The sequence below is a fragment of the Noviherbaspirillum soli genome (assembly GCF_015352955.1).
Taxonomy (GTDB): Bacteria; Pseudomonadota; Gammaproteobacteria; order Burkholderiales; family Burkholderiaceae_D; genus Noviherbaspirillum_A; species Noviherbaspirillum_A soli.
Genome location: NZ_JACYOX010000014.1, coordinates 1 through 57,671 on the forward strand (window position 1 = coordinate 1; position 57,671 = coordinate 57,671).

At 66.7% G+C, this 57,671-nt stretch carries 40 protein-coding genes (1 of these 40 running past the window's edge); 16 read left to right on the plus strand and 24 right to left on the minus strand.

Translation table 11 applies throughout. The annotated features are described in order from the left end of the window. The 5 genes from IGW04_RS12330 to IGW04_RS12350 form a co-directional block, all read right to left on the minus strand. On the minus strand, nt 1-6,242 hold a 6,242-nt coding region (locus IGW04_RS12330), incomplete at its 3' end, for a cadherin-like domain-containing protein (protein ID WP_228527064.1). Between the two features lie 19 nt (nt 6,243-6,261). Next, complete coding sequence (locus tag IGW04_RS12335) at nt 6,262-7,185, minus strand: efflux RND transporter periplasmic adaptor subunit (protein WP_194713383.1); 924 nt, start codon at nt 7,183-7,185, stop codon at nt 6,262-6,264. Between the two features lie 10 nt (nt 7,186-7,195). Then, complete coding sequence (locus IGW04_RS12340; protein WP_194713384.1) at nt 7,196-9,133, minus strand: preprotein translocase subunit SecA; 1,938 nt, start codon at nt 9,131-9,133, stop codon at nt 7,196-7,198. Between the two features lies 1 nt (nt 9,134). Beyond that, nucleotides 9,135-11,273: a biotin/lipoyl-binding protein gene (locus IGW04_RS12345; protein WP_194713385.1), complete on the minus strand. Its 2,139-nt coding sequence runs from the start codon at nt 11,271-11,273 to the stop codon at nt 9,135-9,137. Further along, entirely contained in the window at nt 11,270-12,748 is a 1,479-nt protein-coding gene (locus IGW04_RS12350) for an efflux RND transporter periplasmic adaptor subunit (RefSeq protein ID WP_194713386.1), read from the minus strand. Before IGW04_RS12350 ends, IGW04_RS12345 begins: the two co-directional genes overlap by 4 nt. A gap of 406 nt (nt 12,749-13,154) precedes the next feature. Between IGW04_RS12350 and IGW04_RS12355 the strand changes: the two genes are divergently transcribed. Then, entirely contained in the window at nt 13,155-13,472 is a 318-nt protein-coding gene (locus IGW04_RS12355; protein WP_228527057.1) for a formate dehydrogenase accessory sulfurtransferase FdhD, read from the plus strand. A 398-nt stretch (nt 13,473-13,870) separates the two neighbouring features. On the opposite strand, the gene kdpE is transcribed toward IGW04_RS12355, so the two are convergent. From kdpE to IGW04_RS12370, 3 genes are read right to left on the minus strand one after another with little or no spacing between them, the layout of a single operon-like run. Continuing rightward, complete coding sequence (gene kdpE, locus IGW04_RS12360; RefSeq protein ID WP_194713387.1) at nt 13,871-14,569, minus strand: two-component system response regulator KdpE; 699 nt, start codon at nt 14,567-14,569, stop codon at nt 13,871-13,873. Continuing rightward, complete coding sequence (locus IGW04_RS12365) at nt 14,562-16,181, minus strand: DUF4118 domain-containing protein (RefSeq protein WP_194713388.1); 1,620 nt, start codon at nt 16,179-16,181, stop codon at nt 14,562-14,564. The genes kdpE and IGW04_RS12365 overlap by 8 nt, the downstream gene beginning before the upstream one ends. 46 nt (nt 16,182-16,227) lie before the next feature. Further along, nucleotides 16,228-18,168, minus strand: coding sequence for a potassium transporter Kup (locus tag IGW04_RS12370; protein WP_194713389.1), 1,941 nt, complete (start codon nt 18,166-18,168; stop codon nt 16,228-16,230). Nucleotides 18,169-18,741: 573 nt separating this feature from the next. Between IGW04_RS12370 and IGW04_RS12375 the strand changes: the two genes are divergently transcribed. After that, nucleotides 18,742-19,314, plus strand: a complete 573-nt coding sequence (locus IGW04_RS12375; RefSeq protein ID WP_194713390.1) for a hypothetical protein — start codon at nt 18,742-18,744, stop codon at nt 19,312-19,314. Nucleotides 19,315-19,735: 421 nt separating this feature from the next. On the opposite strand, the gene IGW04_RS12380 is transcribed toward IGW04_RS12375, so the two are convergent. The 7 genes from IGW04_RS12380 to IGW04_RS12410 form a co-directional block, all read right to left on the minus strand. Further along, complete coding sequence (locus IGW04_RS12380; protein WP_194713391.1) at nt 19,736-22,417, minus strand: ExeM/NucH family extracellular endonuclease; 2,682 nt, start codon at nt 22,415-22,417, stop codon at nt 19,736-19,738. Between the two features lie 307 nt (nt 22,418-22,724). Beyond that, nucleotides 22,725-23,699, minus strand: coding sequence for a D-erythronate dehydrogenase (gene denD / locus IGW04_RS12385; RefSeq protein WP_194713392.1), 975 nt, complete (start codon nt 23,697-23,699; stop codon nt 22,725-22,727). Nucleotides 23,700-23,708: 9 nt separating this feature from the next. After that, complete coding sequence (gene otnI / locus IGW04_RS12390) at nt 23,709-24,488, minus strand: 2-oxo-tetronate isomerase (RefSeq protein ID WP_194713393.1); 780 nt, start codon at nt 24,486-24,488, stop codon at nt 23,709-23,711. Between the two features lie 31 nt (nt 24,489-24,519). Then, nucleotides 24,520-25,182, minus strand: a complete 663-nt coding sequence (gene otnC / locus IGW04_RS12395) for a 3-oxo-tetronate 4-phosphate decarboxylase (RefSeq protein WP_194713394.1) — start codon at nt 25,180-25,182, stop codon at nt 24,520-24,522. Next, nucleotides 25,179-26,456 carry a 3-oxo-tetronate kinase gene (gene otnK, locus IGW04_RS12400; protein WP_194713395.1) on the minus strand — a complete coding sequence of 426 codons (1,278 nt, stop codon included), beginning with the start codon at nt 26,454-26,456 and terminating at the stop codon, nt 25,179-25,181. Before otnK ends, otnC begins: the two co-directional genes overlap by 4 nt. After that, on the minus strand, nt 26,453-27,373 hold the full coding sequence (gene ltnD / locus IGW04_RS12405) for an L-threonate dehydrogenase (protein WP_194713470.1): 921 nt from the start codon (nt 27,371-27,373) through the stop codon (nt 26,453-26,455). Before ltnD ends, otnK begins: the two co-directional genes overlap by 4 nt. Before the next feature lie 267 nt (nt 27,374-27,640). Further along, nucleotides 27,641-28,612, minus strand: coding sequence for a LysR family transcriptional regulator (locus IGW04_RS12410; RefSeq protein ID WP_194713396.1), 972 nt, complete (start codon nt 28,610-28,612; stop codon nt 27,641-27,643). Nucleotides 28,613-28,735: 123 nt separating this feature from the next. Here IGW04_RS12410 and IGW04_RS12415 point away from each other — a divergent pair, with 123 nt between their 5' ends. After that, complete coding sequence (locus IGW04_RS12415; RefSeq protein ID WP_194713397.1) at nt 28,736-29,338, plus strand: FMN-dependent NADH-azoreductase; 603 nt, start codon at nt 28,736-28,738, stop codon at nt 29,336-29,338. 101 nt (nt 29,339-29,439) lie between these two features. Beyond that, complete coding sequence (locus IGW04_RS12420) at nt 29,440-29,904, plus strand: SixA phosphatase family protein (protein ID WP_194713398.1); 465 nt, start codon at nt 29,440-29,442, stop codon at nt 29,902-29,904. A gap of 184 nt (nt 29,905-30,088) precedes the next feature. On the opposite strand, the gene IGW04_RS12425 is transcribed toward IGW04_RS12420, so the two are convergent. The 3 genes from IGW04_RS12425 to IGW04_RS12435 form a co-directional block, all read right to left on the minus strand. Next, complete coding sequence (locus IGW04_RS12425; protein WP_194713399.1) at nt 30,089-30,913, minus strand: SIR2 family NAD-dependent protein deacylase; 825 nt, start codon at nt 30,911-30,913, stop codon at nt 30,089-30,091. 408 nt (nt 30,914-31,321) lie between these two features. Then, entirely contained in the window at nt 31,322-32,185 is an 864-nt protein-coding gene (locus IGW04_RS12430; RefSeq protein ID WP_194713400.1) for a CheR family methyltransferase, read from the minus strand. Beyond that, entirely contained in the window at nt 32,170-38,910 is a 6,741-nt protein-coding gene (locus tag IGW04_RS12435; protein WP_194713401.1) for a hybrid sensor histidine kinase/response regulator, read from the minus strand. Before IGW04_RS12435 ends, IGW04_RS12430 begins: the two co-directional genes overlap by 16 nt. Before the next feature lie 262 nt (nt 38,911-39,172). Between IGW04_RS12435 and IGW04_RS12440 the strand changes: the two genes are divergently transcribed. The 5 genes from IGW04_RS12440 to IGW04_RS26050 all read left to right on the plus strand — a co-directional run bounded on the left by IGW04_RS12440 (nt 39,173) and on the right by IGW04_RS26050 (nt 42,364). Further along, a complete protein-coding gene (locus IGW04_RS12440; protein ID WP_194713402.1) occupies nt 39,173-40,795 on the plus strand; it encodes a response regulator in 1,623 nt (540 codons plus the stop codon). Next, nucleotides 40,792-41,184, plus strand: a complete 393-nt coding sequence (locus IGW04_RS12445; protein ID WP_194713403.1) for a hypothetical protein — start codon at nt 40,792-40,794, stop codon at nt 41,182-41,184. The genes IGW04_RS12440 and IGW04_RS12445 overlap by 4 nt, the downstream gene beginning before the upstream one ends. Continuing rightward, nucleotides 41,181-41,438, plus strand: coding sequence for a DUF5985 family protein (locus tag IGW04_RS12450; protein ID WP_194713404.1), 258 nt, complete (start codon nt 41,181-41,183; stop codon nt 41,436-41,438). The genes IGW04_RS12445 and IGW04_RS12450 overlap by 4 nt, the downstream gene beginning before the upstream one ends. Then, nucleotides 41,431-41,706: a DUF5985 family protein gene (locus IGW04_RS12455; RefSeq protein ID WP_228527059.1), complete on the plus strand. Its 276-nt coding sequence runs from the start codon at nt 41,431-41,433 to the stop codon at nt 41,704-41,706. The genes IGW04_RS12450 and IGW04_RS12455 overlap by 8 nt, the downstream gene beginning before the upstream one ends. Before the next feature lie 130 nt (nt 41,707-41,836). Further along, on the plus strand, nt 41,837-42,364 hold the full coding sequence (locus IGW04_RS26050) for a glycine zipper 2TM domain-containing protein (RefSeq protein WP_267253695.1): 528 nt from the start codon (nt 41,837-41,839) through the stop codon (nt 42,362-42,364). Nucleotides 42,365-42,391: 27 nt separating this feature from the next. Here the strand turns inward: IGW04_RS26050 and IGW04_RS12465 are convergent, their stop codons facing one another. Beyond that, nucleotides 42,392-42,745 (minus strand): aminoacyl-tRNA synthetase, encoded by a 354-nt coding sequence (locus IGW04_RS12465; protein WP_194713406.1) that lies wholly within the window; start codon nt 42,743-42,745, stop codon nt 42,392-42,394. A gap of 194 nt (nt 42,746-42,939) precedes the next feature. Between IGW04_RS12465 and IGW04_RS12470 the strand changes: the two genes are divergently transcribed. Next, nucleotides 42,940-45,441, plus strand: coding sequence for a hypothetical protein (locus tag IGW04_RS12470; RefSeq protein ID WP_194713407.1), 2,502 nt, complete (start codon nt 42,940-42,942; stop codon nt 45,439-45,441). Nucleotides 45,442-45,469: 28 nt separating this feature from the next. Here the strand turns inward: IGW04_RS12470 and egtB are convergent, their stop codons facing one another. The 4 genes from egtB to IGW04_RS12490 all read right to left on the minus strand — a co-directional run bounded on the left by egtB (nt 45,470) and on the right by IGW04_RS12490 (nt 49,320). Next, a complete protein-coding gene (egtB, locus tag IGW04_RS12475) occupies nt 45,470-46,717 on the minus strand; it encodes an ergothioneine biosynthesis protein EgtB (RefSeq protein WP_194713408.1) in 1,248 nt (415 codons plus the stop codon). Nucleotides 46,718-46,735: 18 nt separating this feature from the next. After that, nucleotides 46,736-47,626 (minus strand): L-histidine N(alpha)-methyltransferase, encoded by an 891-nt coding sequence (gene egtD, locus IGW04_RS12480; RefSeq protein ID WP_194713472.1) that lies wholly within the window; start codon nt 47,624-47,626, stop codon nt 46,736-46,738. Nucleotides 47,627-47,697: 71 nt separating this feature from the next. Then, nucleotides 47,698-48,219, minus strand: coding sequence for a TlpA disulfide reductase family protein (locus tag IGW04_RS12485; RefSeq protein ID WP_194713409.1), 522 nt, complete (start codon nt 48,217-48,219; stop codon nt 47,698-47,700). A gap of 21 nt (nt 48,220-48,240) precedes the next feature. Further along, on the minus strand, nt 48,241-49,320 hold the full coding sequence (locus tag IGW04_RS12490; protein WP_194713410.1) for a transglutaminase-like domain-containing protein: 1,080 nt from the start codon (nt 49,318-49,320) through the stop codon (nt 48,241-48,243). 163 nt (nt 49,321-49,483) lie between these two features. Here IGW04_RS12490 and IGW04_RS12495 point away from each other — a divergent pair, with 163 nt between their 5' ends. From IGW04_RS12495 to IGW04_RS12515, 5 genes are all read left to right on the plus strand, one after another. Continuing rightward, a complete protein-coding gene (locus IGW04_RS12495; RefSeq protein WP_194713411.1) occupies nt 49,484-50,170 on the plus strand; it encodes an ABC transporter ATP-binding protein in 687 nt (228 codons plus the stop codon). Further along, a complete protein-coding gene (locus IGW04_RS12500) occupies nt 50,167-52,680 on the plus strand; it encodes an FtsX-like permease family protein (RefSeq protein ID WP_194713412.1) in 2,514 nt (837 codons plus the stop codon). The genes IGW04_RS12495 and IGW04_RS12500 overlap by 4 nt, the downstream gene beginning before the upstream one ends. A gap of 8 nt (nt 52,681-52,688) precedes the next feature. Next, nucleotides 52,689-53,759, plus strand: coding sequence for a lipocalin-like domain-containing protein (locus IGW04_RS12505; protein ID WP_194713473.1), 1,071 nt, complete (start codon nt 52,689-52,691; stop codon nt 53,757-53,759). Nucleotides 53,760-53,780: 21 nt separating this feature from the next. Further along, nucleotides 53,781-55,565, plus strand: coding sequence for an ABC transporter transmembrane domain-containing protein (locus tag IGW04_RS12510; RefSeq protein ID WP_194713413.1), 1,785 nt, complete (start codon nt 53,781-53,783; stop codon nt 55,563-55,565). A 125-nt stretch (nt 55,566-55,690) separates the two neighbouring features. After that, nucleotides 55,691-56,140, plus strand: coding sequence for a hypothetical protein (locus tag IGW04_RS12515; protein WP_194713414.1), 450 nt, complete (start codon nt 55,691-55,693; stop codon nt 56,138-56,140). A 32-nt stretch (nt 56,141-56,172) separates the two neighbouring features. On the opposite strand, the gene IGW04_RS12520 is transcribed toward IGW04_RS12515, so the two are convergent. Continuing rightward, nucleotides 56,173-57,504 carry a DUF3422 family protein gene (locus IGW04_RS12520; RefSeq protein WP_194713415.1) on the minus strand — a complete coding sequence of 444 codons (1,332 nt, stop codon included), beginning with the start codon at nt 57,502-57,504 and terminating at the stop codon, nt 56,173-56,175. Nucleotides 57,505-57,649: 145 nt separating this feature from the next. Here IGW04_RS12520 and IGW04_RS12525 point away from each other — a divergent pair, with 145 nt between their 5' ends. Beyond that, nucleotides 57,650-57,671: the start of a thymidylate synthase gene (locus IGW04_RS12525; RefSeq protein ID WP_194713416.1), read on the plus strand. 950 nt of this gene lie beyond the right edge of the window; 22 of the gene's 972 nt are visible here — the first part of the coding sequence; it begins with the start codon at nt 57,650-57,652; its stop codon lies beyond the right edge, outside the window.

The following is a 57,671-nucleotide window of genomic DNA, read 5'->3' on the forward strand; positions in this document are numbered from 1 at the left end:
ACGTCGTAGCGCAGCGAGAGCGTACCGTTGTAGTCGGCAGATGGAGTGATGGTGTAGGTGCCGTCCTGATTGTCCGTCACCGTGCCATGGTCGGCGGTCAGATTGGACACTGACAGCATATCGCCATCGACATCGCCGAAACCCTGCAACAGGCTTGCCGCAGCCACGATGTATGCGGTGTCTTCGGCGCCCGCAGCCAGCGCAGCGGTAGCCGAGCCGGTCGGCGCGTCGTTGATGGCAGCCAGCGTGATGTTCTGCATGGCGCCCGCAATGCCGCCGTTGCCGTCCACCACGTCGTAGCGCAGCGAGAGCGTACCGTTGTAGTCGGCAGCCGGAGCAATGGTGTAGGTACCATCCTGATTGTCCGTCACCGTGCCATGGTCGGCGGTCAGATTGGACACTGACAGCGTATCACCATCGACATCGCCGAAGCCCTGCAACAGGCTTGCTGCAGCCACGGTGTACGCCGTGTCTTCAACACCCGCAGCCAGCGCAGCCACGGCCGAACCAGTCGGCGCGTCATTGACCGCAGCCAGCGTAATGCTCTGCACGGCACCCGCAATGCCGCCATTGCCGTCCACCACGTCGTAGCGAAGCGAGAGCGTACCGTTGTAGTCAGCGGCTGGAGTGATGGTGTAGGTGCCGTCCTGATTGTCCGTCACCGTGCCATGGTCGGCGGTCAGATTGGACACTGACAGCGTATCACCATCGACATCGCCGAAGCCCTGCAACAGGCTTGCCGCAGCCACGGTGTATGCCGTGTCTTCAACACCCGCAGCCAGCGCAGCCGTGGCCGAACCGGTCGGCGCGTCGTTGACCGCAGCCAGCGTGATGCTCTGCATGGCGCCCGCAATGCCGCCGTTGCCGTCCACCACGTCGTAGCGCAGGGAAAGCGCACCGTTGTAATCGGCAGCCGGAGCAATGGTGTAGGTGCCGTCCTGATTGTCCGTCACCGTGCCATGGTCGGCGGTCAGATTGGACACTGACAGCATATCGCCATCGACATCGCCGAAGCCCTGCAACAGGCTTGCCGCAGCCACGGTGTACGCGGCGTCTTCAGCGCCCGCAGCCAGCGCAGCCGTGGCCGAGCCGGTCGGCGCGTCGTTGATGGCAGCCAGCGTAATGCTCTGCATGGCGCCCGCAATGCCGCCATTGCCGTCCACCACGTCATAGCGCAGGGAAAGCGCACCGTTGTAGTCAGCGGCTGGAGTGATGGTGTAGGTACCGTCCTGATTGTCCGTCACCGTGCCATGGTCGGCGGTCAGATTGGACACTGACAGCATATCGCCATCGACATCGCCGAAGCCCTGCAACAGGCTTGCCGCAGCCACGATGTATGCCGTGTCTTCGGCGCCCGCAGCCAGCGCAGCCGTGGCCGAGCCGGTCGGCGCGTCGTTGATCGCAGCCAGCGTGATGCTCTGCATGGCACCCGCAATGCCGCCATTGCCGTCCACGACGTCGTAGCGCAGCGACAGCGTACCGTTGTAGTCAGCGGCTGGAGCAATGGTGTAGGTACCGTCCTGATTGTCCGTCACCGTGCCATGGTCGGCAGTGAGATTCGCCACCGACAGCATATCGCCATCGACATCGCTGAAGCCCTGCAACAGGCTTGCCGCAGCCACGGTGTACGCCGTGTCTTCAGCGCCCGCAGCCAGCGCAGCCGTGGCCGAACCGGTCGGCGCGTCGTTGATGGCAGCCAGCGTGATGCTCTGCATGGCGCCCGCAATGCCGCCGTTGCCGTCCACCACGTCGTAGCGCAGGGAAAGCGCACCGTTGTAATCGGCAGCCGGAGCAATGGTGTAGGTGCCGTCCTGATTGTCCGTCACCGTGCCGTGGTCGGCAGTCAGATTCGCCACTGACAGCGTATCGCCATCGACATCGCCGAAGCCCTGCACCAGGCTTGCCGCAGCCACGGTGTACGCCGTGTCTTCAGCGCCCGCAGCCAGCGCAGCCGTGGCCGAACCGGTCGGCGCGTCGTTGATGGCAGCCAGCGTGATGCTCTGCATGGCGCCCACAATGCCGCCGTTGCCGTCCACTACATCGTAGCGCAGCGAGAGCGTACCGTTGTAGTCGGCGGCTGGAGTGATGGTGTAGGTGCCGTCCTGATTGTCCGTCACCGTGCCATGGTCGGCGGTCAGATTTGCCACTGACAGCGTATCGCCATCGACATCGCCGAAGCCCTGCACCAGGCTTGCCGCAGCCACGGTGTACGCCGTGTCTTCAGCGCCCGCAGCCAGCGCAGCCGTGGCCGAACCGGTCGGCGCGTCGTTGATGGCAGCCAGCGTGATGCTCTGCATGGCGCCCACAATGCCGCCGTTGCCGTCCACCACGTCGTAGCGCAGGGAAAGCGTACCGTTGTAGTTGGCGGCTGGAGCAATGGTGTAGGTGCCGTCCTGATTGTCCGTCACCGTGCCATGGTCGGCAGTCAGATTCGCCACTGACAGCATATCGCCATCGACATCGCCGAAGCCCTGCAACAGGCTTGCCGCAGCCACGGTGTACGCCGTGTCTTCGGCGCCCGCAGCCAGCGCAGCGGTAGCCGAGCCGGTCGGCGCGTCGTTGATCGAGGTAGATATCACGCTGGTCATGTAGTCCGCCGTCGTCACACTGCCATCGAATGCCGAAATCCTGAACGTCGTCGTCTCGCTGCTTCCCGGCGCCACGCGGTTGGCCGCCGGGGTGAACACCAGGCCATTGACCGCCGCGGTGACTTGCGCGGCCGTACCCGTGACGGTGTAGACGCTGGTGCCGGTGTCGTAGCTGCCGCCGCCGAAGTTCGACAGGCCGCCCTTGGCCGCAATGTCCAGCGAGATCGTGACCGTCAATGTCTCCGACGGGTTGTCGACATCGCCCACGAGCACCGTGGTGAACGGGGAAATGGTCGCGTTGTCGGCGACGCGCTGGTCGGCGGGCATGCCGGTGATCGTAGGCACGTCATTGGTGCCGGTAACGGTGAAGACGAGATTGGCGCTGGCGCTGCCGCCATTGCCATCGCTGATGGTGTAGACAAAGCTGTCGCTGGACACGGCGCCGGCGCCGAGCGCCCGGCTCGCCAGGCCGTTGGCGACATAGTTGTACGAACCGTCGCTGTATATCGTCAGGGTGCCATAGTCGCTGGAGATGACGGCCGAATTACCCGCCGCGACCGCAACCTTGTCCACGCCGGATTCGATAGCCGTGACGGCGAGCACGTCGCCAGAATCCGCGTCGATGTCGTTGGTCAGCACGCCGCGGGCCGCGGCGCTGGCGGTCAAATCCTGGGTGACGCCGACGGCGTCGTCGGTCGCGGCCGGCGTATGGTTTACATGGATGACCGTCAGGCTGACCGTGGCGTCACGGGCCGAGGTGAGCGAGCCGTCGCTGGCCCGGTAGGTGAAGCTGTCCACGCCGGAGAAGGACGCGTTCGGCGTGTAGACAAAGGAGCCGTCGCTGTTGAATTTCAGCGTGCCGTTCGAGGGGTTCAAGACCAGTGCCGCGGACAGCTGATTGCTTTCCTGGTCGAAGTCATTGCGTAGTACGCCGGATGGCCCGACCACGAGCGACGCGCCCTGCTGCAGCGCATAGCTGTCGTCGTTGACCACCGGGGCGGTGTTGCTGCCGACGATGTCGATGGCAATCACCGCTTGCGACGACGCTCCCGCCGCGTCCGATACCCGATAAGTAAAGAGGTCGGTGAGCACAGAACCCGAAGCGAGCGTGGATACCGCGGCATTGCCGCTATTCGGCGTATAGGTAAGGCTGCCGTCCGCGTTCAGCGTCAGGCTGCCGTACTGGCCGACCAGCACCTGCCCCACGGTCCCGGCGGCACCGCCGGCGATCCCGACGCCCGTCACCGACAGCCTATCCGGGACCGGCACTGTGTCCGGATCGCGGTCGTTGCGGAACACGTCGCCGGCCGACACGGCCAGCGCCTTGTTCTTGTCCACCGCATAACGGTCGTTCGCCGCGACCGGCGCGTCGTTGGCGCCGGTGATCGTGATGGTCAGCGTGGCGCTCGCGGCGGCGTTGTTATTGTCCTTGATCACGTAGGTGAAGACTTCGCTGGCCGTCTGCCCGGCGCCGAGCGCATAGGCGGCAGCGGCATTGGCGATGTAGCTGTAGCTGCCATCCGGATTTAGCGTCAGCTCGCCGTAGACGCCGCTGATGGTTACGCCGCCTGCTGGCACCGCGACCGGCGTGCCGCCGACGCCGGCGCTGACCGCGGCGACCGCGATCGTGGCGCCGGCGTCCGGGTCGCTGTCGTTGACCAGCACGCCGGGAGCGGCGCCCATCACCTGGCTTCCCTGAAGGACTGTCGTCGCGTCGGCATTTGCCGTCGGCGGCGTGTTGGCGGCGACATAGCTGGCGACGAATACGCCGTTGGTGTCGCCCACGCCGTTGCCTTCCCACGCAATGGCGGCGCTACCGAGCGGACTCATCGCCACCACTGGTGCCTGCTGGTTCTGCGCGGTGGTGGTGTTGACCAGGAATGCCGCGCCGACAGCGGCGCCGCCTGCGTCATAGCGTTGTGCGTAGACGCCGGTCGAGCCGCCGTTGTCTTGGCCGACGCTGGACCAGGCGATCAGCACGTTGCCGGCGCCGTCGATGGCGGCGCTGGGATGGCTCTGGTCGTTGACGGTGATGCTGTTGACGCGGAATTCGCCGCCGGCGGCGCTGCCGTCAGGGTTGTAGCGCTGCGCATAAATGCCGTTCTTGTCCCCATCCTGGTTGGCGCTGGTCCAGGCGATCACGGCATAGCCATTGCCGTTCATGGCTACCGTGGGCGCGATCTGGTCGTTGGCGTCCCAAGCGTTGACGCGGAAGCTGAGTCCGCTGGGCATGCCGAGGGCAGTAAAGCGCTGCGCGAAGACAGACTTGCCGGTGCCGCCGCTGTCGCTCTGCCAGGCAACCAGAAAACTGCCGTCTTTGGCAATGCCGACCGAAGGCGCAGACTGCGTGGCGCCGATATTGACCGGATTGGCCTGGATATCCCCGGAGAGCGCGTTGCCGAGGCGATCGAAATGGCGCACATAGACATCGTTGTTGACGCTGCTGGCCCAGGCGATAACGAACTGGCCATCAGCGGCTACGGCGATGGCGGGCGAGGTCTGTTCGTTAGCGGTGAGCGCATTCACGACGAATTCCGAGGCGATCTTGTTGCCGGCCTGATCGAAGCGCTGCGCGCGTATGCCCCAGCCCGATTCGCCGAGGTCGCCGCTACGGCTTTGCCAAGTCACGACGAAACTGCCGTCGGCAGCCATGCCGACCGCGGCATTCTGCTGCTCGTCGTGAAAGCTGGTGTTGACCTGGAACTGAATGCCGACCGGGTCGCCATGCGCGTCGAACAGTTGCCCAAAGATGCCATGCCTGTCGCCGTCCTCGGCCTTGTCCGCCGTCCAGACCACCACCGTGTTGCCATTGGCCCCGACGGCCACCGCGGCCTGCGTCTGGTTGTCGCCGGCGTTCCCGTTGACCAAGGTTTCCAGCAATCCGCCCCACGCCTGCTGCGCTGCCGCCGTGAACGCGACGCCGGTCTCGATACGGCCGGTCGCATATTCCAGGGTCCAGTCACCGTGCCGAGTTGCCGCGCCGGTGAGGTCGTCGCTGGCCGCAACATCGGCGCCGGCCAGCGCGGCGAACTGGCGCACGAAGGCCTGGCCGACGTCATCCGCCGCCACGTCGCAGCCGTAAAGCAGGATGTCGCCGCCGGGCTTGAGTGCGTCGCCCCAGAGGCCGATCTCGCCGGCGCGCGCCGCGAGCTCGGCGCTGTCGAGCCGGGTCGCACCCAGCGCGAGTTCGCCTTGGGCGCCGTGCGACAGGATGTGGATCGCCGACAGGTCCTGCCGTCCGGCCAGGGCCTGGCTGATCTGCGCGATGCTGTCGCGGTTCGGATCCAGCACCAGCACCTCGATATCGCGGCCGTCGCCGGCCAGGCCCTTGAGCAATGTGTCGCTGTTCTCGATGTCCGCGCCGACCACCAGCAGCTCGTGCGTTCTGCCATCGCTATCGGTGACGCCGGCCGTTCCCTGAAATTCCCCGCCTTGGCCGACGATGCGCTGCTCCACCACCGGCTGCGCGCCGGCGAGCGAGACGCCCAGCAGCGCCGGGTCCGCCGAGTACAGCAGGCGCGGCTCGATTTCTTCCATGCGCGGCGCGCTGCGCGCCGGCTGCGCCCGCATTGCCCATGCATCGGCGAGGCGCGCAAGGAGACGCGAGATCGGGAACCTGGTGTAGCCTGCGGCGGCGCGCCGCGGAAAGGGCATTGTCACGTGCGGCTCTTTCCTACATGCGTCGGCCTGGGGCGCCGTTCAGCGTCAGGCCATGATCCAGCTTCAACGGAGCGCCGGACGGCACGGTGGCGCTCGCCGGCGCCGGCGCGGGGCTCGGGCCGGTGGCAGCATCGAACTCGGCGCGGCAGCGCAGGCCGGCCGGGATGCGGCCGTCGGCGTTGGGCAGCAGCAGGCGCGCGCGGAAGGTGCCGCTGGCCGCGTCCAGCACCCGGTCCACCAGCGTGACCCGCGCCGGCAGCGGCGCCATGCCGGGCAGATCGGCGGCGATGCGCGCGGCGCTGCCGGCATGGACGCTGCCGTACATCGCCGCCGGCAGGATCACTTCCACCCTCAGCGGATCAATCTTCGCGATGCGCGCCATCGGCTTTTCCTCGACGCGTTCGCCGGCGCTGAAATAGCGCTCTGCCACCACGCCATCGAAGGGACTGCGGATCGTGCGCTCGGACAGCCGCGCGCGCGCCAGCTGCCATTCCTTTTCCAGCGAGCGTTTCTGTTCGCGCACCTGCAGCAGCTTTTCCTCGGCGACCCGGGTTTCGGCCAGCGTCTGCTCCAGGGCTTGCGCGGAAATGAATCCCCTGGCTTGCAATTCCTGCGCCCTGTCGCGGCGCTGGTGCGCGAGGTCGGCATTAGCCTGCGCGGCGCGCACTTCGGCCTCGGCCCGGTAGCGCGTCTGCGCGACTTCGGTTGATGCTCGCTCGACGTCGTCCTGCAGCACCGCGATCACTTGGCCTTTCCTGACGCGGTCGCCGCGCTCGACCAGCATGCTGCGGATCACGCCGGCGGCCGGCGTGCCGACCTCGGCGATGCGCTCCGGTTCGATCAGGCAGCCGAGCGGCCCGGCGCCATGGGCATAGGTTGCGGCAAGCGCGGCGAGCATGCCGGCGGCGATGCGCATAGAAGTCTTTTTCGTTTTCATCCTGTTTTCCTCATTCGGTGCGGCCGCTAAAGGAGAGCCAGCGCGCCATTTCCCTTTCCTGCCGCAACAGCAGGCGGCGCTGGCGCCGTTCGCGCCGGGCTTGCCGCTGCTGCGCGAAACCCAGCAACATCAGCGCCAGCCGGGCGCGCCAGCCGCGCGCGGCGCCATTGTCGTCGCAAGAGCGGCGCAGCCAGCGTGCGAGCGTCGCGCCGGCGAGCATCCGGCCGTCGAGGGCGACAAGGCGCTGCGCACTGCCCGGCTGGCCGGCGCGCGCGCAGCGGCCAATCAGCTGGCGGTCGATGCGCGCGGACGGGTTCTGCTGACAGCAGATCACGTGCAGTCCTCCGCTTGCCGCGGCGGCCGGCGAGAGCGCGATATCCGTGCCGCGCCCTGCCATGTTGGTGGCGACCGTGATCGCGCCCGGCATTCCGGCCGCGGCGACGACGGCTGCCTCGTGCCGATCGAAGCGCGCGTTCAGCACCGCGTGCGCTAGTGCGGCTTCAGACAATACGCGCGAGAGCGCCTCGGAGTCGGCGACGCTGTCGGTGCCGATCAGCACCGGCCGCCCGGACGCAGCCAGGCGCGCCGCATCCCGCGCCACCGCGCGCCACAGGGTCGCTGTGTCGGAAAATGCCGCCGGCGGCAGCAGGGTGCGCCGGCTGGTGCCGCGCAGCGGCACGCCCACAAGCGCCATGCCATAGGCCTGGAATAGTTCGCGCCGCGATTCGGCCAGGGTGCCGCTCATGCCGCACAACCACAGGTAGCGCGGGAAGAAGCGCTGATAGCTAATGCGGCTCGCGGTCTGCGCCGGCGGGCTCAGCGCGCAGCCTTCTTTCAGCTCGACCATCTGCTGCAGGCCGCCGGACCAAGCCCGGCCCTCGGCGCTGCGGCCGGTGGTGTCGTCGATCAGGCAGACCTTGCCGCCGCGCACATGGTAATGCACGCCGCTTTCAAGAGTGTCGCGCGCAAGGATCGCGGCGCACACTAAATCTTCACCGCGTTGAGCCGCGCTCCACGGCGGCGGCTCGTGGCGCGCGGATTCAGCCAGCAATGCGCGGCCGGCGCGGGTCAGGCGCGGCGCGGCGGCGCCCGCATGATGAACGCCCGGCAGCAGGCGCTGCGCCAGGCGCCAGGCATGAGCGAATTCCGCCTGCTCCCGCGGCGAAGCCTGCGCGGCTTCGGACAGCACCAGCGGCACCCTTGCTTCATCGATCAGGATAGAGTCGGCTTCGTCGACGATGGCCATGCACAGCCCGCGCAGCAGCGCGGCTTCGCCGCCCCTGCGCACGGCCAGGCTGTCACGCAGGTAGTCGAAGGCCAGTTCGCGCGCGGCGCACCAGCAGATGTCACAGCGATATGCCCGTATGCGGGCCGCGACATCCATGGTCCCGGCCACCGCGCCAGCGGACAGCCCGAGCGCCTCGGCCAGCGGCCGCAGCTTCGCGCAGTCGCGCTGCGCCAGGTAATCGTTGGCAGTAACGACATGCACCGGCACGCCGGCCAGCGCCGCGGCCAGCGCGGCAATGCCGGCAGCCAGGGTCTTGCCTTCGCCGGTTGCCATCTCGGCCAGCCTGCGTTCGAGCAGGATGCGCGCGGCCAGCAGCTGGGTGTCGTGCGGCTCGATGCCCAGCGTGCGCTGGCAGGCAAGCGCAATCAATGCAAAGACCTGGGCAAGCAGGTTGTCTTCGAAGCCGTCCCGGGCGAGGAGCGCGCGTAGCGTCGCCAGCCGTGCCGCGCCTTCCGGCGCCGGCAAGAGTTCGAAGCGGCGCTGCCAGCGCCGCGCGTCGGCGATAAAGGCGCGACGACGGCGCGCGCGCAGATCGGGCAGCGCGACTGGCCAGGCGGACAGCGGCGCGCGCCGGGCCTCCTCGTCGCGCTGCGGATAGGGACCGAAAAGCAGGCCCGGGGCCGGGACTGCCTGCCTGGGCTGCAGAGCCTTTCCTGCCACCTCAGCTTCCTCCACCGAGATGGCGCAGCGCGAGCTGGCGCAGTGAGTGCGCCCATTGCAGCGCCAGCGGCGAGCCGCCCAGGTCAAAGCGCACCAGGGCGCGGCCGCCGGCGCGTGCCGGCGCATCCCTTGGCAGGCCAAGGTCAATGGCGAACATCGGCTCCAGAGCGCGCAAGTGATCCGCATCGGCCGGGTCGGTCGGAATGTCGCCGCCATTGCGGTCGGCCAGCGCCTTGTCCGGCAGCAGCTTGCTGGCGGCCGGTATGTCGCGCAGCCGCGTGGCCGGCAGGCTGGTGCCAGGCGCGGTGTCCAGCCAGGCGGATATCGTCTTCGTGCGCTCGCGCAGCAGCGCGGCATCCGCATTGGGCACCACCGCACGCAGCACCGGCGCGCCGGGCGGCAGGACGTTGCCGAGCAGCGCGCCCTGCTTCATCCAAGTGCCGGGCAAGTCGTCCTGTCGCGGCAAGGCCATGCGCCCGGCGCTCTGTGCGCGAATGGTGAGCTGGGCGATGCGCTCGTCCAGCCGCGCGACTTCGGCGCTGGCGTGGGCAAGCGCGCTTTCGATGGCGACGGCCTCGGCGCGCCGCGTGTTCAGCAAGCCGTACTGCTCGGCGCGCAAGGCATCGAGCCGGCTCACCGCCTGGTCGCGGGTGTCGCGCAGGTCCGGGTCGTCGAGCACAGCCAGCACCTGGCCCGAAACGACTTCCATGCCGTCGCGCGCGCGCAGTTCGACGATCCTGCCCTCGACACCGGCCCGCAGCTGCGCCTGCTCCGGCAGCCAGACCAGCGCCGGCGCGGTCACGCTGTATGGCAGCGGCAGCACGAAAACGCCGATGGCTGCCAACAGCAATGAGCCGACCAGGGCAATGCGGGTACGCGGCCGCTCGACGTCGCGCAGCACGTCCCGCGCCATGCGCGCACTGGCGGCAAGCGGCGCGCGCGCCATCGACAGCAGCAGCAGCGCCGCCACCAGCAATCCCAACCAGACTGATCGGTCGGCAGCCCACAGCACCGTGTGCCAAGCCAGGAACAGGCGGAACGCCAGCGCCAGCGGCGCATAGGCGAAGAGCCACTTGGTTTCGCCGGCCGCGGCCGCGAGCGACGCGGTCGGCGCGCCGCGCAGCAGACGGGCGCCAAGGCCGGACCACCAGGCGCGGCTTCGCGCCTCGAGGTTGGGCAGATCCCGCAGATCGCACAGCAGGTGATAGCCGTCGAAACGCAGCAGAGGATTGCCGTTCACGGCCAGGGTCGACAGGCCGGCGATCAGCATTGCGACAAAGGCAATGTCACGCGCCAGGCCGGACGCGAGGTCGGTCCAGGCATAGAAGGCGAGCGCCGCGATCGCAAGCTCGATCATGATGCCGATGCCCGAGACCAGGGCGCGCTGCGAACGCCGCGCAAAGCCGTCCGCGGCCGAGGCATCGACATAGGGGACAGGCATCAGCAGGTAGGCGGTAAAGCCGACCTCGCGCACCGTGCCGCCGAAGCGGCGCACCGCGAGCGCATGGCCGGCCTCGTGCAGGGCCTTGATCAGCGGGTACAGCAGCCAGGCCAGCGCCAGCGTGCGCGGCGCATCGGCATGCGCGGCGGCATACGCTTTCAGCTCGGGCCACCAGCGCGGCAGCATGGTCAGCGCCGGCAGCAGCAGCGCCAGCCACAGAAGGAAACTCGCGCGCGACAGCAGCCGCGGCAGCAGCGGCGCGGCACGTTCCAGCAGCGCGGACGGGTCGAACAGCTTCACGCGGATTGCCAGCGGGTTCAAAGCCATCCAGCGCTGGCGGCTTTCGCGCTGTTTCTTTTGCCGGAATTGCGCGCCCAGGTCCGGCGGCAGTTCGCATTGCAGCAATTCCGCGCTGGACAGCTGTTCCAGCAGCCGTATCGCCTCATCCTGGCTCAGCACGGCGTCGCCTTCCCGGCACAGCTGCGCTTCCCAGGCGGCGCCGACGCTGGTCTTGCCATCGAAGCAGCCGACGAAGCGCCAGGCTTCGCGGTTGAGCCGGTGGCGCCGGCCGCTGGCGGCATCGATGAGCTGGTGCCAGACCTGGTCGCGCTGCCGGCGGCGGCGGACCAGAACATGCGCGCGCAGCCGCGGACGCAGGCCGGCCACGCGGTACCAGTGCTGGCTGTGCAGGGCTGTCATCCCCACCACCCGGCCGACCACAGCGTCAGCTTCAGCCAGCCGGTCAGGCGCCGCAGCACGATCCCGGCCAGCGAGCGGCGCGGCGCATCGATGCGGGCGATGCCTTCCAGGCCCGGCCGGAGCGTTGCAGAAGCGGAATCGAGCCGGCCTTCGGCTTCGAAAAAGTGGCGGCCGTCCCGGGTGACCGCGACCGGCGCAATGCGCAGCACCGAGAATGAAATCGGCTGCTCAGGCAGCGCGGTCAGGCGCAGCCGCCCCGAAGCGCCGCTGGCGACATCGGCGATGTCGCGCTCGTCGATGTCGACGATGATGCGATAGCGATCGCTCGGCGCAACCACCAGCAGAGGGTTCCCGCGCTGCACCGGCGCGCCGAGCGACTGGGCCAGGTCCCCGCTGATCACCACGCCATCGAAAGGCGCGGTGATGCGGGCGCGCTCGATCTGGCGCGCGATCGTTTCCAGACGCGAGCGCGCCTGGTTCATTTTTGCTTGGCTGGAAACCAGCGCCGTGCGGTCCGCCTGCGCCAGTGCCGCACCGTAGGCGCCTTCATATTGGCCAAGTTCGCCTTCGAGGCGCTTCTGCTCTAGCACCAGATCCTGCTGTGCCAGTTCGGCCAGCACCTGCCCCTGTTTCACCAGGTCTCCCGGACGCGCATTGACCTGTTGCAGGTAACCATCGTCCGGTGCGGTCAGGGCACGCTGGATTGCCCCTTCCAGGCGCACCGGCGCCACGATCTGGTTCGATACAGGAACCAGGCAGAATCCAGCTGCGGCTAGTGTTGATGCGGCGAGCAGGGCCGGAAAGCGCCAGCCGTGCTCGCCGCGCAAGCGCGAACCGGCGTGCCGCAGCGTGGCAGCGGCATGAGAAGCGAGCGAACGTTCGCTATCGTGCAGCAGCAGCAGCACCGGCGCAACACACGCAAGCAATAGCTCGCACCAGGCTTGGTCAGCGGCGTCGAAGACGCGCTCGCCGTGGCGCTCGAGGGTGAGCGCGCCGCGCAGGCGGCCGGCATGGAGCAGCGGCACCGAGAAAACCGCGCCGCCGGCCTTCTGCGCCAGGGCAGCATGCGCGTGCGTGATGCGCGGCTGCGCATCCAGCGAGGGATGGCCCACGGTCGCGGCCTGGTCGATTGCTTCGGCCATCGCTTCGGCGATCAGCTCGGCCAACTCGCCGCACGCAGCGACGCTGACGCCGTGGGACAGCGCGACGACGTCGATGTGGCCACGCCGTTCCATGCCAATGGCGACCCGCTCTGCATCGAACAGCCGCGCCAGTCCGGTCGCCAGCGCGGCTGCGGCGGCGTCGAAACCTTCCTGGCGCATCATCGATGCCTGTAGCTCCAGCGCCACAGCCGGGGCTGGCGGCCGCGCCACGACCGTGCCCGGAGTCTCCAATATTTCCATGTAAACGATGTGGGGTGCTGTTGAACAGGCCGTCACGCAGGCAATCCTGGCGTCGGCCGGACGAATATCCATTCTTAATTTCCGAATGGCAATAATAAAGAAAACGTTCGGTTATCGGCAGTAAAATTCAGAAACTTTCAAATCTGCTGATGCATGAATGACACGATCGCCACTCCCTTGTCCCGGCATCATGTCTGCCCGGCAAGGTGATAGTGGAGCAAGAATCCGTCGTTTTTCCAAACCGTCCGACGGTCAGGACACCATCCCCGAAAACGCATCCTTCAGGTCCCTGACCACGCCGGTGGTGCCTGCATCGTAGCCGGGCAACTTGCCGACCTCGGCCTTGAACCGCATGGTCTTCGGGAAGAAAGCACTTCCAGAAAGCGACCCGGGAGCCGCTCCGGTTCCACCAGCATGGAAGCTGCCTTCCGGCAGATGGAAGGCATGCAAGGGCTGCAGCACAGGACCGGCGCGACCCATGGAGCGGCACGATGCGCCGTACAAGCTGCCTGGCGCCCTGGCCGGCCGGCGCGCCGATTTCTTCTGCGGCGCCGTTCTGGTCACCAGCCGCTCGAGCTGCGGGATGGTGCAGAGGACTGCCACGCTGGGCATCGGCATGCTGGCCGCGGTGTCGGCTCCGACCGGCCTGGCGGCCCGGCCGGCCGAGACAGCCGGCATCAGCCTGGCCGGCTTCGTGCGGTGCCAGTGGCTTGAGCAGGCGGGAGAACATGGCGCGGCACCTCTGCGCCGGAGCGTCAGGGATGCGATCAGCCGGCATGCCGATCTCATCCCTTAGCTTCCGTCTTCCGGCATGGGAGATGGCGATGGCGGGCATGCAGCTTGTTTTGCCCTGGAGCAGAACGCAGGAAAATCGTTGGCCCGGCTAGAGCGAATTTGGCCAGACTAGCCTCATGCCGCAGGTTTAGGCGCGGCGCAACCTGCATCCTGCACATACCCCTGATGCTGTAGGGTGGAATACCCCGAAGGGGCATTCCACCATGCGTGGACCGGAGAAGGTCCTTGAGATGGTCTTTGCGGTATGCGACCGCGGTGCAATGCCCTTCGGGTATTGCACCCTACTCACCCTCGGGCGACTCTTCCAAAGGCAATCCTGCTTGATCGGTTGATGCCAGTCAGGCTGGAAATGCCTTAGGGATGCATGCGGAAGGCAGCAAGCCGCCTGCCGACCTTTCCTCAGACAGGCAGCAACAGGCGATACCCCACTGCCGGCTCGGTCACGATATGCCGCGGCCGGGTCGGATCGTTCTCCAGCTTCTGGCGCAGGTGGCCCATGTAGATGCGCACATAATGCCCGTTGTCCGCCTGCGCCGGCCCCCACACTTCCCGCAGCAGCTGGGCATTGGTGACCACGCGCCCTGCATGGTTGACCAGCACCATCAGCAGCCGGTATTCAGTCGGCGTCAGATGCACCGTTTCTCCGGCCTTGCAAACCAGGCGCGCCTGCAGGTCCACGCGGACATCGCCGAATTCAATCATGCTCCCGGCCTCCCCTTCCGGCCGGTGCTGGCGGCGCAGCGCAGCACGCACCCGCGCCAGCAGTTCGCCCAGGCCGAAAGGCTTGGTGAGGTAATCGTCGGCGCCAGCATCCAGCCCGCGGATCTTGTCCTGCTCGTTGGTGCGCGCCGACAGGATGATGATGGGCACCGGCGACCATTGCCGGACGCTGGAAATGAAACCGATGCCATCGCCATCCGGCAGGCCCAGGTCGAGGATGACCAGGTCCGGGCGGCGACTGCCGGCGTCGATCAGGCCGCGCTTCAGGTTGTCGGACTCGAAAACACGCCAGCCCTCCGCCTCCAGCGCGGTGCGCACGAAATGCCGTACCTGCGGCTCGTCCTCCACCAGCAAGGCGACAGGCTGGACTTCACTCATGATCCTCTCCAGATGCCATGGCTTCCGCGTCCGGCAAGGGAGGCGGTGTGCCCAGCGGGATAGTGATGATGAATGCAGCGCCTCCCTCGTCGACGCGGCTGGCGCGGATGCCGCCGCCATGCGCTTCGATGATGGCACGGCAGATCGCCAGTCCCAGCCCCACGCCGGGAATCGCGGACTCCCGCTCGCCGCGAGAGAATTTGTCGAAGATGGTCTCCTCGCGGCCCGGCGGGATGCCGGGTCCGTTGTCGGAGACGGCCAGCCGCATGCTGTCGCCCTCCGCCTCGACCCCTATGGTGATGGCGGAACCGGCGGCGGTGTATTTCACGGCGTTCTCGATCAGGTTGCACAGCACACGCTCGATGAGCACCGCGTCGATCTGCACGATGGGCAGGTCCGGCGCCAGGCGGGTCACCACGCCATGCGCGCACAGGAGCGGTTCGCTTGCTCGCAGCGCGCTGCCGATCACTTCATCAATGGGTTGCCACTCCCGGTTCAGGCGAATTTCACCGCTGGTAATGCGTGCCATGTCGAGCAGGTTGGCGACCAGCGTGCTCATGCGCAGCGCCTGCTGGTGCAGCGCCTCTGCCATGCTTTTCTGGGCCGGCGACAGCGCTGGCCTGGACAGGGTCAGCGACTCGGAGAGTCCAACCAGCGAAGTCAGCGGCGTGCGCAGGTCATGGGACAGGGCCGACAGCAGGGAATTGCGCAGCCGCTCCGACTCCATGCGGACCTGCGCCCGCTGCGCCACCTCGATGTAATGCACCCGCTCCAGCGCAATGGCGGCCAGCATGGCAAAGGTGTCGAGATGCCGTCTCTGCTCCGGCGGGAAGGGCCAGCGGTTTGCCTCCAGCGAAATTGCCAGTATCCCGCGGGCGCGCATCGGGGCCAGAAGCGGCAGGTAAAACAGCCGGCTGTCGGGAAACGGGCCATTGCCCATGCCAGCCGGCATTGCATGGTCAAACGCCCATTGCGCCACGTCGATATCGAGCGATGCCGGCGCCACATGCGCATACCCATCGGCGCCGGGGGCCGGCAGCTGGAGCCGTCCCGCCGCGTCAGGCAAAAGCATGACGGCCTGCGCGTTGAATGTCTTGCGGATGAAGGAACGGGTGACGTCCAGGATCTGCCCGGATTGCAGCACCCCGGACAGTTCCCGCGCGAATTCATAGAGCGCCCTGGCCTGCGCTTCGCCGTGCGCAGCGGCAGTGGCCTGAAGTCGCAGCCTGGCGGTCATCTCGCCGGCGATCAGCCCGACCGCCAGCATGACGGCGAATACCACCAGGTATTGCAGGTCGCCGATGGCGAAGGTAAAGCGAGGCGGCACGAAAAAGAAGTCGAACAGCGCAACGCCCAGCACGGAAGCGAGGATGGCCGGGCCACGCCCCAAACGCATGGCCACCAGCACCACATTCAGCAGGAACAGCATCACGATATTGGCGGCTTCCAGGCGTCCATACATCGGCATGGCAAGGAGCGCCGTGGCAGCACAGGCAGCCAGGGTCCAGAGATAGGCACGCACCCCGGCCGCGTGAAACGGCGCAGGGATGGCGTTGCCGTCATTTCGACCGGAAAGACCGGCAGCGGAAACCTCGGGCTTGTAAGCTGGCATGCGAGATCAACAGGAGGCGGTTGGATGGCGCATTTTAATGCCGCGCTCAGATTTCCAGCTTGGTGCCCAGCTCGATGACCCGATTGGCCGGCACCCGAAAATAATCCGCCGCATCACGGGCATTTCGGTACATGGCGGCGAACAGGAATTCGCGCCACATGGCCATGCCAAGGCCGGCGGTAGGCACCACGGTCTGGCGCGAGATGAAGAAGGAAGTCTCCATCATGCTGAAGTCCAGTCCATGGGATTTGCACAGTTCCAGCGCACCCGGGATATCCCGCTCGTCCTTGAAACCGTAGGCGACGTCGACTTCGTAGCAGCCGTTGCCGAGCGGCCTGACTTTGACCCGCTCGGCGTCGCGCACCGTGGGAACGGAAGCATGGATGACGGTCAGGAAGATGACGCGCTCGTGCAGCACCTTGTTGTGCACAAGGTTATGCAGCATCGCATGCGGCACGCCCTCGCCCACCGGGCGGAAGAACACCGCCGTGCCTTCCACGCGCGGCGGCGGGGACAGGAACAGGGAATGCAGGAAAGCCTCGATCGGTATGGCATGGCCTTCCAGGCTCCTGAACACGATCTCGCGTCCGGTCTGCCAGGTCAGCATCACGGTGATGATCACCGCGCCCATCAGCAATGGGAACCAGCCGCCTGACATGAACTTCAGGGTATTGGCGGCGAACAGGATGATGTCGATGGCCAGGAAAAACCCGGTGGCGACCCAGCACACAAGCAGATTGTATTTCCAGCCGTAGCGGATCACGAAGAAGGTCAGCACGGTCGTGGCGAGCATGGTTGCCGTCACCGCGATGCCATAGGCCGCGCCCAGCCGGTCGGAGGAACCGAAGCCCACCACCGCCAGCATGACCGCGGCCATCTGCATCCAGTTCACCAAGGGTATATAGATTTGTCCGACTTCATGCTCCGATGTGTGCACGACCCGCATCCGCGGCAATACGCCGAGCGAAATGGCCTGGTGGGTCATGGAGAAGGTGCCGGATATCGTCGCCTGCGAGGCAATCACCGTGGCCATGGTGGCGAGCAGCACCAGCGGGTACACGCTCCATGGCCCGAGCTGCTGGTAGAAGGGGTTGGACAAGGCTTCCGGCTGGTGGAGCAGCAGCGCGCCCTGCCCGAAGTAATTCAGGGTCAGCGCCGGCGCCACGACGCCGGCCCAGGCGATGCGTATTGGTCTCTTGCCAAAATGCCCCATGTCGGCATAGAGCGCCTCGGCGCCGGTAAAGGCAAGCACGACCGCGCCCAGCGCGACGAAAGCCACCCAGCCGTTTCGGAACATGAAGGTCACGGCATGCACCGGGTTCAGCGCCGCAAGAATGGCTGGCGCCTGCACGATATTGATCACGCCCATCGCCGCCAGCACCGCAAACCAGAGCAGCGTGATGGGTCCGAACCACTTGCCGATGCCGGCCGTTCCACGGCTCTGGACCATGTAGAGGGCAAGCAGCACCGCCAGGGTGAGAGGCACGATATAGGGCTTGAAAGCCGGCGTGGCCACTTCCAGGCCTTCGATGGCGGACAGCACCGAGATCGCCGGCGTGATCACCCCGTCGCCATAGAACAGCGCCGCGCCGATCAGTCCGACCAGAAGCAGCGGGCGATACCAGCGTGATGCCTTGCCGACCGAGGACAATGCCAGCGCCATGAGCGCCATGATCCCGCCTTCGCCCTGATTATCGGCGCGCAGCACCAGGGTGACATATTTCAGCGAGACAATGACCATCAGGCCCCAGAAGATCAGGGAGATCACGCCGAGCAGGTTGGCCTGGGTGAGTTGCAATCCATGCTCAGGCGAAAAGACGGTCTTCAGGGTGTACAGCGGGCTGGTGCCGATGTCGCCGTAGACGATGCCGATGGCGGTGAGCGTGAGGGCAGCGAGCCGGCTGCGCGTGGCGGACGAAACCGGAACGGCGGCGGCGCCATCGAGTTGCACTGCGGCTTCTGTTTGCTTGGTGGGGACTGAACTCATCGGGAGAATCGGGTGGAATCCAAAGGAAACAACCGGCTGCCCAAAAACGGGGCGGCCCGGCCAGCCCTTTGCAGGATAGCGGGCCAGCCATAAAATTTTTGTAAAAAGACGGCAGCGGCCCCGTTGGCCGTGCCAGGCCTGCGGCATGGCTGGCGGCGCGCAGCGGCCTGTCTCCCTCCGCGCAACACGGGGCCGGAGGCCATGCGTGGGACTGATGTCTTCCTCGCGATAACCGGGCGCGGCAGGATGAGAGCCAGTACCGCTACCGTGGATGCAGTGCCTTTGAAGATTGCTGTCCGGCGGGGTCGTGATTGTCCTGACCGTCCCTGGTCTGCCCTGTCCAGTCCCCTTCCCGGCATGCCCGCAACCCAGGGATGATCACCAAAGGATGTCATTGGACGAGCGCTGCGGCGCCAATCCAGCGCCGTTGTCGGCCGTGAAAGAGTTACTGGCATTGCCGTATCGCCTCACCTTGTGCAGCAGGCACACATAACGTCGGCAGGCAATCAAAAAGGAAACCGGATTGCGCGATCCTGATACGCACCAGTGCCTGGGGAACCCGGAATCGTGGCAATGCTGGAATTGTTGACTCCGCCAGGCAGGAAAGACATCCCTTGCCAGACAATCAATAAAGAAAAGAAAACCGATATGTTGCTCGCCTTTAAAGAGAATTCCCTGCCGCAAAATGAAGCGGTGGATTTCGATACCTATGCTTCGCCTTATCTCGACAATGCCTGGAACCCGGACCGCTTCGAGCTTCTGTCGCTGCAAGCCCACCCGAACGGTGTTGAGCTCCGCTTGCGTGTCGCTGAATATTTTGGGCAGGGACGCGTTCCCTTTCATCTTTCCAACATCGCCGCCGCTACCTGGCTGCAGCAGATGGGCGTCATCTTTTCCCGCTGGCTGGACGGGGATACCGAGAAATCCAGTTTTGTCGACATGATCGAATTTTCGATACGCTGCAACAGGCCGATCAAGGAAACCGAAGAGCTTGTCTTCAGCGCCGTGCTGGAAAGATCGCGCAGCTTCAGGGGCGGACGCCTCCATGTCGCCCGCTTCAGCGTGCAGAACGACAGCTATACCGGCAAGGGAACCTTCTATTACGCAGGCAAGGATTCACTGAAACAGCTTGCCCTGCAGGCCTGATGTCCGTTTCATGCCAATGCCAATCCCAATCCATCACGTCCCGGATGAAACCGATGGATTTTTGGATCTTGCAAGACGGGTGAGGCGTCAACAGCCCAGCTATCGACGACGATCCCAACGCAGCCAGGCGGAGAAAGACGCGGTTTCATCGGACGTTATGGGTTGGGTCTGGCATCACACTGCCGGCCTGTCGACCGGTCTTGCAACTGCGCCCGGCATGCTGCCTCGTTCAAGACGCGCCCTGGCTCCGCAGGCCGATCATGGCCGGCATTCTGCTGGAAGACAGCGGACGCCGCGACGACCGATTTATCTGCCAGGGCACAGGCGCGCCGGTCGGTACGGCAAGATCACAGGCCGCGCCAGGGCATGGCTTGGCCTGCACGACTTCGCGCAGCGCCATCCTTGCCTCCTCGCCCCTCGCTCAGCGCCCCGTCACCGGCTTGCCCCGCAAGCCGAGACTGATCACCACCGGATCATGGTCGGACGAACGGTAGGGCGTGGCGCTGTACAGGTCCTGCGGCTTGAACTCGGTGTTGTAGTCGATCACGGCCGGCTCGTCGGCATTGATGTGCCATTCCGCCGCGCCCAGCACCTGGGATTGCAATGGCGCGCTGGCCAGCGCATGGTCGAGATAGCCGGCTTCGCCGTCGAATACATAGGAATACGGGATTCCGGCGCGGCGCACGAAACGCTCGATCTGGTTCTTGAAGCCGTAGTCGCCCAGCAGGCGGATCGGATCCTCGGCGCCGTAGGCATTGAAGTCGCCCATCAGCAGCACATCGGCATCCTGCGCTGATGCGCGTACCTGCGGCACGAACACCTCTGCCAGGCGGCGCGCCTGCTGCATGCGGGTGGCGTTCCAGCAGCCCTGGCCGTCGCCGCGGTCGGCGTCCGGGCTGCCGGCGTCCGGGCAGCTGCCCTTGGACTTGAAATGGTTGACGATCAGCGAAAAGCTGCCGCCATTGGCGGCGATGAAGGTCTGCGCCATCGGCGGGCGGCTATGCACGGGGTCGGAGTCGGACAGCGCCGGTCCGGCCAGCCTCAGGCGCGACGGCTGGTAGATCATCGCCACCCGGATCGCATCGCTGCCGGTCTGCTCCGGACGCGGCACCACCGCATAGCGCTGCGCGCCGGCGGCGGCGTTGAGCGCCTCGACCAGATTGGCAACGGCGACGTCGCCATTGTTCTGGATTTCCATCAGGCCGAACACGTCGGCGTCGATGGCCAGCATGGCGGCGACGATCTTGGCGCGCTGGCGCCGGAATTCGACGAGGTTGTCGGCGCCGCGGCAGTTCGATTTCGCCACCGACGCGCCAAGGCTGCAGCCCTGCCCGCTCTGGCCGGATGCGGTCGTGCCATCGCCGAAGGTGGTGAAGAAATTGAGGACGTTGAAGCTGGCTGCCTTGACGTTGCCGACGGGCAGGCGCGGCGGCGGCGTGCGCGGATTGTCGCGGGTGAAGACCGGCGTGGCGCCGGGCTGCAGCTTGTAGCCCGACGGCCCCGGATTGGATGCGGTGATCAGGCCGAAGTCGATCACGCCGGTCAGGCCGGTGACGGTGTCGCCGGCGCGCAGCGTGTTGTCGGCGCCGATATAGGGAACCGGCACCGGGTTCTGGCTGGTCCTGCCGTCGTCCAGCACGATCATGCTGGCGGCATTGGCGGCGGCCGCGGCCAGCGCCTGGGCCGAGCCGGCCGGATAGCGATTGGTCGGCTTTTCAAGACGGCCGGCCGACAGCGTGACCTGGCCATAGCGGCCCTGGAAATAATTCTGGCTGACCGTCAGCGGCGCGCTGAACTGCACCAGCATGCCTTCATGCCGCTCGAAGTCGGCAGCGCTCATCGGCAGGCTCAGCGCTGCCGGCGCCACCCGGTTGTTTTTCGACAGCAGCAGCATGCCGCGCATGCCTGTCAGCTGGGTCACGGTGCGGCCGGCGTCGCCGGCATTGAACTCGGCCACGGTGGCGGCCAGGCGCAGGCGGTCGCCCACGGCCACTGACGGCGGCGCGCCGGTGAAGACGAAGATGCCGTCCGAGGTGGCGGGATCGCCGTCGCCTTCGGGGTCCTGCAGGTAGAAGCCGTTGGCAACGAGCAGGGTCACCACGCCTTCGGTTGTCTGCATGGTGCCTGCATAGGGGCTGGCGGCGCCCGCGCCCTGGATCTGCGGGATGGTGCGGGAAGTCGCCAGCGCCGCCTGCACGGTCAGCTTCACCAGGCAGCTGGCCGTTTGCGCCTGGTTGTTGGAAAAGCCCAGCGTCAGCAGATGCTCGCCGGCAGGCGCCGTGGCCGGGACGTTGAGCAGGAAGGATGCCGCGCCGCCCGGCGCCGCTGCCAGGCTTTGCGGCGTCAGCGTGACGCCGTCGACCGCGCCCGACAGCAGCGAGGCGGCATTGACGATGCCGTCGGCGTCGCTGGCAGACACCACGGTGGCGCCGCCGCTGCCGGCGGGAACGCTGAAGGCATCCGGACAGGCGGCAAGGATAGGCGCGCCGGCCGCCGCCTGGCAGACATGGAAGGCGGTCACGCCGTTGCGCGGCGTGGGCGCGGCGGCGGCGAAGTCGGCTGCATTGTTGTTGCTGTCGCCGCAGCCGCCGGCCGTGCGCAGGATGGCGGCTGTGTTCGACGGCGCGGGCGCCGGCGCGATGCCTTCGAAGGCACTGGCGCCCGTGCCGAAGCCGACCAGGTCCACCACCGACGGCGCATTGGCCGCCGCGATCGCGGCGGTGCCGTTGACCAGCGCGACCTTGCCGGCACTGGCCGACAGGGCCAGGTTGCCGCTGGCATCTGGCGCAGGCAGCGCCGCGCCCGCGCTGCTGCCTGCGGCCTGCTGCATCAGCAGGTACTGGCCGGGCTGCAGCGTCAGGTCCGGCAGGGGCGCGACTTGCCATGCGCTGCCGGCGGCCGATGCGTACTGCACGCTCCAGCCGCGCAGGCTGACGGGCGCTGCATCGCGGTTGAACAGTTCGATGTAGTCGTTACGGTAAGGCGCGCCGCTGTTGCCGCCGCCGCCATAGATCTGGCTGATCACGATGGCTGGCGCGGCCGCAGCGGGCACGGATGCAAGGACGAAGGACAGGAAAGCCGACTGCAGGATCGGGTGGGACATGCGCTGCTCCGCAAAGGATTGCGCAGCGCGGGGGCGGCTGCGCAATGGGTTCAAAGACCGGGAGGCTACAAGCCGCCTGTGACACCGGCATGACGCCGCCGCGACAAACGATCACGATGGCGTGCAAGGCAGGATACGGAGCGGGATGGCATGCGCGTCGCGCATGGCTTGGTGTTGCGTGGAAGGCGGGGTGAGTAACCGTACGCGGCGGCAGGTGCGCGGCGCCGCGAGGTATTTCTGACGAGGCGGAAAAGGCCAGGCAGGAGAGAAACGACATCGGCCGGATCGGCGCCGGCCGATGCAAACATCAGCCGCCCAGTTCGTCCTCGATATGGCTGCGGATCACGCTTTCGAAGTCTGCGTCGCCTTCCAGCCCGAGGGCGCGGGCGCGGCTGACGTCCCAGGCGCCGGGCCAGCTCTGCACGATGCGCTCCACCGCCGGATCGGGCGCGAAGCGGATGCGCGCAACCACGTCCCTGCCCGCCACCTTTTCCAGCGCGGCCACCATCTCGGCCACGCTGACCGACAGGCCCGGCAGGTTGATGGTGCGGCTGTTGCCGAGCTTTTCGGCCGACAGCTCATGGCCGGCGATCAGCGCGGCGATCGCGCGGCGCGGCGACAGCAGCCAGAGCCGCAGCGACGGCGCCACCGGGCAGATGGCTTCCTGCCCGGCCAGCGGTTCGCGGATGATGCCGCTGGCAAACGATGAGGCCGCCTTGTTCGGCTTGCCCGGCCGCACGCTGATGGTGGGCAGGCGCAGCACCCGGCCATCGACAAAGCCCTTGCGGCTGAAGTCGTTGAGCAGCAGTTCGCCGATGGCTTTCTGGGCGCCGTAGGACGACTGCGGATTGAGCGCGGTGTCGTCCCGCACCACGTCCGGCAGCTGGCCGCCATATACCGCCACCGAGCTGGTGAACACCACCCGCGGCTTGTGGCCGACAGTGCGGCAGGTTTCCAGCAGCAGGCGCGAGGCGTCGAGGTTGATGCGCATGCCGAGATCGAAGTCGGCTTCGGCCTGGCCGCTGACCACCGCCGCCAGGTGGAATACCGACGTGGTGCCGGCATCGATCAGGCGCGACAGCAGCGCCGGATCGGTGATGTCGCCAGTGACGGACTCGACGCGCGCGTCGCCGAAATCATGGGCCGGCGCGACGTCGACCAGCACCAGGCGGTCGATCTTCTGCTGGCTGCCGTCCGGACCGGACAGGGTGCCGCGCTGCAGCAGCGCACGTGCCAGTTTCTGGCCAAGGAAGCCGGCGCCGCCGGTAATCAGTACTTTCATCAGTTGTCCTTATTGGTTGTAGGCAGCCAGCCAGGCCAGGCCGTCTTCGGTGCGTCCGCGCGGCCGGTATTCGCAGCCTATCCAGCCGTCATAGCCCTGTTCGTCGAGCAGGCGGAACAGGTAGGGGTAATTCACTTCGCCGTCGTCCGGCTCGTTGCGGGCCGGCACGCTGGCGATCTGCACATGGCCAATGTCGCTGAACCAGCGCTTGAACTTCATCGCCAGGTCGCCTTCCATGATCTGCGCATGGTAGAAGTCCATCTGCACCTTCACGTTCGGCTCTCCGCATTCCTCGCGCAGCGCATGGGCCTGGGCCTGGGTCTGCAGGAAGTAGCCGGGCATGTCGCGGCCGTTGATGGGCTCGAGCAGCACGCTGATGCCGTGCAGGCCGCATTCACGGGCGGCGAAGCGCAGGTTGGCCAGGTAGGTGGCGCGGTAGCTGTCGGCATCGGCGCCGGCCGGCACCAGGCCGGCCATCATGTGCAGCCGCTTCGTTCCAAGCGCCTGCGCATACTCGATGGCGCGGGCCACGCCGGCACGGAACTCCTCTTCCCTGCCCGGCAGCGCGGCAATGCCGCGCTCGCCGGCCGCCCAGTCGCCGGGCGGCATGTTGAACAGCGCATTTTCCAGCTGGTTCTCGCGCAGCCATCCGGCCACTTCGGCCGGCGTATGGTCATACGGGAACAGGAATTCCACGCCCTTGAAGCCCGCCGCGGCGGCGGCGGCGAAGCGCTGGGGAAACGGCACTTCGTTGAACATCATGGACAGGTTGGCGGCAAATTTGGGCATGGCGTCTCCAGGAATAGTTCTGCAGATGAATTCAGATATCGAGCGAAAAGGCCGACTTCAGTTCGGCGATCTGCTGCGCATCGAGCGGATTGACCGGCACGTCGCGCAGCAGCAGGAACAGCTTGGCGGTCTCTTCCAGTTCCTCGGCGGCGTACACCGCCGCTTCCAGGCTGGCACCGGAGACCACCGGGCCATGGTTGGCCAGCAGCACCGCCGAATGCTTCTGCGCCAAACCGCGGATGGCGTCGGCCAGCGCCGGGTCGCCCGGCCGGTGGTAAGGCACCAGTGGCAGACGGCCGATCTTCATCACGAAATAGGGTGTGAGCGGCGGAATGCAGTCGGCATGGTTCAGGCCGCACATGCAGGACACCGCGGCCGAATGGGTGGAATGCAGATGCACGATGGCGCGCGCCTGCGGCCGTTCCTGGTACATCGCGCGGTGCAGGAAGGCTTCCTTGGACGCGGGGTCGCCGTCCTGCAGCCGGCCTTCCCAGTCCAGCTTCGACAGCCGCGCCGGGTCGAGCCGGCCGAGGCTGGCATTGGTGGGCGTGAGCAGCCAGCCGTCGTCGGTGCGCACACTCAGGTTGCCGCTGCTGCCGGCGGTCAGGCCGCGGGCGAACAGCGAGGCGCCGAATTCGACGATCTGCTCGCGCAGCCGCGACTCTTCCGGCCGGGCATGGATGGCCGGGCTCATGGCAGCCGGCTCCAGGCTTTGGTGAAGAAGTCGACGCTGCCGAAGTTGCCGGACTTGAGCGCCAGCGCCAGCGGCTGCCCGTCGCCCTGCTCCTGCAGCGCCGCGGTCCAGGGCACGCCCGGATCGATCTCGGGGCCGATGCGCAGGCCGGTCACGCCGAGCGCCTTGACCACCGCGCCCGAGGTTTCGCCGCCGGCCACGATCAGCTGGCCCACGCCCAGCCGCACCAGGCCGCGGGCAATCTCTGCCAGCGCCCGCTCGACCAGTTCGCCGGCCTCGGCCACGCCGAGTTGCGCCTGCACCGCCTTTACCTGTTCCGGGCTGGAAGTGGCGTAGACCAGCACCGGCCCCTGCTGCAGCAGCGGCTTGGCCCAGGCCAGCGCCGCGCCAGCCACGTCCTCGCCGCGCGCCAGCGCCAGCGGGTCGATCGCAAAGGATGGCGCGCTGTCCTGCATCGCCGCCACCTGCTTGCGGGTCGCCACCGAGCAGCTGCCGGCGATCACGGCGCGCAGGCCGCCGGTCGAGGGAAGTTGGTCGGCCACGTCGTTCTTGGCCAGCAGGCCGCGGCGACGGAAGTTGTCCGGCAGGCCCAGCGCAATGCCGGAGCCGCCGGTGACCAGCGGCAGGTCGGCGCAGGCCGCGCCCAGGGTCATCAGGTCATCGTTGGAAATCGCATCCGTGATCGCCAGCGCGCAGCCTTCGGCGCGCAGCGCGCCGAAGCGCGCCGCAACCGCTTCCGTGCCTTGAGCGACAGTGCGATGCTCCACCAGGCCAACCTTGCCCCGGCTCTGCGCCTGCAGCACCCGCACCAGGCTGGGGTCGGTCATCGGCGTCAGCGGATGGTTGCGCATGCCGGACTCGGACAGCAGTTCGTCGCCGACGAACAGATAGCCCTTGTAGATGGTGCGGCCATTGGCCGGGAAGGCCGGGCAGGCAATCGTGAAGTCGGTGCCCAGCGCCGCCATCAGCGCCTCGGCCACCGGGCCGATATTGCCTTCGGGCGTGGAATCGAAGGTCGAGCAGTATTTAAAGTAGAACTGGGTGCAGCCGGCCTGCTGCAGCCAGCGCAGCGCGGCCAGCGAATCGGCGATCGCTTCCGCGGCGGGCACGGTGCGCGACTTGAGCGCGATCACCACCGCATCCACATCCTGCGGCGGCGGGCCGTCGGGCACGCCGATCAGCTGTACCGTGCGCATGCCGGCCTTGACCAGCATGCCGGCCAGGTCGGTGGCGCCGGTGAAATCGTCGGCAATGCAGCCGAGCAGGACCGTCATTTTCCGTCTCCTTCCGGCGCCTGGCCGGCCTTGCGGGCGGCCGGCAGCGTAATGCCGGGGAACAGCTTGATCACCGCCGAGTCGTCCTCGCCGCCGTGACCGGCGGCCGAGGCCTGCATGAACATCTGGTGCGCGGTGGACGACAGCGGCAGCGGGAACACGGTTTTCTTCGCATAGTCCAGCACGATGCCCAGGTCCTTGACGAAGATATTGACCGCCGACAGCGGCGTGTAGTCGCCCGCCAGGATATGCGGCACCCGGTTCTGGAACATCCAGGAACTGCCGGCGCTGTTGGAAATGACTTCATACAGCGCGTCCGGGTCGCAGCCGGCGCGCAGACCCAGGGCCATCGCTTCGGCGGCGGCGGCGATGTGCACGCCGGCCAGCAGCTGGTTGATCATTTTTACCTTGGAGCCCTGGCCCGGCTGTTCGCCGAGACGGTAGAGCTTGCCGGCGATCGCATCGAAGATCCGCTCGCAACTGGCGAAGGCCTCCGGCGCGCCGGCCGCCATCACCGACATCTCGCCGGCCGCGGCCTTGGCGGCGCCGCCGGAAATCGGCGCATCGATGAAGCGCAAACCCATGGCAAGCAGCCGCGCGCCCAGCGCCTCGGCAAATTCCGGGGCGACGGTGGCACAGGCAATCACGACCGATCCGGGCGCCAGCGCCGCTGCCGCTCCATGTTCGCCAAACAGCACTGTTTCAGTCTGCTGCGCATTGACCACCACGATGACCAGTGCATCGACCCTGGCGGCCAGTTCGGCCGGGTTGGGGGCTGCCTGCGCGCCGGCGTCGACCAGCGTCTGCACCGCTTCCGGGCGGACATCGCAGGCATGTACTTCCAGGCCGGCACGCAGCAGGGACTTGCCTATGCCCATGCCCATTGCGCCCAGGCCGACGAGGCCGACGCGGCTGATCTGATCTGCCATGTTTCAGGTGCTCCCTCAGGATGTGTTCGCGCCAGCCGGGCGCGGCTGCGGCGACGGCGGCTGGCCGTGGCTGGCGTGGTTGGATGTTGTCTCGACTCTTATTGCTATTTTGAAACTGGCGCGGAAGCAGCGCCAAAGTTGTATGACAACATGGTATGCAGCAGTTTTCAGACTGTCAAGGGATAGTTCTGCGATCAGTCCGATAGGATTATCGGCATGGCACGCTGGCCAACCGGCGCATCACGCCGCCAAATATCACTGCCCGGCTGCCTGCTGCAGGGCTGCCCGCTCCCGCTTGCCGCGCGCCAGCTTTTCCTGCGCCGCATGGCACTTCGGCCCGGCGAACTCCTCCGCCATGGCATCCAGGAATGCGCGGGTGCGGCTGGGCATGAGCCGGCGGCCGGGAAACACCGCCCAGGCGGCATGCGACGGCGCGTTCCAGTCCGGCAGCACCTGCACCAGTTGTCCGCTTGCCCGGTAGGGCTCGGCGAAATGATCGACCAGCATCGCGATGCCGGCATTGGCGCAGGCCAGGCGCAGCAGCACTTCCGGGGAATTGATGGTGGCGCGGCCGGGCGGCACTGCCTGCCACACCGCCTCGCCGCGCGTCAGGCGCCATGGCGCCGGCTCGCCGCTGCGCGACAGCAGGCGCAGGGTGTCATGCTGCATCAGCTCATCCGGGCGTTCCGGCGTGCCGCGCTGGCGCAGGTAGGCCGGCGACGCATACAGCCCGTTGGAGAACACGGCCAGCTGGCGCGCCGCCAGCGTAGCGTCGTCCGGCAGGCTGCCCATGCGGATGGCGACATCGAAGTTTTCCCCGACCAGATCGACCCGGCGCGGCGTCAGGTCCACTTCCAGCGTGATGGCGGGATAGCTGGCCATGAAGCGCGCCAGCATCGGTCCCAGCATCACGTTGGCGATGTCGTTGGGCATGGACACCCGCAGGCGGCCGCCCGGCTCGGCCTGGCGGTGCTGGGCCAGCGCGGATACCGCTTCCACTTCCGCCAGCACCGAGCGCGCATGTTCCAGCATGTCGGCGCCGAAATCGGTCACCGTGAGCTTGCGGGTGGTGCGCAGCAGCAGCCGTTCGCCGAGTTGCGCCTCGAGCAGCGCGATACGGCGCGACACGGTGGACTTGGGCAGGCCGGCGCGTTCGGCAGCCCGGCTGAAGCTGCCGGCCGCCACGACCTGGGCGTACAGCAGGAGGTCATTCGGTTCGATATGCATTGCCTGTTCCACTTTCCGGATATTGTTCCATCAACGGCACAATGTAACCCATATTCACGGCTTCCGTGATGGTTTTTGGGTTACTAGAATGTCTCCATACCGCTTTCTCACAGAGGAAATACCATGAACATCCTGCAGATCAACTCCAGCGCCCGCAGCGAGGGCTCCCAGTCCACCCGCCTGGCCGGCAGCATCGTCGAACGCCTGAAGGCAGCGCAGCCGGACGCCAGCGTCAGCGTGCGCGACCTGGCTGCCCAGCCGCATCCGGCTCTGGACGAGGCCGCACTCGGCGCGCTGTTCACGCCTGCCGAACAACGGACCCCGGAACAGAATGCCCGCGTGGCGCTGGACGATGCATTGATCGCGCAGATCCAGGCTGCCGACGTGGTGGTGCTGGGCGTGCCGATGTACAACTTCGGCGTGCCGACCCAGCTGAAGAACTGGATCGACGCGATCGCCCGCGCCAAGGTGACGTTCCAGTACACCGCCAACGGTCCGGAAGGCCTGCTCAAGGGCAAGAAAGTGTATGTCGCGCTGACCCGTGGCGGCTTCTACCGCGACACCGACGCCGACAGCCAGGTGCCCTACCTGAAGATGGTGCTGGGCTTCCTCGGCATGAAGGATGTGGAATTCGTCTACGCCGAAGGCATGGCCATGGGCCCGGAATCCGAGCAGAAGGCCATTGCCTCGGCGCTGCAGCAGATCGAGGAAGTCGTCGCCGCCTGATCCCTTGCTGATCCATCGCAAGCCCTGCGCGGGCCGGCCTGCCGCCGGCCCGCGCCGCTTCCTATGATGGAAGGCCGAGCTGCTTTCCAGGAGCATTTGCGATGGAACTCATACTCTGGCGCCATGCCGAAGCCGCGCCCGGCACACCGGATGAAGCGCGCGCGCTGACCGAGGCCGGCCGGCGCCATGCCCAGGCCATGGCGCACTGGCTGCAGCCACGCCTGCCCGCCAATCTCCGCATCCTCTGTAGCCCCGCGCTGCGCGCCCGCCAGACGGTAGCGCCGCTGGGGCTGCCGCATGACATCGACGAGGCCATTGCCAAGGACCGGCCTGCCACCGACCTGCTCAGGGCGGCCGACTGGCCGGCCAATCTGCGCAACATCATGCTGGTCGGCCACCAGCCCGCCTTCGGCGAACTGATCGCCATCATCCTCGGCACGTCGGTGACCTGGTGGGACATGGCCAAGGGCGGCGTCTGGTGGTTCAGCGATACCCAGGAAAAAGAAAAGACGGAAGTTTATGTGAAGGCGGTGATGGCGCCGTGGATGCTGGATGGCCGCAAGTGAGCGGCGCAATCCCGGCGGGCGTCAGCGCGGACAGCTTGCGCCGGACCGGTCGGCCGGGGCTTGCGCCCTGGATGCGGCCTGTTAGCCGGCCTGCCTGGTTGAGTGGGCATGCAAGGACAGCCTGTGGAACCTTGGCAGGAAAATTCAGGTATTCCGTCCATCCGGAACCGCCTGGACCTTGCCGCTAGCGCGGCATCCCGGGCGCCTGCCGCCACGCTTCCTCGATCAGGCGCAAGCCCTGCAAGGCGCCGATCGCCAAACCCACATCCGCACCCTGCGGCGCGCGCGGATTGATGCGCACCAGCGGCGCGCCGATCCGCTCGGCCTGGCGCCGCACCGAGGGCACGTCGATGCCCGCGCCCAGTTCAATCACCACCGGCCTGCGCGCATGCTGCAGCCAGCGCCCGAACCTGTTCAGTTGCAGCTCGCTGCGCTGCTCCAGCCATGCGCCGTCATTGAACATCAGGATATTGGGCCGCGCCACCTCGCCGCAATGCGGGCAGCGCGGCAGCGGCGACAGCAGCCGGCACTGCGCCATATCGACTTGCGGCACGAAGCCGTCGGCCGGCCAGATCGCGTCGGTGCAGGGCTGGCTGCATTGCAGGAAATGGATGGAGCCATGGCACTCGGCTACCTGTTCACCGGCAAATTCCGCCTTTTGGAACTGGCCATCGACATTACTGGTGAACACGAAGCCGCCGTAGGTGACTCGTCCCGCCATCTGCCGCAGCAGGTCGAAGCCCGCATGCGGCACGGTAGCCCGGTACAGCGCCAGCCGATGGCCATAAAAGCCCCAGGCCAGGCGCGGATCGTCGCGGAAGGCAGCCGGATTGGCGATCTCGACGAAGCGGATGCCGGCTTGGGCCAGCGGCGGATAGGCCTGCCAGAAGCCCTGGTCGCCGCGAAAGTCCGGCAGGCCGGAATCCACTCCCATGCCAGCCCCGGCGGCGATCACGATGCCGTCCGCCTCCCGCAGCAGCGCCACCGCGCTTGCGATTTCCTTCTCCATGTTTGCTCCTGTTACGACGCCGGTGAGTTGCAGGCGATTGATATCCTGGCGAATGGCACGCATCACCCGCGGTGCGCCATCCTTTGCAGTTTGCAGCGCGAATGGTTGCTTGCAATGGCAGCTGGTTGGCCTGGAAGCAGGTAGTTTACCGATAACGGGAAAAGGTGGCGGTTGCTCCTGCCCTTGCCGTTCAAATCCCGTTGAGCGCACCGTGCCAGCGGTCCCCTGAGCGGAAGAAGCGCGGCGTCGGCAGTCGGTAGGGTGCAATACCCCGCAGGGGCATTACACCATTGGTCGATCAAGGAAGTCGGCCAACGATGCCATCCCGGTCTGCGACCATGGTGCAATGCCCTTCGGGTATTGCACCCTACGGAAGCGGCAGTGGTTGCCGTTGCCACCACACGCCGTCTACCTTATCCGCCGATACAACCCCGAATCCGCATGCACCGCCCTGAAATCCACGTCATTGGGCAACAGATTCAGCGCATCGGCCGGATGCACGCTCAGGTAGCCAAACACCGCCAGGCTTTCATGGAACAGCCGCAGCGCGCGCTCGCGCAGCGCCGGCTGCAGGTCGGACAGCGCGCCACGGCAGACGATCAGCTGGAATTCGTTGAAGGTGGCATCGGTGGCCAGGTTGTATTGCGCCCAGATGATGTTCCTGCCCAGCTCGGGACGGAAGGACAGGTTGCCCTCCGCATCCGGCTCGCCGCTGACCAGGTAATCGGCAAGCGTGTGGCGGCCGCCGCTGCGCAGGTAGTTCTGCTGGTACCGGCCCAGTTCGCTGGCGTGGAAGCGGCCGGTGCGGGCGGCGTCGAGCATGGCTTCGCTGGCGGCGGTGGCGAACAGAAGGGTCTTGTCGTAGAAGCCCTCCTCCCGCAGCAAAATGGCCAGGGTATAGACATCCTCGGCGCCGCTGCATTCGGATATCCAGACCCGCGCCACCGGGCAGGAGCGCAGCCACGGCCCCAGCGTCTGGCGCAGCAGCGCGATCCGGGCCGGGTCGTCGAACAGGGCGGCCGGACGCAGGCAAAGGCAGCGCAGCAGTTCGACGCCAAGCGCCTGGTCATGCAGCGCCTCGGCCTGCACCGCCGACAGCGAAGCCAGGCCGCGGCGGCGCATGAAAGCGACCAGGCGCGGGCGCAAGGCCGTGCGCTCCATCGCCCGCAGGTCGGTGCCGTACATCCGGTACAGCGCCTCGAGCAACAGCTCGGCCTCGATCTCCTCCACCGTGCTGACGGCGGCCGGCACGGGGCTCACCGGGACAGCCATACACGCATCAGCGACAGCAGCTGGGCCACATCGACCGGCTTGGTGATGTAGTCGGACGCGCCGGCGGCAATGCACTTGTCGCGGTCGCCCTTCATCGCCTTGGCGGTCAGGGTGATGATGGGCAGCGACTTGAACTGCGGGATGTTGCGGATCGCGCGCATGGTGTCGTAGCCATCCATCTCCGGCATCATGATGTCCATCAGCACGATCTCGATCGACGGGTCCTGGCGCAGCAGCTCGATGCCGTCACGGCCGTTCTCGGCGAACGACACCGCCATGTCCTGGCGCTCCAGCGCCGTGGTCAGCGCAAAGATGTTGCGCAGGTCGTCGTCGACGATCAGCACCTTGCGGCCGGCCAGGCCGCTCTGCGCCGCATGCACCTCTTCCAGCATCTTGCGCTGGAATTCCGGCAGCCGGGCCGGCGACCGGTGCAGGAACAGCGCGGTCTCGTCCAGCAGCCGCTCCGGCGAACGGGCGTCCTTGATCACGATGGTCTTGGCCACCCGGCGCAGCCGCGCCACTTCCTTGCGGTTCAGGTCGCGCGCGGTGTAGATGACGATGGGCGTGCGCCGCATGTCCTCGTCCTGGCTGACCGCGTCGAGCAGCGAGAAGCCGTCGATGTCGGGCAGCGTCAGGTCCAGCACCGCGCAGTCGAAGCGCGCACTCTTCAGCGCCGCCAGCGCCTTTTCGCCAGAGTCCACGGCGGTGATGTCGAGATCGGCATCGCCGATCAGCTCGACGATGCGCTGGCGCTGCACATCGTCGTCTTCCACCACCAGCAGGCTGGGCTTGCTGCGCACCAGGAACTGCTGGATGCGGGTGAACTCCTCGTCCAGCCGCTCCGCCGGCACCGGCTTGACCAGGTAGGAAATCGCGCCCTGGCGCAGGCCGCGTTCGCGCTCGTTCACGCGCGACAGGATGTGCACCGGGATATGGCGGGTGGACGGGTCGCGCTTCAGGCGCTCCAGCACGGTGAAGCCATCGGTGTCGGGCAGGTCGATGTCGAGGATGATGGCGGTGGGCAGGTAGTCGCGCGCCAGCGTCAGCGCCGAGTCGCCATGATAGGTGACGATGCCCTTGAAGCCCTTTTCGCGGGCAAGGTCGAGCAGCTGCTTGGCGCAGTGGATGTCATCTTCCACGATCAGCACGGCGGCGTCGCCCGGCGCGACGGTGTTCCTGTCGTCGCCCGATTCATGGCCCAGATACAGGGCCGGATTGTCCGCCGCCTGCACCGCGTCGAGCAGCTGCGCCGCCATGCGCGCAGCCTGCGTGCTGGCCTGGCTGCTGGCGTCCGCAGCCTCGGCCGGCAGTTGCCGGAACTCGGCATAGCCCTTGCGGTGGTACGGCAGGTAGAGCGTGAAGGTGCTGCCCGCGCCCACCGTGCTGGTGACGCGGATCTCGCCGCCCAGCAGGCGCGACAGCTCGCGGCTGATCGACAGGCCCAGGCCGGTGCCGCCGTACTTGCGGGCGGTGCTGCCGTCGGCCTGCTGGAAGGCTTCGAAGATCAGCTGCAGCTTGTCGGCCGGGATGCCGACGCCGGTATCGGTGACGGCGAATGCCAGCACCGCGTCGGCCGTGCGCAGCAATGCATGGTCGGCGCTCCAGCCCGATGCCACCAGGCCGATATGCAGCGTGACCTGGCCGCGCGCGGTGAACTTGAACGCGTTCGACAGCAGGTTCTTCAGGATCTGCTGCAGGCGCGTGGTATCGGTCATCAGCGAGGACGGCAGCTGCTCGTCGAGCTTGATCTCGAAGCTGATCTGCTTGGCCTCGGCCATGTGGCGGAAGGTGCGCTCGACGAAATTGGCCAGCTGCGGGAAACGGAATTCGCTCATCTCCAGCGTCACCGTGCCGGACTCGATCTTGGACAGGTCGAGGATGTCGTTGATCAGGGTCAGCAGGTCGGTGCCCGAACCATGGATGGTGCGGGCATATTCGACTTCGCTCAACGACAGGTTGCCGTTCGGGTTGTCGCGCAGCTGCTGCGCCAGGATCAGCAGGCTGTTCAATGGCGTGCGCAATTCGTGCGACATGTTGGCCAGGAACTCGGACTTGTACTTCGATGACAGCGCCAGCTGAGTGGCCTTCTCTTCCAGCGCCAGCTTGGCCTGCTCCACCTCGCGGTTCTTTCGTTCCACCTCGATGTTCTGTTCCGACAGCAGCCGCGCCTTTTCCGCCAGTTCCATATTGGTCTGCTGCAGCTCCTGCGCCAGGCGCTGCGACTGGGTCAGCAGCGACTCGGTGCGGCTGTTGGCCTCGATAGTGTTGAGCACCACGCCGATCGATTCCATCAGCTGGTCGAGGAAGGACAGATGGGTGTCGGTGAAGCGGTCCAGCGAGGCGATCTCCACCACCGCCTTGACCTGCTGCTCGAACAGGATGGGCAGCACCACGATGTTGCTCGGCGGCGCCGCGCCCAGGCCGGAGGATATCTGGATATAGTCGCGCGGCACATTGGTGAGCCAGATGCGGCGCTTCTCGATGGCGCACTGCCCCACCAGGCCTTCGCCCGGCCCGAAGGACGTGGGCAGCTTGCGGCTGGAACGGTAGCCATAGCTGGCGATCATCTGCAGGCGCGGCGGCTCGGTCTGCGCATCCATCATGTAGAACACGCCGTGGTGGGCCGACACCAGCGGCGCCAGTTCGGACAGGATCAGCCGGGTCACCGCTCCCAGGTCGCGCTGGCCCTGCAGCAGGCGGGTGAACTGGGCCAGGTTGGTTTTCAGCCAGTCCTGCTCGGCATTCTTCTGCGTGGTCTCCTTCAGGTTGCGGATCATCTCGTTGATGTTGTCCTTCAGGTCCGACACCTCGCCGCGCGCTTCCACCTGGATCGAGCGCGACAGGTCGCCGCGGGTCACCGCGGTGGCCACCTCGGCAATCGCGCGCACCTGGGTGGTCAGGTTGGCCGCCAGCTGGTTGACGTTCTCGGTCAGGTCCTTCCAGGTGCCGGAGGCGCCCGGCACGCTGGCCTGTCCGCCCAGCTTGCCTTCCACGCCGACCTCGCGGGCGACTGTCGTCACCTGGTCGGCAAACACCGCCAGGGTGTCGGTCATTTCATTGATGGTATTGGCCAGCGCCGCGATCTCGCCCTGCGCCGCCACCGTCAGCTTCTTCTTCAGGTCGCCGTTGGCCACCGCGGTCACCACGCCGGCGATGCCGCGCACCTGGGCGGTCAGGTTGGCCGCCATGAAGTTCACGTTCTCGGTCAGGTCCTTCCAGGTGCCGCCCACGCCCTTCACCTGCGCCTGGCCGCCCAGCTTGCCCTCGGTGCCCACTTCACGCGCCACGCGGGTCACCTCGGAAGCGAAGGAACTGAGCTGGTCCACCATCACGTTGATGGTGTCCTTCAGTTCCAGGATCTCGCCCTTCACGTCCACCGTGATCTTCTTCGACAGGTCGCCGTTCGCCACCGCCGTGGTCACCTCGGCGATGTTCCTCACCTGTCCAGTCAGGTTCGACGCCATGAAGTTCACGTTGTCGGTCAGGTCCTTCCAGGTGCCGGACGCGCCCGGCACATTGGCCTGTCCGCCCAGCCTGCCCTCGGTGCCCACTTCGCGCGCCACGCGGGTCACTTCGGAAGCGAAGGAACGCAGCTGGTCCACCATGGTGTTGATGGTGTCCTTGAGCTGCAGGATCTCGCCGCGCACGTCCACCGTGATCTTCTTCGACAGGTCGCCGTTCGCAACAGCGGTGGTCACGTCGGCGATGTTGCGCACCTGCGAGGTCAGGTTGCCGGCCATGGAGTTGACCGAGTCGGTCAGGTCTTTCCAGGTGCCGGCCACGCCGGGCACGTTGGCCTGGCCGCCCAGCTTGCCCTCGGTGCCGACTTCACGCGCCACCCGCGTCACTTCCGATGCGAACGAGCTGAGCTGGTCCACCATCACGTTGATGGTGTCCTTCAGCTCCAGGATCTCGCCCTTCACGTCTGCGGTGATCTTCTTGGACAGGTCGCCGTTCGCCACCGCCGTAGTCACCTCGGCGATGTTGCGCACCTGGCCCGTCAGGTTCGACGCCATGAAGTTCACGTTGTCGGTCAGGTCCTTCCAGGTGCCGCCCACGCCCTTCACCTGCGCCTGCCCGCCCAGCTTGCCCTCGGTGCCCACTTCGCGCGCCACGCGGGTCACTTCGGAGGCGAACGAGCTCAGCTGGTCCACCATCACGTTGATGGTGTTCTTCAGCTGCAGGATCTCGCCCTTCGCGTCGGCGGTGATCTTCTTGGACAGGTCGCCGTTCGCAACGGCCGTGGTCACATCGGCGATGTTACGCACCTGGCCGGTCAGGTTGCCTGCCATCGAGTTGACCGAATCGGTCAGGTCCTTCCAGGTGCCGGCCACGCCGGGCACGTTGGCCTGGCCGCCGAGCTCGCCTTCGGTGCCCACTTCACGCGCTACACGCGTCACCTCGGAGGCGAAGGAACGCAGCTGGTCCACCATCACGTTGATGGTGTCCTTCAATTCCAGGATCTCGCCTTTCGCGTCGGCGGTGATCTTCTTCGACAGGTCGCCATTGGCCACCGCGGTGGTCACGTCGGCGATGTTACGCACCTGGCCGGTCAGGTTGCCGGCCATCGAGTTCACGTTGTCGGTCAGGTCCTTCCAGGTGCCGGCCACGCCCGGCACGTTGGCCTGGCCGCCCAGCTTGCCCTCGGTGCCGACCTCGCGCGCCACCCGGGTCACTTCCGATGCGAACGAGCTGAGCTGGTCCACCATCACGTTGATGGTGTTCTTCAGCTCCAGAATCTCGCCCTTCGCGTCGGCGGTAATCTTCTTCGACAGGTCGCCGTTCGCAACGGCCGTGGTCACGTCGGCAATGTTACGCACTTGGCCCGTCAGGTTGCCGGCCATGGAGTTGACCGAGTCGGTCAGGTCTTTCCAGGTGCCGGCCACGCCGGGCACGTTGGCCTGGCCGCCGAGTTCTCCCTCGGTCCCTACTTCACGCGCCACCCGCGTCACTTCCGATGCGAACGAGCTGAGCTGGTCCACCATCACGTTGATGGTGTCCTTCAGCTCCAGGATCTCGCCCTTGACGTCCACCGTGATCTTCTTCGACAGGTCGCCGTTCGCCACGGCGGTAGTCACCTCCGCGATATTCCTCACCTGTCCCGTCAGGTTCGACGCCATGAAGTTCACGTTCTCGGTGAGGTCCTTCCAGGTGCCGCCCACGCCCTTCACCTGCGCCTGGCCGCCCAGCTTGCCCTCGGTGCCCACTTCACGCGCCACGCGGGTCACTTCGGAAGCGAAGGAACTCAGCTGGTCCACCATCACGTTGATGGTGTTCTTCAGTTCCAGGATCTCGCCCTTCGCGTCGGCGGTGATCTTCTTGGACAGGTCGCCGTTGGCCACGGCAGTGGTCACGTCGGCGATGTTACGCACCTGGCCGGTCAGGTTGCCCGCCATCGAGTTGACCGAGTCGGTCAGGTCCTTCCAGGTGCCGGCCACGCCGGGCACATTCGCCTGGCCGCCGAGCTTGCCTTCGGTGCCCACTTCGCGCGCCACGCGGGTCACTTCGGAAGCGAAGGAGCTGAGCTGGTCCACCATCACGTTGATGGTGTCCTTCAATTCCAGGATCTCGCCTTTTGCATCGGCGGTGATCTTCTTGGACAGGTCGCCGTTGGCCACCGCGGTGGTCACGTCGGCGATGTTCCTCACCTGCCCCGTCAGGTTGCCTGCCATCGAATTCACCGAGTCGGTCAGGTCTTTCCACGTCCCCGCCACGCCTTTGACCTGCGCCTGGCCGCCCAGCTTGCCCTCGGTGCCCACCTCGCGCGCCACACGGGTCACCTCGGAAGCGAACGAGCTCAGCTGGTCCACCATCACGTTGATGGTTTCCTTCAGCTGCAGGATCTCGCCGCGCGCATCGGCCGCGATCTTCTTCGACAGGTCGCCGTTCGCCACCGCCGTGGTCACCTCGGCGATGTTCCTCACCTGTCCAGTCAGGTTCGACGCCATGAAGTTCACGTTGTCGGTCAGGTCCTTCCAGGTGCCGCCCACGCCCGGCACATAGGCCTGGCCGCCCAGCTTGCCCTCGGTGCCCACCTCGCGCGCCACGCGGGTCACTTCCGATGCAAAGGAGCGCAGCTGGTCCACCATCGTGTTAATGGTGTCCTTCAGCTGCAGGATCTCGCCGCGCACGTCCACCGTGATCTTCTTCGACAGGTCGCCGTTGGCCACCGCGGTGGTCACGTCGGCGATGTTGCGCACCTGCGAGGTCAGGTTGCCGGCCATCGAGTTGACCGAGTCGGTCAGGTCCTTCCAGGTGCCGGCCACGCCCGGCACGTTGGCCTGGCCGCCCAGCTTGCCCTCGGTGCCCACTTCGCGCGCCACCCGGGTCACTTCGGAAGCGAAGGAACTCAACTGGTCCACCATCGTGTTGGCGGTGGCCACCGCGCCGATGACGCGCGCCATTTCCGTGGTCGGCCGCACCAGGTCGTCGATCAGGGTGTTGACCGAATTGACGATCGTGCCCCAGCCGCCCGATACATTGGCCGCGGTTGCGCGCTGCAGCAGCCGCCCTTCCCGGCCCACCGTCTGGCTGACGCTGGCGATCTCCTGCGCCATCAAGCCGCTGTTTTCAATGATGTCGTTCAGCGTATCGGCAATCTTGCCATCAAGGCCCGTCAGGTCGGTCGGCATACGCACCGAGAAATCGCCTTTTTTCAGGGCCGTCAGGGCGGCCAGCAACATCTTGCGGTCGAGGTCGTGCGGAAAATCGGTAATGGCATGCATGTGGGTTGTCTCCAATGAACTTTGACATTCTCCATTGGCGCTGATAGCCTTGCAAGCTGTTTTGTTGCCGAAAAAAAACTTACTGTCATGACCATTTGAGTACCGACAGTAATTAACCAAAAGAAACAATATCGGCAGGATTCATTGCATTGGGATAAACCGCGTTCATGCAGTACGGGCAAAATGGACCCCCGACAAACTCAGCCATTCCGGTCTATCAGGGCCGCTCCATCCAGGCATCTCATTTCACCAGGGCAAGCCCGTGCAAAAACCCGATAAGCCCAAGATCCTGATCGTCAACGATGACCCGGCCAGCCTGTTCGCCCTGGGCAGCCTGCTGGCGCGCTGGTCGGAGGACAACGGCTGCGAGGTGCATACCGCACGTTCGGGCGAGGAAGCATTGCGCCAGGTGCTGCAGCATGAGTTCGCCGTCATCCTGCTCGACGTCAACATGCCGGGCATGGACGGATTCGAAACCGCAGAAGCCATCCATTCCCGTGCGCGCTCGGCAGCCGTGCCCATCATCTTCATTACTGCCTACCTGGCCGACGAGATGCACCGGTTGAAGGGCTATGAGAAAGGCGCTGTCGACTACCTGTTTACGCCGGTGATCCCGCAAATGCTGCAGGCCAAGGTGGGCGTGTTCGTGGCGATGGCGAAAAAGACGATGGAGCTGCAGAGCCAGACCGCGGAACTGCGCAAGCGCACCCATGAACTGTCGGCCGTGAACAAGCGCCTGGAGCTGGAAAAGCGCGAACGCGAGGCGGCGGTCATGCAGAACAAGGCCAAGGACGAGTTCCTGGCCATGCTGGGCCACGAGCTGCGCAATCCGCTGTCGGCCATCAGCAGCGCCGCCACCCTGATCGGCCTGGAAGGCGTCAGCATCGAGGCGGCGCAGCGGGCGCGGCAGATCATCGGCCGCCAGTGCCAGCACCTGAGCCACATCGTCGACGACCTGCTCGACCTCGGCCGGGTCATGTCGGGCAAGATCCTGCTCGAGCGCAAGCGGTTCGAACTGGCGGCGATGCTGCACACCTGCATGGAAACCCTGGCAGCGACCGGCCGCACCCGCAGCTACGAAGTGAAGATACATTCCGATCCGGTCTGGATCGATGCCGACCCGACGCGGGTGGAGCAGATCATCACCAACCTGCTCGACAACGCGCTGAAATACACGGCGCCGGGCGGCAGGATCGATGTCGTGGTCGGCGCGGAGCAGCAGCAGGCCATGCTGGAAGTGCGCGATACCGGCGTGGGCATCGGACCCGACCTGCTGCCCCATGTGTTCGACGTGTTCGTCCAGGGCGAAAGCTCGCTCGACCGGGCGCAGGGCGGCATGGGCATCGGCCTGGCGCTGGTCAGCCAGCTGGTCACGCTGCATGACGGCAGCATCGAAGCCCATAGCGAGGGCGCTGGCTGCGGCAGCCGTTTCACGCTGCGCCTGCCACGGGTGGAGGCGCCGTCGGACGCGCTGGCGCCCGCCGGCGCAAGGAAGGCGGCGCAGGCCGAATGCAGTGCCCTGATCGTGGAAGACAATGCGGATGGCCGTGAAATGATGGCCATGCTGCTGGACTCCTTCGGCACCCGCGTGCTGCAGGCGGCCGATGGTGCGGAAGGCCTGGAACTGGCGCTGGCGCACCGGCCCGACATTGCGCTGGTCGACATTGGCCTGCCCGGCATGGATGGCTATGAAGTGGCGCGCCGCATGCGCGCCAACCCGGCAACCTGCCACATCAGGCTGGTCGCCTTGACCGGCTACGGCCTGCATGAAGACCAGCAGCGGGCGCTGCAGGCGGGCTTCGACCTGCACCTGGTCAAGCCGGTGCCGCCGGAACGGCTGCGCGAAGCGATTGCCTCCTGCATGAATACTGTTGTGAACGGATGAAGCAGGAAGTACTGACAGACGACCTGCGGCGGTTCATCTTTTCGATTCCGTCGATTCCGCACCTGGAAGCGATCCTGCTGATGCGTCGCGAGGCCGGGCGCTGGGACGCCGCCCGGCTGGCGCAGCGGCTGTACCTGCCCAGCGAGCGCGCTGCCGCCCTGCTCGCCGACCTGGCGGCGGCGCATATCTGCCCCCAGGCCGACGCCGCCGCGCCGGCCTGGCGCTACCAGCCCGCCACCGAGGAACTCGATGCGCTGGTGGGCAGCCTGGAGCGTTACTACAGCCAGAACCTGATTGAAGTCACCAACATGATCCATGCAGGCACCCGGCGCCATTCCCGGATCCAGGAATTTGCCGACGCATTCAAGTGGGGGAAGAAAAAGCCATGATCCAGACGATCATCTATGGTTTGTGCGGGCTGACCTCGCTGCTGTCGGCCGTGCTGCTGTGGCGCGGCTACCGCGCCAGCCGCTACCGCCTGCTGATGTGGAGCGCGCTGTGCTTTACTGGCCTCACGCTGTCGAATGTCGCGCTGATGATGGACAAGCTGTTCTTCCCCAATGTCGACCTGCTCCCGCTGCGCCTGGGTTCCGGGCTAGTCGCGCTGCTGCCGCTGCTCTATGGACTGATCACGGATGAATGAATACACCAGCACCAGCCTGATGACCATCGGCGCCATTGCGGCGCTGTCATTCGTGATCGGCTGTTTTTTCCTGCGCTTCTGGCGCGTCACCCGCGACAGGTTCTTCCTGCTGTTCGGCCTGTCGTTCTGGATCGAGGCGGTCAACCGGGTGCTGCTGGGCGCGATGCCGGCCTGGCGCGAGGACACGCCGGCCTACTATCTGGTGCGCCTGCTGGCCTACGGCCTGATCCTGTACGCGATCATCGACAAGAACCGGCGCCGCGACTGAGGCCGGCGCCGCCCCGGCGCCGGCGCTGTCCGGTTACAAGTTTTCACAAATGAAACAGTCTCCGTCTATCAACTGAGTCCGCTCATCGGTAATCTGTGCTCATACCGAACTTCGGTGCAGACCAGGAGCGATGATGCAGACAGTACAGACCACCAACAAGATCCACCCCCTGATGGCCGGCGCCGCTGCGTCGGTCATGCTGGCGAGCCTGGTGGGCGTGGCGGCGATGACCGGCTTGCTGCCCGACTCGCATGGGGAGGCGAAGCACGTTGCCAGCGCCGCGCCCGTGGTGGAAAAGGCCGTGGCGCCCGAGCCGGAAGCCAGGCCTGCGCCGCAGCCGGTGGCGAAAAAGGCCGTGGTCAAACCGGCCGTGCAGCATGCCAGCACCCAGCGCTACGCCCAGGCCGGCAGTTACCAGCAACCGGCGTATCAGCAGCCCGCCTACCAGCCGGCCTATCAGCCAGCCCCGCCGCAGCAGCCTTCCTACCAGCAGCCGGCGCCGCAGATCAGCCCGGTCGGCATTGCGGCCGGCGCCGTGCTCGGCGGCGTGCTGGGCAACCAGGTGGGCGGCGGCAACGGCAAGAAACTGGCGACCGTCGCCGGCGTCATCGGCGGCGGCTATGTCGGCAACGAAGTGGCCAAGCGCTACGGCTACTGATCCCCGTCGCCGCAAGCCACCGCGCGTTCAGTGCCGCGGCTTGCGGTGTTCCAGCATGTGCACCACCGCCTTCACCACCGCATACATCAGCGCATGCTGGCGATCCGGATAGTCATCCAGGTGCACCGACACCGGCCCCGCATGCACGCAATGGGCATGTGAAGCGCCGGCCTCGCGGTCGAAGCGGATATCGATTTCGTACTCGGCGATCAATGGCGCGCAGGCGGCCCAGTCGCGGGTCCATTTCGGCATGGCGGTGGTGCCGTCCCACAGCGTGCCGGCATCCTCGTAAAACTCTTCCACCTTGTGGCCCAGCAGATGGGCCAGTTGCCGTTCCCTGGCAACGCAGCTGCGGAAGTATTCCTCATCGCTCATCAGCATCGTGGTCTCCTTGATCGTCCTGCGGATCTGTCCTTGCCTGTCGCTTGCATTGTAGGAGCGGCCGGTCGCATCCACCCTGTGCGCCGCGAACCGAAGCGACCTGCGTCAACGTCAGCAGACCCTCTGCCCGGCCGCACTGAACCAAGCGGTCGAGTCTGCGACCAAGGTCGCTTATCGTTGACCAGAGACCCGCCATGCACACTTCCCCTCCCGCATCAGCCAGTCGAACTTATACCCCAAGCCCGCTTGACGAGGTGCCGCCGGACATCTTCAGCCTGATCGTGGTGAACCATATTTCCCTGCGTGAGGGGCGTGCCATGACCAGTCTCGCCTGCGTGAGCCGCGTCTTTGCGCAACGAATGAAGCCGCATATGGCGCCGCTACGGCTCTATCGCATGCTGGAGAATGCCAGCCAGGGCCTGCGGGCGACGGCGCTCCACGGCTGCATGGAAACGCTGTACGAGCTGGCGCAGATCAATCCGGCACATCGCCTGGAACTGTTTCTGCGCGTCACCGCCACGCTGCATCATCATTTTTCCGGAACGGCGATCACGCCGCATATAGACATTCTTCTGGCCAGCCTGCAGCACCTGGACCGCGACGAGCAGCCAGCGGCACTGCTCAACCTCTTGGCGAACTATTGGACCAGCCTGTTTTGCACCACGAAACAGCAATTTGTGGATATGGCCAGGCGTGTCGGCGCATTGCAGCCATGCGCGGCGCAGTGTGAACTGGCCATCATTCTGGAACCCGAGATATCCGGTGAAAGCGGCCCCGAGTTCCCGGAGAGGGTGCAGGCTTTTCTCTCCATGTGCATGCGGCTGCGATCTGTTTACAGCACCAAGGCCATACGCCACACCCTGTGGCGTATCGGCGTCTGCAGGCGAGATCAGGCTTATCCGGGTCTCTTCGGTGGTCCCGCCGACGACAAGCAGATGGCGCACAACAAGCATGCGCTGCTGTGGGGCTTGCATGAGTGCCTTCAGTCCATGCCGATGCAGCAACTGCCGGTGGAGGAGCAGGTACTGCTATTGGGAAAGGCCTTGGTCATGCCCGTTCTCCTGGATGATGTCGAAGAGGGGGACAGGATGGCGATCAGCCTGCTGCGGATGATTCCACCAGAACATGGCGATTTTTACTGGAAGCGCAACGAAGAGTACGGGGACGTTTTCGGCGATCTTGTCGAAAGCATGCTGAAACAGGTATTCGAACGCGGCCCCAGGCACAGCATCCATCGCTTCCAGTGCCTCTACCAGGCCATGGCGCATCTGCCACCGAAATCGCAGATCTACTGGATGCGGGACATCCTGCTTAATTGCGCCAGGAAGGCCGAGGCTGGCCTAACACCGGCCCTGATCGTCGCCACCGCGCAGGCAGCCCTGCAACTGAGCCAGGCCCAGCCAGAACTCAAGCTGCTCTACGACCTGTTTGCCTTGGGCCTTAACCCGGCGCCGCTTCGCAAGGCCGGTTCTTACCCGTTGGTGAAACCCGCGGAGGTCGATTCCGCCGAACAACCTGGTTACGTGCAGCGCTTCGATGCCAAATGCAGCGAGTTGATCCATCTCCTTGCGAATGTCGCCCCGGATATGGCCGGCAAGCTGCTTGCTGGCATGAACGGCGCCTATCAGGAATACCGCCCCCTGGGAGATATGCTTCCCCCGGGAAGCCTGTTCAGGACAGAACTGTATGGGCGCTTTCTGAAGCAGGCACTGGCTTTCCTGCGTAGCCTGCCGCCGGCGGATAGCGCCGCTTCCCTGTTGCAGTGGAAACTGCCCGGCCTTCATATCACGGACGCTCGCCATGCCGACGACTGGGTATGCTCCCTGATGACGGCGGCGGCCGACGTCAGCCGCGACAATGACCGGGTATCGGTGGAACAACAAAAAACCGCGCTTGGCGACCTGCTGCAAAACGGCATCGACGTTCCGCACCACAGCCCGGCACGCAACCAGCGGCTGCTCGCTGGCCTGGCTGCATTTCCCGATGCCGTAGGCGCGCATGTGCTGGTCCGCCTGCTGGAGTATCAATACATGTCCTTCGCGCATTACGACGTGCTGTTTGCCAGCACGGTTGAAGCAGCGCGCAGGCTCCCGGACGGATTGCGCTCCAGCGTGCTGGAAGCCGCTGTGAGCGGGCTGACGCACTTTCCTGATCCGCAGACGATGGGCATCACGCGATCAACGCTGCAACAGGAAAGAAATGAACGGCTCGAGCGCGATTATCCAGGCCTTCAGGAGTCATACCCCGATCTCTATGCCCTTATGCAGCCCGGCTGTGTGTCGCGCATGGATGGATGGGCATTGTTGCTGGATGCCGTGGAAACCCTTCCAGTCCAGCACCGGGCTGATCGGCTCAAACAGTTATGCGGCAGCACCATTTTTTTCAGGTTTTCCAATAACCGTCTGTCCGATCAGGAAAAGGCGCAATGCAGCATGCGCCTGCTTTCCGCAGTCATGGGATTGCCGAGTGACTCGCGGGGCAAGGCATTTTCTTCATGGCTCAAGCATGTCTACCGCCAGTCCTACCAACCAGAGCAACGTCAAGCCATACAGGCCGCGCTGCTGCCACTGCTGCTCGCGCTGCCTGCCAGCGAAGGCAGGCCGCTGCTCAACGCCTATCTGTCGTCAGTCTGGCCTGCAGAAGAAAGGTCTGCGCTAGAACAACGCGCGGCAGCGCACTGGAAGGACGCTGTCTGAACATGCCTGGCTAGTTGCGAAGCATCGCTCAGGAGCGCGCCAGCCTGACGCCGCTGAACTGCCAGCGCGCCGTCGCCGGAAAGAAGTTGCGGTAGCTCGGCCGCGCATGGCCTGCCGGCGTGGCGCAGGACGAGCCGCGCAGAACGTACTGGTTGGACATGAACTTGCCGTTGTACTCGCCCAGCGCGCCGGCTTGCGACAGATAGCCCGGATAAGGCCCGTAGCTGCTGGATGTCCATTGCCAGCAGGCGCCGAACAGGTCTGACAGGACGCCGTCGCCCCGCGCGGCCGGATGCAGCGCGCGCGCCGCGGCGTCGGTGGCATCGCGCGCCGCATGCTCCCATTCCGCCTCGGTCGGCAGGCGCGCGCCGGCCCAGCGCGCATAGGCATCGGCCTCGAACCAGGAAAGATGGGTGAGCGGCCGCTGCAGGTCCAGCGGCTGCAGGCCGTGCAGCGTGAATTCATGCCACTGGCCGTCCCGCTCATGCCAGTACAGCGGATGGCGCAGTCCTTCGCGCATCACCCAGTCCCAGCCTTCGGACATCCACAATGACGGATCGCCATAGCCGCCGTCGCGCAGGAAGGCAAGGTAGTCGCCGTTGGTGGCCAGCCGCGACGCCAGCCGGTAGGGCTCGACGAAATGACGGTGGCGCGGCAATTCATTATCGAAGCAGTGGCCGTCGCCGGCATGGCCGATCTCCACCACGCCGCCGTCGAACTCCACCCAGCGCAGCGCCGGCGCGGCAGGCGCGGGCGGCAAGGGACTGCCGGCATACGCCGGCAGCAGGGGGTTCATCGACAGCAGATGCTTGACGTCGGTCAGCAGCAGTTCCTGGTGCTGCTCTTCATGCTGCAGGCCGAGTTCGACCAGCGCCACCACCTCCGGCTTGCCGGCCCCGAGCAGCGCGCCCATCCGGGCGTCGACCGCATGCCGGTATGCCAGCACCTCGTCGAACGAGGGCCGGGTGATCAGGCCGCGCTGCGCCCGCGCATGACGCTCGCCGACGCCGTTGTAATAGGAGTTGTACAGCATCCGGAAGGCCGGATGATGCGGCGCGAAGCCCTGCTCATGCGGCTCGAGCAGGAAGGTCTCGAAGAACCAGGTGGTATGCGCCAGGTGCCACTTGACCGGGCTGGCGTCGGGCATCGACTGCACGCAGCAGTCTTCTTCCGACAGCGGTTCGGACAGGCTCACCGAGCGCCGCCGCACCGCGTTGAAACGCTGGCGCAGCGCGGCTGGCGTGGTGTGCTCGCGCTGCAGTAGCGGGTCGCTCATGCTGTTCTCCTTGTCTGCCTACACGTCGCCGCGGCGCGCATGGCAGACCATGAACCAGCCGGCCTCGTCGGTCCACGATTGCGCCAGCCGGTAGCCTGCCTCGCGCAGCAGCGCGGCAAAGCTGTCGGGCGTGTACTTGTAGCTGTTCTCGGTATGGATGCGCTCGCCTTCGGCGAAGCGCCGCTCGCCGCCGCGCCAGCGCACCGTCAGCGCATGCCGCGCTTCCAGGTGCATCTCGATGCGCGACAGCGCGGCATTGAAGAAGCCGCGATGGCGCCATTCGCGCAGCTTGAAATCGGCCTGAAGCAGCCGGTTCAGGTGGTTCAGCAGGTTCAGGTTGAAGCTGGCGGTGACGCCAAGCGCGTCGTCATAGGCCGCGTCCAGCACCGCATGGTCCTTCACCAGGTCGATGCCGATCAGCAGTTCGCCATCGGCCGCGCGCAGCCGGCGCAGGAAAGCCAGCGCCTCGTCCGGATGGAAATTGCCGATCGAGGAACCCGGATAGAAGAACAGCCGGCGCGACCGCCCCACCTCCTGCGGCAGCGCCAGCGTGGCGGAAAAGTCCATGCCCAGCGGCAGCATGTCGATCTGCGCAAAGCGCTGCCGCAACTGCTGCACGGCGTCATGCAGGAAGTCGGCCGAGATGTCGATCGGCACATACTGCGCCGGCGACAGCAAGGGAAACAGCCGCGCCGCCTTGGCGCAGTTGCCCGCGCCCAGGTCGATCAGGGTGACGCCGCGACCGACCGACTCGGCGATGTCGGCGCCATGCCGCGCCAGGATCGCGGCCTCGGTGCGGGTCGGATAGTACTCGGGCAGTTCGCAGATGGCTTCGAACAGTTTCGAGCCGAGCGCGTCGTACAGGTACTTGGGTGAAGCCATCGCCTGTGGCGCGGAGAGCCCGGCCATCAGCTCGTCGCGGATGACATTGGCTTGGGTATCGCGGGTAGGGATAAGGTCTGCCAATGTCGGGTCCTGTTCTATTTCAAGAGTTCGAGTATCGGGGCCTGCTGTTTCGGGTCGTCATAGTCGGCTTCGCCGATCAGCTGGTAGCGCAGCATGCCGCGGCGGTCGACCAGGAAGCTGGCCGGCAGCATGCGCACCCGCCATGCCTTCATGACTTCCGATTCGGCGTCGCGCAGCATGGTGAAGGACACCGGCGTGCGCTCCAGGAACTGCCGGATGCGCGGCGCGCCTTCGCCGATATTGACAGCCACCACCCGGAACGGCTTGCCGGCCAGTTTCTTTTCCAGGCGCTGCAGTGACGGCATTTCTTCCCTGCACGGCTCGCACCAGGTGGCCCAGAAGTTGACCAGCACCACCTCGCCCTTGAACGAGGCCAGATCGACTTCCCGGCCGGACAGGTCCGGCAGCACCAGCGGCGCGCTCGCCTGCCCGCCTTCAGTGGAAAACGCCTTCCATTCGCTGGCATGGGCGCCTGCCGCCAGCATCAGCGGCAGTGACAGCAGCGCGCAGGCGCAACTTTTCAATTGAAGCATCATCGGGATAGGGTCTTCATGCGGTCAAACAATGATCTCGCGCGCGGTGATGGTGTAGCGGAAATTTTCCGGGTCGAGGCTGTCGATGCGCGATACCCGGCCCATCTCCGCCACTTCCGCATTCGGGTACATGAAGAACCCGACCGGGCCGCGCGCCGCGCCGGGCAGCTTCACGTCGTGCGCATAGTTGTAGGCCAGCCAGTTCATTTCCCATGAGCCGAACAGGCGCTTGCGCGCCGCTTCGACCTTGGCATCGTTCAATGGCAGGCCGCCGTTTTCTTCCAGCACCACCTTGCGCACGTCGGCCGGATCGACCGGCACCCAGCCATGGCCCGCCAGCCAGAATTCGGCGCGGCAGTGCTGCGCCTTGGAAATGTCGCCCGACTTGCCCAGCGACTTGTAGCCCAGCTTCGAATCGGCCACGCGGATGCCGTACACATCGCGCGCCGGCACGCCGACGGCGCGCATCAGGCCGACGAACAGCGCATTCAAGTCGCCGCACTTGCCGCCGAGGTTGTTCGATTCCAGCATGGCGCGGATGTCGCCGACGCCGCAGCCGCGCACCTTGGGGTCGCGCTGGGTGTTATCGACGATCCATTCATACACCGCATGGGCGCGGTCGAGATCGGTCCTGGCGTTCTTCGTGATGTCCAGCGCGGTAGTCCTGACGATGCCATCGGTCGGCAGCAACTCGGTAGGCGCCAGGTACTTGGCGCGCTCGGCGTCGGACAGCACGGCGCCGCTGCCGGGGCCATCGAGACTGACCGCGCGGTCGCGGGTGGCGAAGCGGCTGGTGGCTTCCAGCACCGGCCGCACGCCGCCGCCGAACTGCGCGGCAACGATGCCGGCGCCATACACCGGGTCCTGCACCAATTGCACCGTGCCGTTGGGACTGCTGTAGCGGGTATCGACCAGCTTCTGGTAATCGGTGTCGACCGACGGCGCCGGAATCCAGATGCGCGACGGGCCGCCTTCCAGCAGCTCGACCCGGGTGGTCACCTCGAAGGTGCGCCAGGGGCTTTCCCCGGCCGCGGCGAAGCCGACGGGCGCGATACCCGCAGCGGACAGGGCGAGGCCCGTTTTCAGAAAGGAACGTCTGTCCATGCTAACTCCTGGAATGTGTGATCTTGTTGGAAAGGTCTTGCCGGCGGCCATGCTGTCAGCGGCATCGCGCCGCTTCCACTAAACTGGCGGAGTTTATCGCATCCATCCATCCTCTGCTCATGACCACTCGGCAGTTCCCGGGCATGTCCCGACGCGGCGCGCCATGAAGCGCGACGACACACCGCCCGCGCTCGAATGCCGCGGCCTGCACAAGCGCTATGGCGACCGCATCGTCCTTTCCAGCCTCGACTTCACGCTGGCGCCCGGCGAGTATGTCGCGGTGATGGGCGAGTCCGGGGTCGGCAAGTCGACCCTGCTCAACCTGATCGCCGGCCTCGACCATGCCGACGGCGGCGAGCTGCTGATCGACGGCGTGGCCATGTCCGGCCTGGATGACGACGCCGCCACGCTGCTGCGACGGCAGAAGCTCGGCTTCATCTTCCAGGCCTTCCATATCCTGCCGCACCTGACGCTGGAACAGAATGTCGCCCTGCCGCTGCTGCTGAACCGGCTGCCGCTGGCGCGCGCCGCCGAACTGCTGGCAGCGGTGGGGCTGGGCGGGCGCGGCGCCAACTTTCCGCGCCAGCTCTCCGGCGGCGAACTGCAGCGGGTGGCGATGGCGCGCGCGCTGGCGCACCGGCCGCGGCTGCTGCTGGCCGACGAGCCCACCGGCAATCTCGACCCCGACACCGCGCATGACGTGCTGCGGCTGCTGCGCGAGGAGATCAAGGCCAGCGGCGCGTCCGCCATCATGGTCACCCACTCCCATGCCGCGGCGGCCAGCGCCGACCGGGTGCTGCTGCTCACGCGCGACGGCCTGCATCCGGCGGCCGCCGGCGCCGCGGCATGAATGCGCTGCTTGCCCGCTGGCTGCTGGCCGGCGAATGGCGCATGCATCCGGTGCGCGCGCTGGTGGCCATGGGCGCGATCGCGCTCGGCGTGGCGCTGGGCTTTGCGATCCACCTGATCAATGCCGCCGCCTTCAATGAATTCACCGCCGCCGTCAAGAGCGTCTCGGGCGTGTCGGACCTGCAGGTGCGCGGCGCCCAGGCCACCTTCGACGAAGCGCTCTTCCCCCGGCTGGCGCAGCGGGAAGGCGTGACGCTCGCCAGCCCGGTGCTGGAAGTCGATGCCACCGTGCCGCAGCATCAGGGCACGCTGAAGATCCTCGGCGTGGACGTGTTCCGCGCCGCGGCCATCGCGCCCGACCTGGTCGGCGTGCCGCAGCCTGGCCGCGCCTTCGACACCCTGATGGACGACACGATTTTCCTGTCGCCGGCCGCGATGGCCTGGCTGGAGGTCAAGGCGGGCGACATGCTGACGCTGCGCTCGGGCACCGCCGACATCCGGCTGCGGGTGGCCGGCGGCCTGGTGCGGGCCCGTTCCGGGCAGCGCATCGCGGTGATGGACATCGCCGCGGCGCAATGGCGCTTCGACCGGCTGGGCAAGCTGTCGCGCATCGAACTGAAGCTTGCGCCCGGCATCGACCGCCAGGCATTCCGCGCCGGCCTGCAGCGCGAGCTGGGCGCGGCGCTGCTGGTGACCGAGACCGAGGACCAGGAGGCGCGCAGCAACAACATGTCGCGCGCCTACCGGGTCAACCTGAACGTGCTGGCGCTGGTGGCGCTGTTTACGGGCGCGTTCCTGGTGTTCTCGACCCAGGCGCTGTCGGTGATCCGGCGGCGCCAGCAGTTCGCGCTGCTGCGCGTTCTGGGCAGCAGCCGGCGCCAGGTGCTGGCCCAGGTGCTGGCCGAAGGCGCCCTGCTGGGCGTGGCCGGCTCGCTGCTGGGCCTGCTCCTCGGCTATGCATTGGCGGCGCTGGCGCTGCGCGCCTTCGGCGGCGACCTGGGCGGCGGCTACTTCCCCGGCGTGCAGCCGAGCGTGCGCTTCCAGCCGCTGGCGGCGCTGGTGTTCTTCCTGGCCGGTTCCGGCATTGCGATCCTGGGCAGCGCCAGCCCTGCCTGGGAGGCGGCGCGGGCGCGGCCGGCGCCGGCATTGAAGGCCGGCAGCGAGGACGTGGCGCTGGCGCGCCTGGCCCGACCCTGGCCGGCGCTGGCCTGCCTGCTGCTGGGCGCGGCGCTGACCCGGCTGCCGCCGGTGCATGGCCTGCCCATCTTTGGCTACCTGGCGGTGGCGCTGCTGCTGATCGGCGGCATTGCGCTGATGCCGCGCTTCGCCGCCTGGGTGTTCAACGCCGCCGCCGGCTTGCGCGCCAGACGCGGCGCGGTCGGCACGCTGGCGCTGGCGCGCCTGGCCAATGCGCCTAACCAGGCGTCGATCGCGCTCGGCGGCGTGCTGTCGAGCTTTGCGCTGATGGTGGCGATGGCCATCATGGTGGCCAGCTTCCGGGTCTCGGTCGACGACTGGCTGCGCCATATCCTGTCGGCCGACCTGTACGTGCGCAGCCCGGCCGCGGCCGATGCCGGCGGCCTCGGCCCTGATCAGCAGCGCCGCATCGCCGCCCTGCCCGGCGTGCTGCGCGCCGACTTCCAGCGGGTGACGCCGCTGGCGCTGGACCCGGCCCAGCCAAGCGTGGCGCTGATTGCCCGCCCGATCGACGCCGCCGACCCCGGCCGCACCCTGCCGTTGACCGGGCCCTCGGTGGACGCCGGCACCGCGCGGCCGGTATGGGTATCGGAAGCCATGGTCGACCTGTATGGCTACCGGGTCGGCAGCACCATCACGCTGCCGATCTCGGGCAGCCCGCAGCCGCTGCTGGTGGCCGGCGTCTGGCGCGACTATGCGCGCCAGAGCGGCGCGATCCAGATGCGGCTGTCCGACTACCAGGCGCTGACCGGCGACATGACGGTGAACGACGCCGCGCTCTGGCTGAAGCCACAAGCGCGGGCAAGCGATGTCGCCGCCGCGGTGCGCGCCCTGCCCTTCGGCGCGGCGCTGGAACTGGCCGAGCCGGGCGAGATCCGCGCGCTCAGCCTGAAGATCTTCGACCGCAGCTTCGCCATCACCTATCTGCTCGAAGCGGTGGCCATCATCATCGGCCTGTTCGGCGTGGCCGCCACCTTCTCGGCGCAGACCATGGCGCGCGCCAGGGAGTTCGGCATGCTGCGCCATATCGGCGTGACGCGCCGGCAGGTGCTGGCCATGCTTGCCACCGAAGGCGCGCTGCTGACCGCGGCCGGCATCGCGGTCGGTTTCCTGCTGGGCTGGTGCATCAGCCTGATTCTGGTATTCATCGTCAATCCGCAATCCTTCCACTGGACCATGCAGCTGCACATGCCATGGCCGACGCTGGCCACGGCGGCGGCGGCGCTCCTGGCCTCGGCCGCGGCCACCGCGCTGGTGGCCGGCCGCCAGGCGGTGTCGGGCGATGCGGTGCGCGCCGTCAGGGAGGACTGGTAATGCCGGCAATGCTGAAAGCCTTGTTTTTCTGCCTGCTGCTCCTGCTGCAGGCGCAGGCGCCGGCCGCGCCGCCTACCTTTGCGAAGGTCGAGCCCGGCGTGCCGCTGAACTTCCCGCGCGACCATGGCGCCCATCCGGACTACCGCACCGAATGGTGGTACGCCACCGGCTGGCTCAGCACGCCGGACGGCAAGCCGCTGGGCTTCCAGGTCACCTTCTTCCGCGCCGCCACCGAGCACGACCGGGCCAATCCCAGCAAGTTCGCGCCGGACCAGCTGATCATTGCCCATGCCGCGCTGTCCGACCCGGCCGAGGGCCGGCTGCTGCATGACCAGAAGGCAGCCCGTGCCGGCTTTGGCCTGGCCGGGGCAAAGACCGGAGATGCCGATGTCACGCTGGAGCGCTGGAACTTCAGGCGCGACGCCAACGGCGTCTACCACACCCGCGTCAATGGCGCCGACTTCGCGCTCGACCTGACCCTTACGCCAACCCAGCCGGTGATGCCGCAGGGCGATGCCGGCTTCTCGAAAAAAGGCCCGCGGCCGGAGCAGGCCAGCCGCTACTACAGCGAGCCGCAGCTCAAGGTCAGCGGCAGCGTCAGCCGCCACGGCAAGCCGGTGGCGGTGACGGGCAGCGCCTGGCTGGACCGGGAGTGGTCGAGCAGCTATCTCGACCCGGATGCCCAGGGCTGGGACTGGACCGGCGTCAATCTCGACGACGGCTCGGCGCTGATGGCCTTCCAGATCCGCGGCAAGGACGGCAGGAAGCTGTGGGCCTATGCCACCGTGCGCGACGCCGCCGGCCGCGTCACCCACTACACGCCCGACCAGGTCAGCTTCAGCCCGCAGCGCACCTGGCGCTCGCCGCGCACCAATGCCAGCTATCCGGTACAGATCGAGATCCGCACCGGCGACATCCGCTGGCTGCTCAAGCCGCTGCAGGACGACCAGGAACTCGACTCGCGCGCCTCGACCGGCTCGGTCTACTGGGAAGGCGCGGTGACGGTGGAGCGCGACGGACGGCGCGCCGGGCGCGGCTACCTCGAACTGACCGGCTATGTGGAAGCCCTGAAACTATGACCACCAACCAATGAGAACACCATGAAGCAGGATGTCATCCAGCGCCGCTCCACCCTTGCCACCCTGGCCGGGCTGCTGCCTTTCATGGCGCCGTACCGCAAGCGCTTCCTGCTGGCCGGCGTCGCGCTGCTGGTGGCAGCCGGCGCCACGCTGGCGATACCGGTCGCCTTCCGCCAGCTGATCGACCTCGGCTTCGTGTCGAATGTCACCGGCGCCGGCGCGCGCCACATCAACTTCTATTTCCTGGCGCTGTTCGGCGTGGCCTGCGTGCTGGCGGTGGCGACGGCGGCCCGCTTCTACCTGGTGTCCTGGCTGGGCGAGCGGGTCACCGCCGACCTGCGCAGCGCGGTCTATGCCCATGTGGTGACGCAAAGCCCGCAGTTCTTCGAAACCACCCGCTCCGGCGAAGTGCTGTCGCGGCTGACGGCCGACACCACGCTGATCCAGGCGGTGGTCGGCACCAGCATCTCGATGGCGCTGCGCAATGCGCTGCTGTTCGCCGGCGGCATGACCATGCTGTTCATCACCAGCGTCAAGCTCTCCTCCATCATCCTGGTCACGCTGCTGGCTGTGGTGCTGCCCATCGTGCTGTTCGGCCGCCGCGTCAGGAAGCTGTCGCGCCAGTCGCAGGACCGGATCGCCGACGCCTCGGCGCTGGCCGGCGAGATGCTCAACGCGGTCGGCATCGTGCAGGCCTATACCCACGAGGCGCAGGAAGCGCGCCGCTTCGGCGCGGCGGTGGAAGACGCCTTCCAGACCGCGCTGCGGCGCATCCGCGCCCGCTCGCTGCTGACGGTGGTGGCCATCCTGCTAGTGTTCGGCGCCATCGTGTTCGTGCTGTGGCTGGGCGCCCATGCGGTGATCGAAGGCACGATGAGCGCCGGCCAGCTCGGCCAGTTCATCCTCTACGCCACCATCGTGGCCGGCGCGATCGCGGCGCTGTCGGAAGTGCTGGGCGAGGCGCAGCGCGCCGCCGGCGCTACCGAGCGGCTGCTGGAACTGCTGGCCGAGCAGTCGCCCATCCGTTCGCCCGCGCAGCCGGCGGCGCCCGGCACCTGCAGCGCCGGCGGCGCCGCGCTGTCGCTGCTCGAGGTCGGCTTCCACTATCCTTCCCGGCCGCAGTCGCCGTCCATCGCCGCGCTGTCGGTCGACATTGCGCCCGGCGAGACGGTGGCCATCGTCGGCCCGTCCGGCGCCGGCAAGACCACGCTGTTTCAGCTGCTGCTGCGCTTCTACGATCCGCAGCAGGGCAGCATCCTGCTCAACGGCGTCGACATCCGCCGGCTCGACCTGCATGCGCTGCGCGGCGCGATCGGCATCGTGCCGCAGGACACGGTGGTGTTCTCGGCCAATGCGATGGACAACATCCGCTATGGCCGCGACGGCGCCAGCGACGCGGAAGTGGTCAGTGCGGCCAGGATGGCGGCCGCCCATGAATTCATCGAGCGCATGCCCGAGGGCTATCACACCTTCCTCGGCGACCGGGGCGTGCGCCTGTCCGGCGGCCAGCGCCAGCGCATTGCGATCGCCCGCGCCCTGCTGAAAAACCCGCCGCTGCTGCTGCTGGACGAAGCCACCAGCGCGCTGGATGCCGAATCGGAACGGCTGGTGCAGGGTGCGCTTGAAACAGCCATGCAGAACCGCACCACCCTGGTCATCGCCCATCGCCTCGCCACCGTGCAGCGCGCCGACCGCATACTGGTGATGGAACATGGCCGGCTGGTGGAGACCGGCACCCATGCCGAACTGGTGGCCCGCGGCGGGCTGTATGCCGGACTGGCGGCGCTGCAATTCAATCTGGGCTAGGCTCGGGTCGCTGCAAGATTGCCGGACGGCGCCGGCTGCCGCCTACCTCGATCGCACATGTTCTGAACCTGAACTGTTTTCCGGTAACGAATCCGATTATCGGAACGACTTTACCGGAGAACAGTGTGGAAACAGACAAGTCCCTTCAGGCATCGCTGTTCTCGCCGTTCAAGCGGCGGTTCGGCCCAGGCAGGCTGGCCAGCCGGCTGATCGAAAAAATCCACCTCGTGTTTCTGGACGGCGCCATGGTCCACGCCGGACTGGCGATGCTGCGCCTGGCCGGCAGCGCCAGAGAGCCGGATGACGACCGCTTCGCCGATCAGCTGGTCATGCTGGATGAGGATGCGGCCGGCCTGCTGCTGCATTATGCGGACAACGATGCGCTGCGCCACAAGGTGCGGCGCATGCTGGCCGCGCGCGCCGCCTGGTTCGCGTCCAGGGCAATGATCCTGCGGCCGGAGGCAGTGGTACGCATCGATGACGACCTGGCCGACTTTCTCGCACAGCACGGCGACGCGCCGCATGCCTGCTTTTTCGCCCGGACGGCGAGGGACATCCTGCGCCAGCGGCTGTAGCGCGAGACGGGACGACGCCCCTCGGCCTTCCGTCAGCCGCCATGCATGCGCCGGTGCATGCGGCGCAGCCCGAGCCAGACGCCGGCCGCCACCACCGGCACCAGCAGTCCGGTCAGCAGGTCGGGGTTGACCGGCCAGCCGGCCGCCTTGGCCGCCTTGCCGGCATAGCCCAAAAGGCCGATCACATAGTAGGAAATCGCCGCCACCGACAGGCCTTCCACCGCCTGCTGCAGCTTCAGCTGCTGCGCCGCGCGCCGGTTCATCGATTGCAGGATCTGCCGGTTCTGGCGCTCCTGCACGATGCCGACCCGGGTGCGCAGCAGGTCGTTGGTCTGGGCGATCCGGCGCGCCAGCGCCTCCTGCCGGCTGGCGATGGCGGCGCAGGTGCTGACCGCCGGCGTGAGCCGCCGGTCCATGAATTCCTCCACCGTGGGAAAGCCTTCCATCCGCTCTTCCCGCAATTCCTCGATGCGCGACTGCACCAGACGGAAATAGGCCTGCGACGCGGAAAACCGGTAACTGTCATCCACCGCCAGCTTTTCCAGCCGCGCCGCAAGCCGGGTGATCTTGCCCAGCAGTTCCTGCTCGTCGTCATGGCTGTCGCTGTCCCGGCGGTCGTCGGTCGCCACCATGGCCGCGGTCAGCTCGGCCAGTTCGCCCTCGATCGCATTGAGCGCCGGCGTGGCCGCATGCGCATGCGGCAGGCCCAGCAGGCACATCATCCGGTAGGTCTCTATTTCCAGCACCCGCTGCACCAGGCGCCCGGCCTGCTGCTCCATCAGCCCGACGTCGCGCACCACCATGCGCGAGAAGCCGTCGGCCTGGATCAGGAAATCGGTCCACAGCTCGGCATCATGCAGCACCCGGCTGCCCACCAGCAGATTGCCTTCGAATACCCGGCGCAGCCGCCGCGCATATTCCTGCGGCGGCGCGTCCGAGCCGTCCAGCGCAACGTGGGTCGCCACCATGATCTTGCCCTGCAGGCTGGCCAGCCACTGCTGCGGCGCATGCTGCAGCGGCATCCGGTCGAATGCTTCCTCGATGGCCGGGGCGGCGTCATGCCGCTGGGCGAAGGTATAGGTCGCAAATTCGGTGTGGCATTCCCATTTCAGGCGGAAGCGGCCGAAGTCGTGAAAGAAGAACTTGGCCTCGGTAGCCGGCGCGGCCACGCCGAAATGGGCGCACAGGCTGGACAGGAACCCATGCTGGATCGCGCTGTTGGCGGCGCCGGCGGGCTTGCCGTTGCCGGCATAGACCGCCAGGTGGGTGATCGCCTCGGCGCCATGCAGGTGCAGGAAGGGACGGGAATGGACTTCCGCGGCGAGCGGCACGCGCAGGTCATGGTTGAGGCTGGAAAAGATCATGGGCGGCAATAACAATGCAGGATGACGGGATGACGGGATGACGGGCATTCTAGCCGTGAACGCCCTTTTGGCCGTTAAAAACCTCGCAGGCGCCTGGCAGCGGCAATCGAACCACGCGGCTGGGTTACGGTAAAATACGGCCGCCATGAAACCCTACCTCGACCTCG

Bases quoted from the DNA above. Each gene is read 5' to 3' on its own strand.
- IGW04_RS12465 (WP_194713406.1), bottom strand. From the start codon at position 42,745: ATGCTGATGAGCGATGAGGAATACTTCCGCAGCTGCGTTGCCAGGGAA.
- IGW04_RS12425 (WP_194713399.1), bottom strand. From the start codon at position 30,913: ATGGAGAAGGAAATCGCAAGCGCGGTGGCGCTGCTGCGGGAGGCGGAC.
- IGW04_RS12335 (WP_194713383.1), bottom strand. From the start codon at position 7,185: ATGAAAACGAAAAAGACTTCTATGCGCATCGCCGCCGGCATGCTCGCC.
- IGW04_RS12430 (WP_194713400.1), bottom strand. From the start codon at position 32,185: ATGGCTGTCCCGGTGAGCCCCGTGCCGGCCGCCGTCAGCACGGTGGAG.
- egtD (WP_194713472.1), bottom strand. From the start codon at position 47,626: ATGGCCGGGCTCTCCGCGCCACAGGCGATGGCTTCACCCAAGTACCTG.
- IGW04_RS12420 (WP_194713398.1), top strand. From the start codon at position 29,440: ATGGAACTCATACTCTGGCGCCATGCCGAAGCCGCGCCCGGCACACCG.
- otnC (WP_194713394.1), bottom strand. From the start codon at position 25,182: ATGAGCCCGGCCATCCATGCCCGGCCGGAAGAGTCGCGGCTGCGCGAG.
- IGW04_RS12445 (WP_194713403.1), top strand. From the start codon at position 40,792: ATGAAGCAGGAAGTACTGACAGACGACCTGCGGCGGTTCATCTTTTCG.
- IGW04_RS12350 (WP_194713386.1), bottom strand. From the start codon at position 12,748: ATGGATATTCGTCCGGCCGACGCCAGGATTGCCTGCGTGACGGCCTGT.
- egtB (WP_194713408.1), bottom strand. From the start codon at position 46,717: ATGAGCGACCCGCTACTGCAGCGCGAGCACACCACGCCAGCCGCGCTG.
- IGW04_RS12415 (WP_194713397.1), top strand. From the start codon at position 28,736: ATGAACATCCTGCAGATCAACTCCAGCGCCCGCAGCGAGGGCTCCCAG.
- otnI (WP_194713393.1), bottom strand. From the start codon at position 24,488: ATGCCCAAATTTGCCGCCAACCTGTCCATGATGTTCAACGAAGTGCCG.
- IGW04_RS12355 (WP_228527057.1), top strand. From the start codon at position 13,155: ATGGAGCGGCACGATGCGCCGTACAAGCTGCCTGGCGCCCTGGCCGGC.
- denD (WP_194713392.1), bottom strand. From the start codon at position 23,699: ATGAAAGTACTGATTACCGGCGGCGCCGGCTTCCTTGGCCAGAAACTG.
- IGW04_RS12435 (WP_194713401.1), bottom strand. From the start codon at position 38,910: ATGCATGCCATTACCGATTTTCCGCACGACCTCGACCGCAAGATGTTG.
- IGW04_RS12490 (WP_194713410.1), bottom strand. From the start codon at position 49,320: ATGGACAGACGTTCCTTTCTGAAAACGGGCCTCGCCCTGTCCGCTGCG.
- IGW04_RS12495 (WP_194713411.1), top strand. From the start codon at position 49,484: ATGAAGCGCGACGACACACCGCCCGCGCTCGAATGCCGCGGCCTGCAC.
- IGW04_RS12370 (WP_194713389.1), bottom strand. From the start codon at position 18,168: ATGAGTTCAGTCCCCACCAAGCAAACAGAAGCCGCAGTGCAACTCGAT.
- IGW04_RS12375 (WP_194713390.1), top strand. From the start codon at position 18,742: ATGCTGGAATTGTTGACTCCGCCAGGCAGGAAAGACATCCCTTGCCAG.
- IGW04_RS12380 (WP_194713391.1), bottom strand. From the start codon at position 22,417: ATGTCCCACCCGATCCTGCAGTCGGCTTTCCTGTCCTTCGTCCTTGCA.
- otnK (WP_194713395.1), bottom strand. From the start codon at position 26,456: ATGACGGTCCTGCTCGGCTGCATTGCCGACGATTTCACCGGCGCCACC.
- IGW04_RS12520 (WP_194713415.1), bottom strand. From the start codon at position 57,504: ATGATCTTTTCCAGCCTCAACCATGACCTGCGCGTGCCGCTCGCCGCG.
- kdpE (WP_194713387.1), bottom strand. From the start codon at position 14,569: ATGAGTGAAGTCCAGCCTGTCGCCTTGCTGGTGGAGGACGAGCCGCAG.
- IGW04_RS12485 (WP_194713409.1), bottom strand. From the start codon at position 48,219: ATGATGCTTCAATTGAAAAGTTGCGCCTGCGCGCTGCTGTCACTGCCG.
- IGW04_RS26050 (WP_267253695.1), top strand. From the start codon at position 41,837: ATGATGCAGACAGTACAGACCACCAACAAGATCCACCCCCTGATGGCC.
- IGW04_RS12505 (WP_194713473.1), top strand. From the start codon at position 52,689: ATGCTGAAAGCCTTGTTTTTCTGCCTGCTGCTCCTGCTGCAGGCGCAG.
- IGW04_RS12450 (WP_194713404.1), top strand. From the start codon at position 41,181: ATGATCCAGACGATCATCTATGGTTTGTGCGGGCTGACCTCGCTGCTG.
- IGW04_RS12470 (WP_194713407.1), top strand. From the start codon at position 42,940: ATGCACACTTCCCCTCCCGCATCAGCCAGTCGAACTTATACCCCAAGC.
- IGW04_RS12510 (WP_194713413.1), top strand. From the start codon at position 53,781: ATGAAGCAGGATGTCATCCAGCGCCGCTCCACCCTTGCCACCCTGGCC.
- IGW04_RS12500 (WP_194713412.1), top strand. From the start codon at position 50,167: ATGAATGCGCTGCTTGCCCGCTGGCTGCTGGCCGGCGAATGGCGCATG.
- IGW04_RS12365 (WP_194713388.1), bottom strand. From the start codon at position 16,181: ATGCCAGCTTACAAGCCCGAGGTTTCCGCTGCCGGTCTTTCCGGTCGA.
- IGW04_RS12410 (WP_194713396.1), bottom strand. From the start codon at position 28,612: ATGCATATCGAACCGAATGACCTCCTGCTGTACGCCCAGGTCGTGGCG.
- IGW04_RS12455 (WP_228527059.1), top strand. From the start codon at position 41,431: ATGAATGAATACACCAGCACCAGCCTGATGACCATCGGCGCCATTGCG.
- IGW04_RS12345 (WP_194713385.1), bottom strand. From the start codon at position 11,273: ATGACAGCCCTGCACAGCCAGCACTGGTACCGCGTGGCCGGCCTGCGT.